The sequence below is a fragment of the Chloroflexota bacterium genome (assembly GCA_035652535.1).
GTDB lineage: Bacteria > Chloroflexota > UBA6077 > UBA6077 > SHYK01 > DASRDP01.
Map to the genome: position 1 here is coordinate 1 of DASRDP010000082.1, position 57,671 is coordinate 57,671.

The window sequence follows — 57,671 nt, forward strand, 5'->3', positions numbered from 1 at the left end:
CCTTTCAGTATCCCTTTAACGGATCGAATGTGTGCAACGTCTATCTGGTATCAGATCGATACCACATCCAAAGGCTTTCAGTATCCCTTTAACGGATCGAATGTGTGCAACGCATCAGCAGGTGGCGACCACCATTGAGCAGGTTGGGCTTTCAGTATCCCTTTAACGGATCGAATGTGTGCAACGCCGCGCGACGCCGAACGGCAGTGCGGCGCTGGGAGAGCTTTCAGTATCCCTTTAACGGATCGAATGTGTGCAACGTTGGGGGCAACGCCGGCGAATTGTTCTACCAAGATTACCTTTCAGTATCCCTTTAACGGATCGAATGTGTGCAACGCTCCCTGCCGAGTACGCTAGCTAACCATGAGCCGCCCTTTCAGTATCCCTTTAACGGATCGAATGTGTGCAACGCGCGACGATTTCTCGCCGCGGCAGCCGGGCACCCATTGGCTTTCAGTATCCCTTTAACGGATCGAATGTGTGCAACGCTCAAGAGCACAAGCATCCAGCTCTCTGCCTTCCAGCCTTTCAGTATCCCTTTAACGGATCGAATGTGTGCAACTCGACCGGGTGACGGTGACGGTGCGGCTGGACCATCTTTCAGTATCCCTTTAACGGATCGAATGTGTGCAACGCCCGACGTGGCGACGAAACTGTCGCGCGCAGCCAAGCTTTCAGTATCCCTTTAACGGATCGAATGTGTGCAACCTGGAGTGGGAAGTGGTGATGGGGGGATGGGCGAGTGGGCTTTCAGTATCCCTTTAACGGATCGAATGTGTGCAACTGAGCGGCGATAGTGCCGGAGGATATGTCGTTGAGCAACCTTTCAGTATCCCTTTAACGGATCGAATGTGTGCAACCCACGCTGCCTACCCGACCGCTCACGTCAGTTAATCGCCTTTCAGTATCCCTTTAACGGATCGAATGTGTGCAACCCCTGGAGACCAGCGCGGCCCCGTATGCGATGAGCAGACCTTTCAGTATCCCTTTAACGGATCGAATGTGTGCAACCGTCCATCTTGGCGGCCAGGTCTCGCCGCCGCTCAACATAGCTTTCAGTATCCCTTTAACGGATCGAATGTGTGCAACGCAAATGAGCCAGAAGCCAGCGGAGCTGATCCGATCGGCTTTCAGTATCCCTTTAACGGATCGAATGTGTGCAACTTCCAGAGTGGGCATCGGGCACCACCGGCCCATCCCGCCTTTCAGTATCCCTTTAACGGATCGAATGTGTGCAACGAGATGGAGCTGTTCACCGGGACGGAACGACCGGGGGAACCTTTCAGTATCCCTTTAACGGATCGAATGTGTGCAACTCTGTGGGTGCTGGAGCGACGCTGGAGGTCAGTTTGCCTTTCAGTATCCCTTTAACGGATCGAATGTGTGCAACCCGGTGGAGCAAGGGATGGTGTTGATCCAGCTCCTCGCTTTCAGTATCCCTTTAACGGATCGAATGTGTGCAACGGAGGTTGATCCGGATGGGACGATGGATCCGGCTGAGCCTTTCAGTATCCCTTTAACGGATCGAATGTGTGCAACACCCATCCCGTCCTGGCGCATCCAGCGCAAACGGCACCTCTTTCAGTATCCCTTTAACGGATCGAATGTGTGCAACCCACCGGGTCCAGCCGCCCGGCGACGCTTCCAGTAGCCTCCGCCTACCCAAATCGAGCGCTCCGGGCCCCACAGCACGAGGCGATGCCCCCGCCAATCATGCCGAAAGAGCGTCGTCGTCGCAAGTCCCCAGCCTGCAGGCTGACCGCGGGGCTTTGCGGGCTGATCGTACGCGCCATTACGCCTGAGCACGGCTGGTCCATTCGTCGGGGTGGCCTATTCGCTGCCGATGGCGCGGCGAGTTGCGGCGATAGGCCGCTCAAGGCGCGCCGGCACCGCTGTAAGGGCCGGGCGGCAGGTCAAAAGGTATGGACACACGGTCGGGCACTCTGACGGCATGCCGGGATCGGCGCCCAGCTCAAGCATTCGCATGCGGTCATCGCGTTCCTCAACGAAGGTTTGCCGCAGCTCGTCGCCAATAACGTGAAAGTCGCGGCGAAGCTCGACGTGGCGCTCGTTGACCACAAGGTACACGACGCAGCCCAGATCCATCGGTCGCTCGAACACGCTTTCCGCAACCAGCGCCACACCCGTTGTCACGAGCCGATGCCGCTCGTTCGGCGGGCCAACCCGGACCGAAAATACGGTGCCGTCGCGAAATGAGATGGCATCCGCGACCACGCGGTCCGAGAGGCCCAGAAAACCCCCATTCAACGGCAGATCGACGTGAATCGGCACGGCGAGGGCCGCGAGCGCATCCCCGCCGATTTGCCCAAGCGTCAGCACTGCATCCGCAACGCGCTCCAGGATTCGGCGCGCCTCGAATGCCCGAATCCGCCACAGGCACGCGCGGATTTGATCGTCCTCATGTGACCGTCCCCAGGTATGGTTGGTCTCGGCAAACGCGCGCTGCGCGAGCCGTTCGAGCTGGTCCAACGAATCGGGCCCGTAGCGCCCGATCAGCGCCTTCGCCTCGATCACGACCCTCGCCAGCGCCGCCTTCAGCATGTCCCCGTCTGCTTCCGCAGCCGGAACACGGCGTGGCTCGCCAAACTCCTCGCTTAGGTACAGATCGCGGCCGGTTGGGCATGTCCCGCTGGCCACGTCCTCAGCCTCCAGCGGTCTCGCATAGATCGCCCGCAGCGGCGGGCGTGCCCAGCTCCAGCCGCGCAGCTCATTGGCGACCGGATGCTCGCGCGCCTCAGCCAGCAGCCCTCGGTGGACATATCTCAACTCTTCACCGGACGGGAAATACACCATCACTCACCACCGGTCGTTGCAGTAGGGCAGAAACTCGCACACGCGGCACCTGCCCAGAACACGCGTGCCATCTGGCATCCGCTCCATCCCAACCGCTGCGCGGATCGCATGCAGGGCTCGCCGCGCATAGGCGCGCATGGCTGGCGTGATCTCTTGCGGCAGAGCCTGCTTGAGCGGGATGAAGTACACGAACGCGCGTCTGACCGGCTTGCCGAAGTGGCCCTCGGCGAGCATGGCGTACGCCGCAAGTTGGCAGCGGTGGTTGACCCCAATGCCCGCCTGCGAGTTCTTGAACTCCACCGGAATCGCCTCTCGCTGCCGCAGGATGACCATATCCACGCGTCCGGAGAGCGCAACCTGGGGCGCGTGCATCTGGACATCGAAGTAGCGCACCCCATCCTCTATGCCGTAGGCGCGCAGTGTGCGCCGCTGCTCCAGGTCCGACGTGCGCTGGTGCTCGATGATGCCCTCCTGCATCGCGCCAGTGATGAAACGGTGTGGCAGCCTGAGGCCCAGGCGGAAGTACGGGATGCGGGGACAATACACCTGCTGGCGGAGGTCGCTCACCGTCAGTGGCAACAGCTCGCCCGCGGAAGGGAGCGTCACGGGGTCTGAACCTCGCGACGCCCTTTGAAATCGGCATCGCAGATGGGGAAGATGGCTACGTGCCCAGCCGACCGGCCCAGCCGTCGCTTCGCCTTCTGTAACAGCTCAGCCTGGTGCGCAACGTTGAGGTTCCCCAAATAGGCGGAGTACTGAATTCGACTCAGGCCGTAGTCAAGGCAGAGATCGGCGATCTTCGTGCGGATCCGGTCCTCCACAATGTCATAGACAACCAGGCAACGTCCCACAGCGCGCTTTCCTCCCCAGATAGATCTTCCGCCTCGGTGGAGGAAAGTTCGACACGGCGGGAAGTGTGGCGCTATCGCCGGTCAGCCCAGGTCCGGTACGCCAGATGGCGCCAGGCGGTGCGAGCCACCATGCCACCCGGGTGATCCGCTACTCTCGGGCGTACTCGGTAAAGCCCGGGCCCGAGTTCACGATGCCGAGCGGGACGATTGTCTGGACGTAGCGCCGATGCCGATCCCTTCGAGCCTGTTTTGCCGAGTAGGTGCTCAGCACATCGAGCGATGCGTCAGGCCCAAAGTCATCGAGCATCGCCACGTGCCAGCGCTCGGGCAGCACAAAGCCACGCTCAGCGTCTGGTTGGGTGAACTCCCCACCGAGTTCCCGCCGACGTTCGACGCCGACGAACTGCACGAACGAGCCTCGCTGACCGATATACGATACGTGCGCCAGCAGCTCGGCCAACACCGACAGGAGCCGGTCGTCGCACGTGGCCAGGTCGAACGCCCAGACCCACTCACCTCCAAGGTACGCAACTTCTCGATAGGCAATGCTGGACCCGTATGGGTGAAGTGGGTTTCGTGTTTTGGGCTCCTGCCGGATTTTGACGAACGTGTGGGTCACGACGGCCCGCGAAGGCGGAGCCACCCGAACATCGACCGGGACCAGCCAGCGAAGCACGTCGGCGCATCGCTCGTCCGGCATGCCCATTCGGAAAGCCGCATCCACGAGCGCCATCTTGATCGCATACATGGTGGGCACGAGCAATGTCTTCCCCACGGAGCTGGTCGCCTGGCTCAACTTCAGCGCGAATGGGGTGGTGGGAGCGTAGCGACTCGCGAGCCATCGGCCAGGTCCCTGCACCCCGGCAACGGCCGCCGCGCTCTCGTTCAGGGCCGTCACGCGCATCACGCCCGACCCACCATCGGCCGGAGGATCCTGGGTCGTTCTCTGCTCGTCACGCATGGTTCGGAACGTCCGGCAACTCCATGCTTTCGGCTACGTCCGCCAGCACGCCCACCCCATCAGCGAGTGAGTCGAACGGTCGAATCTCAATCGTGCCGGGTCGCAACCGATTTGATGCGGCCGCGGCAGCTCGGATCTGGTCCCGATAGCTGCTGACCAGCGGGCTGACGGTGGGTGCCGGCAGCGAATTCGAAGAAAGGGAGACCACACCTTCACAGCCCATGATGTGGGGCGCCTGCGTGTTCCGCTGCGCTCCACTTGGCTTCATGAGTATGGCGGCCAGGGCCCGGATCAGCATCCGCGCGCGGGCGGTCCGGTCACTGTCAGCAAGTACGAGATCGCGTGTGATGTCGTTCAAGCCTATACGCCAGAGGTCAAGACTGCAGATCAGCGCATACTCGCCCGAAGAGGCCGGGCGGTGAAAGATCGCCTGCTGTCCCGCTACGGTGTCTCCGCCGGCAGCCTGACCTCGCCCCTCGGGCGCGTACTTCACATGAAAATACTGCTCGGTGACCGTGCTATCGGGCAGGCCAACGACCCATCCGATCTCTGCGACGGACTTCCGACCGACCGCGCGGCCCCGCGTGACGAGCGCGCCGGCCAGATCGGTCACGCTGCAGTCCTGGAGCATCTTGGTCATCACCGCGGAGTCCGAGTTCTTCTTGTCCTCACAAAATTTCACGAATTCAAGATTGTTCGCGTTTATGCGGTCGGGATCATGGATCGCCGCGCCCGGCGACAGCGGCTGCCCAGCCTCTCGGAGAAGCGGGGTCAGCTCATCCACCAGCATGTGCTTGAACATGTCGCCGCTTATCGCATTTACAACCTGTCGCTGGCCATTTTCATCCAAGATATGGACCATGCGTGTCTGCTGCTGGTTCCCTTCCGTGCCTTCGTTGTTCAGATTGTGGAGATTCAGCGTCACCCGGGCGCTGAGCGCAAGGGACGAGACGACCACCATTTCATTCCTCCCCGTCTTCAACATCATCCGGTGAGCTGGGCCCAGCGAGGTCGCCGGCATCGTCCTGAACATCGCCAGGCGCATCCTCCGCAGGTCCTTCGGAGTCCCTCGGCTCACGACAGGAGCCATACGCGGCCAACAGGGCCCCCACGAGCGGTGCCCCCCGCTGCTCGATGAGCCCAACCAGCTCCTGAAATTCGTCGGTCGTGACGTTTCCCGGAGCAAGCTTCTTCATTTCGCGTCGGCGAGCGTTCTCCGAGTTGTAGCTCACAACGAAATCCGCAAGCGCTTCGATCAGGGATTCAGGTTTCGGGAGCGCGCGCTTCCGTCGAATCTCGGGGAGCAGATCGTACCGGATCTCGCGGTAGTCCCTGGCCCCGATCGCCTTGAGGGCCTGAGCGCTCACCGTGGACCGCCGGATCGCCCGTGCGACTGCTTGAAAACCGGGGGCATCGAGGATGTCGACATATTCCGCCATTAGACCTCCAATTACTCGATGGGCATGTTGCGTCGAAAAGGATGGCAGGCGCCGGCGCCGATCACGATCCCGAGCGGGGACGAGGAAGGAGCCGTACGCCCCCATGAAATCGATGAAAGCGTCCGCTGCTCTGCCACCTCGTTGCTCGAGAAATCGACGGTAGCGAATCAGCAGTCCCACCTCGTCCGAGCGCTCGTCGCGCAGCGAGCCGATGATTCGCTGTTGCTCGTCCAGGATTCCCAGCCAGTCCGCCGCGTCTTGTTGACTGTGGATTTCAAACCAGTCGGGCACCGCAAGCAGCGAGAGGTCGGACACTGCCCGAGCCTGCCCAAGCGATTGATAGTTGGTAATCGCCAACCCCGAGATGATGCGCGCGGGGGTCTTGCCGAGCAGGTTGATGCCGAGCATCGATATGGCGGACGACGGCTGGTCGCCGAACTGGGAGCGCTCGATCAGAATTCGGGCCATGTGGAGGACTGCAAGGGCGTCCACCTTCGGCGCGTTGCCGTAGATCGGGGCGGCGCGCAGCTCCGCGGACACGTGGCGCAATCCCGCAAGGGAGATATCCGCAGGCACCGGGCAAAGCACGCGGATGTGCTCGCCCTTACTCCCCGTGAAGAACGGGCACGCGCAAGCAAAGTACCCGCGATACCTCAGCCACTCCACCAGCGAGTCAGTCCATTGCTCCTTGGTTCGATCGTTCCTGTCCGTTCCCCTGGGCTTGAGCGCCCCGTAGCCTTTGGCAGCATTCGGATTAAACAGCTGCACGGACGAGACGTCCCAACCCAGGCCGGACGGTTTGCCAGCTTGGAAATTGGCAAGCGCTTCAACGAGCTGGAGCCGCAGATCTTCAGGTTTGCTCGACACGATGAGGCCGTGAACGTGGTTCGTGTTGTTGAAACCCTGGAGGGCGTTCAGAACCTGAAGTAGACGCCAATCCGGCCGAGGCTGGTTGAGCTGAAGGAGCTGCGCCACGTCTGGATCGCTCTCGCTTGCCTTTTTCTCGCGGATCGCTTTCCGCGTCTGGTTGTACACGTCGACACGTTGTCGTTCCGCAGGATAGGACACCACATCGTGAACCTGAACAGGCGTCCCGTCGGTTTTCACTTGCAGGTACGGGTAGCCCGGGGCTGGGACAAGGTCTTCCACGAGATCGGCGGGCTGAGCTAATTCGACGCGAAATCGCGGCCCCTCCTCAACTAGGCGGACTGATGAAGCCCCGACAGCCGAAGCGAGCAAGTCAGCGAGACCGGCCGCCGTTAGCACGTCGGCATGAGTCCCGGTTGACTTCGCTGCCGTGAAGATCAGCTCAAGAGACACCTTCGCCCCCCTCTGCGGTCGCACGTTGGTCAGCTAGCCGCAGGGTTCGACTCAGGTACGCGACGAGCGGCCAGCTGTCTTCAAGCTCATCCGGATTGATCGCGATTTCAAGGAGACTACGGACCACTGCGCCCCGGTCCGGGCGCTGATAGAGCTGCTCAATGACTGCCGCATTGAGGCGGGCAATCCCTGCTCCGGCGAGATCGCGCTGCCACCGTTCCCAGAGTTGATCAACCCCCATGTCTACCCCGTCCGGCAGCCAACCGCCGTGGTGCGCAAGGATGCTGGCCAGCGAAGCGGAGACGAGCAGCCCCTGTCGCTCGTCCGCCACCGCCAAATGCTCACCGAGAAGACCGCACGCAACAAGTGCGCTCGCGGGCGCGTGCGGTGGACGCGGAGGTCGAAAGCGGCGGTTGGCCTCCCGGTCTGCGGGGTTCTCCGGGTCAAAGTCCGTGTGTGCGAGCCCGTCCACATGGACATAGTCGACCTCCTTGGTCCGTTGCCATGCCTCTGCCCAGCGCTGCCAGGACCGTTGGAGCTTCCCCAAATCGTGAAACAGGCCGACTGTCCGGGCGGCCGAGCGGACCTCCGGAACATTGAGCCCGTAGCGCGCGCCGAGCCCTGCCCCCAGGAAACCAGCAAGTCCGTCCACCTCCATCGCGCGACGCTCGGCTTCGCGCGCGACCGCCTGCGCATGAGCTGCCCACGTCTCGCGATGTAGCGGCTTGTACCCAGGTCTTTTCGGCAGGCTGCGCGGTGGGCTCGTTGTCTCACCGGCCGGTCCAACTTCCAGCCCGACGTCGCTCGTGTACCGTGCCACCTCTGGAGACAGACAGACCATCAACGCCCGTCTGAGCTGCGCCTCGTCACGCAAGGGCTCCCAACGGTCGGCACGGCCCTCGTCCGGCGCGCCAAAGGCCCACACCCATGCCCGGGGCAGGAACCCCGTTCCGCTTTCGGGCTGTGCCAGCGCGCGGAGCTGCCACCGGGATATCGTCACTGACTCTCGCGTGCCGGGCGGATCGGGGAGCTCTCGCTCCCGAGCGACGACGACGGGAACCTCGTCGACGCTCTCCTCGCGGATGAGGTCTGCTATACGGATCGGCTGGCGAAGCACGGACTTCGTGTAAATGCGGCGGAGGATCTCGTCGAGGCGCGGGCGCCAGCCGCCGCCAAGGGCGTGCGAGTCGGCTTCGCCGTGTACCCGCTCGATCCAGCCCGCCACCGTCGCGGGAGTAACCTGCGCCCCCGCGTGCGTGTGCTCGCGGAGCACGTCCGCTGTCGCGGCGAGGGCCGGGTCCGGTTTGTCCAGCTCACCATAGGGCAGCCACCACCGCTCGACTGTCGCGGGCTGGTACACGTGCACGGTCCCCACCTCGTTCGCATAGCGAGCGCAGCGGCCCGCCCGCTGGATCAGTGCGTTCATGGGGCACAATTCCGTGTGGAGGTCGTCACACGAGATGTCCACGCCGGCCTCGATGACCTGAGTGGCGACCAGCACCGCGCGACCCGTGCAGCCCTTCCCGAAGAGTCTTGGAAGTTGCGCCACCTTGTCCGCGCGGTCGGGTTTGAAGAATCGAGAGTGGACCAGAAGCATCGGTACATCGTCGGGCAGCAGCCGGCGCAGATCCCGATACATCGCCTGGGCACGCGGCACCGTATTGCAGATGACAATCGTCCGCCCCTCGCTGGCCTTCAGGACCGCGCCTGCCGAGAGTGGCTCGTTCAGCGACTGGAGGGAGCGGAAAACGCCGGCTACGGTGGGCAGGTCCACAATCTCCCCAGCTGAAGGGCTCGCGTCGACGGCGCCGGTAGCGCTTCGAAGGACCTCAACGAGGGGGCTGGTCGCTGTCGCAGTCATCCAGACGCATTGCGACAGGTCACGGAAGAGATGGAGCCCCGCCGCGCCCGTGAGGAACGCTCGGACCGGCTCCATGAGGTGGAACTCGTCGAAAACAACGAGCGCCCCGGCGATCGCGGCGGAGTTGATGTTGTGAAGGCTGCTCGACAACCCATAGGGCCCCGAGAGCAGACCACTCAACACTTGGTCATACGTAGTCACAATAATGCGCCCGAGGGCAAAGAACGGGTCGTCAGGCTGCTCGCCCGTCTGGAGCTTCACGAACCCGTCCGGATCGTGGCCGAGTCTCGCTGCGAGCGTGCGGGCCTCGCCATGAATCCCCTGCGCGAGGGTGCGAAGCGGTACAGCGTAGATGAGCCGCATCGGGCGGTCCACCCACCCATCGAAGAAGAATGGCGCGAGGACGGTGAGCGTCTTGCCGGCGCCGGTGGGAGCGGCGACGACGAGGTTCTTTCGCTGCGCCAGCATCTCCGCCGCCCGCACCTGATACGCGTACGGGCGGCACCCAGTATGACGTGCAAAGAACTCGCGGTACGCGCTGGTGTCGAGAGTCACCGATACCTCCAGTCGAGCCACTATCCGCCACCGCGTTGAGCGCTACGTTCCATTCAAGGCCGCCACGCGCCCATCCAAGTCGAAGCCGCGCGCCCTTGGCGTACGGTGCATGCGCAGGGGGCGATCTCAGAACCGCGACGGAGATCGGTCTGATCGAGGCCGCCCGCCCGATCGTCCAGGCAATGAACCAGACCGGTGGCTCCCTCGGCCGAAACGCAATGCAGGCGACCCTGCGAGCTGCGGGCGAGGATTAGCCGCGGCACGTCACCATCTCCCCAGCCACGGCTGATACGTCGCCTCGCCTCGAACATACGTCGCTACCCGGCGCGCCTGGGATTGAATGATGGTGCGAAGCCGGCGCCGCCGCCCCTCGTGGAACTCCTCGCCCTCCAGGCGCTCATTGATTCGCTCGGCCAACGTCCGGCGCGTCCCATCATCGAGCCGGCCGCTGGCATCTTGCGCCAGCCCTACCCGCTGGTTCAGCAGCGCGAACACGCACCGGTCGACCGCAAACGCGCGAAACTCTTCCACCAGATCGAGCACGAGGCTCGGCTTCCCCGGACGATCCTCGTGGAGGAACCCGGCGTACGGGTCCAACCCGGCCAACAGCACCGCCCGCTCCACCTGCGCGTACAGGATGCCGTAGCCGTAGTTGAGGCATTGATTCACAAGGTCGGTGGCGCCTCGGGTCTCTCGGCTCGTCCATTCGACGCCGTCATCGAGCCGCACCAGGCGGCGCGCGGCCTCCCAGTAGTGCCGGGCGCCTTGCGCCTCGATATTCATCACCGGGCCGCGCACCGCGTCGGCGGTTTCTCCGGCCACCGCGCCCGCCCGATTGGCCAGGTGCTCCAGGCGGAAGGCGGCGTCGCGCGCCATCTCATGGCTTTCCAGGTCCACCCGCGCTCGATACTTCGCCATGTATTTGAGCAAGGCGGCCTGGTTCAGCAGCTTTCCCCGGGCAAAGGCCCGCACCAGCCCGGCGCCCCGCCCGTCGTCGAATGCGAGGAGCTGCTGCCGGCGCGTCTGCACCGTCCCCGTCAGCTCCGGAGCCACGAGCTTTGCATAGGGCGCGCCGCTGCGGGAGATGAACGAGATCGGAATGCCACGTTCCGCGCATGCACGGATGGCGTCCGCGCTCACGCTCACGCCTCCGCCCAGGACCAGCACGTGCTCCAGGCCCAAGAGCGGCCGCTCGCCGATGGCCGTGCCCTTCACGCTCACGGTCAGCCGTTCGCTGTGCTTACCCAGAAAGGCGCCGGCCGTTTCGATGAGGAGACAATCGTCCGGCGCCTCGGCCGCCTCAGCAATCGAACGGACGCGCGCTCTAGCCCCTCGCCGGGTTACGGACTCGGTCACCCCTCCAGCTCCACGCGGTAGCGCCCGTTACCCATCGCCGCGTCCTTCCCGACGTGCGTCAACGTGCCCCACACGAGCCACGGCAGGAATGGTGTCAGCTCCCCGCGGATGGTCACGTCGCCGCCGAGGCCGCCCATCGGAAGCGCGCGCTGATGGCGAGCCGAACCGCGGAAGACCTCCACCCAGGCGAGCCGCCGCTCGACAATCTGCACAGCTGCGGCCATCGACAGCAGCTGTGGCACGTCAGCCGGCGGCGGGCACCCGCCGTAGCGCCCAGCCAGCGCCGTGACCCGCTCGAGCAGGCGCGCAAAGAACGTCCGGAATGTAAAGGTCTCCGGCTTTACCAGCTTGCCGGCCTCCACGAGGCGGGTGGGCGAATCCAGCGCCAAACGGAGTGAGCTGGCGCCCCCACTGGCTGCCAGCGTTGCCGCGGCCCCCAGCACGTCGGCCTCACTGATGGGGAGATTGGGCGGGCGCACCGTCGCATCACCGCTTCGCTGGTACACGGACTCTGAGCGTCCCTGCACCGGATTGATGGCCCAAACCTCGTCGAGGCGAAAGCTGCCCTGCCGCGTCTCGCCCATTCCTGCTCGGCCCATCTCCTCCACGCCCAGCAGCGCATACGGAAAGTGGCTGAGCGCACGGCCGAATGTGGCCATCTCGAACTCGAACGTCTGGCCTGATGCATAGCTCGTGGGCCCGCGCAGCGGCGGGCGCAGCACGTATGGTCGGGGCACGTCTCGACCGCGACGGTCGGCCTCATCCACGGGCGCGAGCAGGAAGCAGACCGGACAGTCGGCCACGACGTCGGGCCGCCCGCACCCGGCGCCACGCCCCGCCATGCAGAACTGGCGCCGAAGCGTTCCGAAGAGGGCGCCGCGAATCGCCGCGCCCGCTGCGAATGGCAACCGAAGCGGCGACACGACCTCCCCGCGATAGCGGAGCAGATGGATACGAAACGCGTCCATCAGTCCACCAGCCGCAGCCTGGCGGGCGCCGGATCGATGGCCACGAGCAGCGGGCGCGCCAGGTGCGGAAAGGCGACGATCGCCTGTCCCGGCGCGAGGCCCGGCAGACGGCGCCACAGCGATTCGTCGATGCCGCTCACCGTCCGCTGGAGCGTGCTGACCACGGCGGGGTCCGCGATCTTATGCAGCACGTAACTGTTGACGAGGCCAAAGAGCTGCCGCGGCAAGTGTTGCGGGAGCTGGGTGACGAAGACCAGGCCGAGCCAGCGCTTGCGTCCTCGGCGCGAGATCCGCGCCACCTGCTCGAACAGGACGGGCATCTTGTCCGCGCGCTCGCCGCTCAAGAATTCGTGCGCCTCCTCGATGACGATGAGTGCCCGCGCGGGCTGCTCCGCCGCCTCACCCGAGCGCTGCGCCCGCTCATATGCCTCGTAGGCTGCGTCTTGCGCTTCCTGGATGCCGCGCAGAAGGTCCGCAATCACGATGTTGTTCAGCACGGGCGATCCCGAGTCCGAGAGGTCTACGATCGTGACTCGGCCCGGCCGCAACAGCTCGGCGTAGCTCAGCGGTCGCGCATCTCGGTCTGGGCGGTCGAACACCCGCAGCCGATTGAGAGACGCGAGCCGCCCGAGAAGCGCCCGCCACGAGATGGGACTGGCCGAGAGCTGCGCCGCCCCGATGCGTCGCACCAGCGCGTCCTTGTGCTCAGAAAGGGCTGGGTGACGCGGTGACAACTTTGCAGGATCTTCCTTTTCGACTTTAGCCAGCGCTGCGGCGACCACGTCCATCAGGAAGTGCAGCTCCATCCGCGGGTATCCCCGCTCGAACTCGTCGATCTCAAGGGCGAGCTGCTCCTGCTCGGCGTTGCCCTGCTTCGGGAAGATGTTCAGCTCCCGCAGGAGCGCCTGGGCGACCTCGTAGGCCTGCATAAAGCGCTCGTGCTGCGCCTCGCTGAGCTGCATCATCTCCGCAAGCGCGTAGGGCGACGGGCGCGCGAACTGCAATGAGAAGGCTGCGCTGGCCGGGTGCGCGGGATTTGCCGTCTCGCGACCCACCAGATGCAGTAAGCGAATGTTCGGGACACCCTCGGGCGCGATGCCCCGGCGGTCGAGCGCCGCTCGCATCGCCGGGTCCTCGGTCGGCTCGTGGAGGAAGGTGTACTCGCCCTCAACGTCCAGCAGAATGACAGCGCAGCCCGCGGCTTGCGCCTGATGGATCAGGCCGGCCACGGTTGTGGACTTTCCACCGCCCGTCGTGCCCAGGATCGCCAGGTGACGCGGGAGCACGTCTTTGCGCCACGATGGCACGGCAACGGCGAGGTCTTCCTGACCGATGACCTGGCCGAGGCGAATGTCGCCCTCGATGCGCAAGGCCGCGGCCATTTCGTGCTGATCGAGGAGAAAGACCGGACTGTTGGGCAGCGGGCGGAATCTCGGCGGCACCAGTCCACCCTCCCGCTCCTCACCCATGATTTCCACCTGCACCCGTCCGTGATACGGTGGGACGAAGATGCCGCCCCGCGTGACGACCGTTACCAGCACACTGGAGTCGGCGCGAAGTCCGTCCGGCTCGGCAAAGGGCCCGGCGACGACCGTGCCGACATAGCTGCGCGCGTCGTCACTGCGAATGCGGACCAGAGCCTGGGAGGGCGCGCGGCTGATCCGATCGGCGTTCAGCAGCACCGTCACGAGGTTATCCTGGCTGTTGGGCGCGTCGAACATGGTGAATCCGAGCGCGCCGGCGCGAGATGGGTCTGACGGGCCACCGGCCGCAGCCTCAGCTGTCGCCCGAAGCCGTTGGAGCGCGTCCGCCGGCACCTCACGAATCGCGGCGACGTCGATCGGCAGAGCGTCCTGACCATTCCATGACGGATCGTGCATCACCATTCCCCCACACCCTCGGCTGGATCTGACTGACACGCCATCGCATCGCACTCAGTGCCGGCCGCCGCTCATGCGGCCGGCGAAATATCGCAAGGGGTCGCCTGCGCGCGTGTACCCGAGCTGGAGGGCGCCGGCGAGGCTGTCCGGGCCGAAGGTCGCTTCGCATACCTGGGCCGCGAGATCTAACAGCATCGGAACGCCGCGATGGGGCAGCAGCACGCTGTCGGCAAGAGCGACGAGCGCCGCCTCATGGGCGTGGGCGAGATGGGCGTAGAAGACTCGCGCGGTCGCCAGCTCGCTCGCCCGGTACACGCCGACGATGACCTGCGTGGCCACCTCGTCGCAGAAGCGCCGGATCCACTCGCGGGGCTGGAGCAGTCGGCCTCCAACCGACGTGTCACTGGACGTCGGCAGGCTGTAGTGGCTCGCTTCCACCACAGGCTCGATGGTGTCGGCCAGCGTGCCGACGATGGCGTATTCCAGCGGTTGAAGCGCAGCCCCAATCGTACTGAGCATCCGGTGGCCCAAGCCGTCCTGCACGTAGAGGAATGTCTGGTGGCCGCAGATCAGCTCCTCCAGCAGCCTGGTTGCCTCGACCATGATGTCGAGCGTGCCGGCGGATCCGGTCAGGAGCTCATACGGGGCGGGGCTGCCTCGGCCGATGCGCCACGTCGCCGCGGAGCGGCGCAGCAGGATTGCGCGCTCGGCGTACGCCCGGATGGCCCGTCGCGCCAGCTCGCTGAGGTCTGCCTTGCGTCGGCTCGCCTCCTCATCCGCCCAGCTGCGCCGTTCAAGGAGGGCCAAAGCCTCATCCGCAGGGTCCGCCTGCGTCGCACGCAGATCTCGGCGAAAGAGGCGGTGGACCCACGTGCCCTGGGCGCCGTTGTACGTGACCAGGCTCACGCCGATCTGCGTGACGCTGAGAGGAAGCGTTGCGTGGGTATACGCTGTTGCATCACAAGCTTCGACCCCGCCAGTGAAGAGCACTCTCTCGTGGACGGCGGTCAGATCCTCGATCGTCGCGCGGTAGACTCCCGCACCAACCGGCGCCGATGCGCGCGCCGCGATGCGCGGGAACAATCGAGTGCGGATTGGGTCCCGCACGCGGGCCTCGAGAGCGACGGCCGCCGCGACTTCGTTTGCTGTTCGCTCGTAGATCTCCGCGAGATTCTCGCCCGTCCGCCACGACTCGAGGGCAAGGATGTCCCGGAGCTCTTCGCCGAACGCCTCTCCGAAGGCGCTTTCCTCGTCACGCGGCCCGCGTAGTTCTGTCGCATCTGCCACGGCGGCACCTATTCGTCCTACCTCGTCCATACGCTGAATTCCGCCTGCGCGGTCGGAAGTTCGACGCGACGAGCATCATTCGACAGCCTCGTGCACCGGAAGCAGGTGCCGGAAGCGGGGATTCTTCGCGGGCGCCAACTCCCGTGCATGCGCAGTGGCGACGTCCGCTGGTAGTCCGAACGTTTCCGAAAGACGCAAAGCAGCCTGCTGTGCCGGGACGCCGGCCGGGCACACGTGTTGGACTACGTCGACTGGCGCGAGCAGCTCGATCGCCAGCACGTCGGCTTGCGCTTCAGCATGGCTCGCAGCAGGCGTGCGCGGTAATCCCGAAGCCGCCCGCTCAAATAGATGGAGATGAGGCCGAAGATCGAATCCGGCGAGGGCGGCGTTCATCCGCTCGGCGGCGGTGGGGGCACGGGTCCCGTCTATCGCGTCCAGGACCGAGCGTCCAACGCGAGCCGCCGCGCGCCGCCGGCGCTCAACGAATTCGATAAGGAAATGCGCCACCTCGTGCGCCAGGCTGTAGCGCTGCTCATCGGTGGGATCTTCGCTGTCAAGAAAAACAAAGCCGCCATGCGCGCTCGCGTAGAGGGCCGCTCGCAGAGGCCGTTGCTTGCTGGGACCGGAGAGGGGCAGGCCCATTGCCGATGTCCAGCGGGCAATGGCTGCCGTATCGAGCTTCGGCAGGTCCGCGACAGCCAGGGGCGTGGCAATGGCCACGGAATGGCGCAAGTCCCGGGGAAAGCCAGGCGGCCTACCGCCAGCGGCCTCCCAGAAGCGCGCCCCCGCCTCCACCGCCCAAAGAGGGGTCATGGCACGTCCTCGGCTGGGTCTTGGTGGCTGCCGTCGCGGGCGGGATCTGGAGCCTCATCGCGATCACGGGCCGCCAAGAGCAGCGAGCTGGCTGAATGCGGACGCATCGCATCCAGGGCATTCCCGAGGCGAATCGCTTCTGCCAATCGTGTCGCATCCATACCAAACCGGCCAGCGATCCCCGTCACATCGCGGAGAAATTCGGGCCCGGTGCCCGTCGGGCGGCGGCACAAGAGCACAGAGGAGAGATCCGCGATGGCGCAGCCAAGCCAGGCTGCAAGGTCAGCGTTATCGTAACCTGCGCGATCAGCCCACGGTAACAGGGAAGAGGCGACGAAGAACGGATGACGCCGCGCCCGCTCGACGGCTCTCCACAACAATTCGTCATCAGCCATTTTTCGGAATCTCAGCACCCATCCGCGCGAGTTTCGCCTTGACGCGATCTTTCGCTCGCTTCACGGCGCGCCGCTGCTGTTCCCTCGGTTCTGCGTCTAACCCCAGGACGTGCGCATAGACCTCCGTGCGTCGCTCGCCGGCGAACATCAGCCACACGACCTCACGGTCGCTTCCGACAAAACGGGAGTCGACCCATGCGCTCGCCATGTCCGCATCCTCCTGCCTCGCGAGCTGCTCCGCCGAATCCAACTCGTCGCTCGCTATCACATTCCGCGCCGGCGCGGAATGTTCGACGGCTTCGAGCGAGATCTCGCGCGAGCGGCTCCGGCGAAAACGCTGGAACAGGTTTCGGGCATCGCCCGCGGCGTCCATATGGAGGTAGGTGTCAAGGCTCGCGCGGTCCGGATCGTAGCGCTGCGGCTCCTGAGCCAAGCGCGCCAACGTATCGAAGGCGATCTCCTCCAGATCCCGGGGATCCATGCCAGCAAAGCGCCGGTTCAGCCACTGCGTGAGGGGCTCGAGAAATCGGCAGACGAGGTCCGACGGCGCGGTCGGATCGCGTTCGACGAGGCGCCGGTGCAGGACGCGATCCACATGCCGCGGAAACGCGGTCTGTGCATCCTCTCGCATCGTAACCGGGAGTGAAACGAAATGTAAATCATCATTTTGACACAAATCCCGCCGGAATGTGCCCTCCCGTATCGCCGTTGCTGTGCGCCGTGCAATTCCAAAGGACCCAGTTGACGCTGGGCGGCCCCAAAAACTTCAGTGCCCACCGCCATTCGCCGCTTCGCCGCAGGGTACGGCGTTGGCGGGTTCCAGCAATGGCGGTCCGGTCTCGCCCGACCGGTGCTTTTGCGTCGATCTCTGGCCGAGGTTTATCATGTCACTGACGCTCGCAAACCCCTAGTATCTCTGCGTGCGTCGCGAGGAGGCGTTCCCCGTGCACGACGGCGACCTTATCTGGATGATCGGCGGGCCCCAGGGCGGCGGCATCAACGTCTCCGCCGAGGTGTTCGCCCGCGCAGCCGCGCACGGCGGCCAACGCGTGTTCGCCAACATCGAGTACCACTCGAACATCATGGGCGAGCACTCCTACTACAAGGTTCGCCTCTCCCGGGAGGATCGCCATTCCCTCCTCGACGGCGTCCACGTCCTCGTCGCCCTCGACGAAGAGACGCTCCTCGGCGAGCCGCACCCGGAGTTCACCTCCCACCCCGGGCACCTGCGCGAGCTGGTGGCCGGCGGCGTGGCCGTCTATGACTCCGCCGGCCGCTTCTCGCCCCAGAAGTCCAGCCGCACCGACATCACCTTCGTCGGCGTCCCCTATATGGAGGTGCTTCGCCAGGCGCTCAAGGAGTTCGGCCGCGAGGCCGACGCCAACCGCCTGCGCGTGATGACGAACACGGTGGCTGTCGGCGCATCCGTCTTCGCCGTCGGCGGCGACATCGAGGGGCTCTGCCAGACGCTCAGGGAGGACTTCAAGGGCCCGCGCGCACAGATCGGGGAGATGAACGCCCGGGCGGCGACCCTCGGCTACGAACACGCGGCCCAGCAGCTTGGCGGGCGGTCGCCCTTCGACGCGCGCTCTTTGTCGGCGCCGAATGGGCACGCGAAGCTGCCGATGTTGATTCGTGGGATGCACGCGTGCGCCATGGGCAAGCTCAAAGCCGGGCTGCACCTGCAGACCTATTATCCCATCAGCCCCGCCACCGACGAGAGCGTGTACCTCGAGGCAATCCAGCGCGACCAGAATTTGCTCGTGGTGCAGTGCGAGGACGAGATCGCGTCGATCCAGATGGCGGTTGGAGCCGCCAACGCCGGCGCGCGCGCCTCCACCTCGACGTCTGGCCCCGGGTTCGCGCTGATGGTCGAGGGCATCGGCTACGCCTCAATGACGGAGGTGGGCGGCCCGGTCGTGTTTCTCTGGCAGCGCGGCGGGCCCAGCACGGGGCTTCCCACGCGCCAGGACCAGAGCGACCTCCAGTTCGCCCTCCATCCGGCCCACGGGGAGTTCCCGCACATGGTCGTCGCCCCGGCCGACTGCCAGCAGATCTTCGAGGACTCCTTCGAGGCGTTCAACTGGGCGGACCGCTACCAGCTCCCGGTGGTGGTCTTGGTGGACAAGTACCTCTCCACCCAGTACACGACCCTCCAGGACCTCAAGATGGAGAACCTCGTCATCGACCGTGGGCCCCGCTTCAATCCCAATGGCCACGCGAACGGACACGACGGCGCGGGCGGATACCTGCGCTTCGGCTTCACCGAGTCGGGCGTGTCGCCGCGCTCGTTCCCGGGCGATGAAGGGGGGATCTTCTGGGCCACCAGCGACGAGCACGACCCGCGGGGCCACATCACCGAAGACGCGGAGAACCGCATCCGCATGATGGAAAAGCGGATGGGGAAGCTGGATGTTGCCGCGCGCGAGATCCCGACCGAGCGAAAGCTGGTCGTCCACGGCCCGCGGGACGCGGACGTCACACTCGTCGGCTGGGGGTCTGTGCTGGGAAGCGTCCTCGACGCCATGGACACCCTGGCGCGCGAGGACAACCTTCGCGCCAACTTCGTCCAGGTCCGTTTGATGCGGCCCTTCCCGGCCGCGGAAGTGACGAGCGCGCTGTCCCGTGCCAAACGCCTGATCCTGGTGGAGAACAACTATTCCGGCCAGCTCGGCTCCCTCGTCCGCGAGATGACGGGCATCGATATTCCGCAGAAGGTGCTGAAATACGACGGCCGTCCGTTTTCGGAAGAGGAGCTGGTCGAGGCCCTCAGAGCCGCGCTCGCGGGATCCGAGGCACGGGTCCACGTCTCCCATCGCTCCGCTTGATTCGCCATGCTGGCCTTTGGCGCAGTCGGCGGCGATCATGACCGACGCCGAACCGCTGCGACCGCGCGCCACGCAACCCGGAGGACTCATTGATCGCTGAACAGACCCTGACCCCCAAAGATTTCAAAACCCCCGTTCACATCAACTGGTGTCCCGGATGTGGCGACTTCGGCATCGTCGTTGCCATCCAGGAGGCCCTCGCGCAGCTTCAGATTCCACCGCACAAAGTCGCCGTGTATTCGGGCATCGGCTGCTCCGGCAAGACGCCCCATTATGTCAATGCATATGGGTTCCACACCCTTCACGGACGCGTGCTGCCCAACGCCACCGGCGCCAAGCTGGCCAATCGCGAGCTGACGGTCATCGCCGTGGGAGGGGACGGCGATGGCTTCGGCATCGGCGCGGGCTATTTCGTGAACTCCGGCCGGCGCAACGTTGACTTCACGTACCTCGTCTTCGACAACGAGGTCTACGGCCTCACCAAGGGCCAGGGCGCACCCACGCTCTCTCGCGGCCAGCGGACGAAGTCCATGCCCGAGCCGGCGATTCAGGACAGCTTAAACCCCATCGCCCTGGCCATCGGCTCCGGCTACACCTTCGTCGCGCGGGGCTACGCCCTCGACCGAAAGGGGCTCCCCTCCCTCATCGCCGCGGCGATTCGACACCCGGGCAGCTCGTTCGTGGACATCTTGCAGACGTGCCCGACGTACAACGATCTGATGACCAAGGACTGGCTCGAAGCACAGATCGGCGGTCAGCCGCGCATGTATCGACTCGAAGACGAGGGCTATGACGGCGTCGTCGCGAATCCCTCCAGCGTGCACGAGCTGGTGGCGAAGAAGGCCCAGGCAGTGGAGAAGAGCTACGAGTGGGGCGATCGCATCCCGACCGGCGTCTTCTATCAGGCGCGCCTCCGGACCTATGAGGAGGAGCTGGAGGAGCGGCTGCCACAGTATCGAACGACGCCGCTCGTTCACTGGGACGTTGAGCACCGCGATGTGACCAAGCTGGCAGACGCATTGCGGTAGAGCGCTACGCTGGGTTCGCCTCCCCGTCCGGAGGTCGCTGTGAGCCAGTACGAGGTCGCGAGGTTCCTGTTTCACTTCAACCGCGAGCGGTCGGCGCGGGACGCCTACGCCGCGAACCCGCGCGCGGCGCTGGACGGCTACGATTTATCCGCTGAGGAGCGCGAGGCCCTCGTGCAGCACGACTTCACCGCGCTCTACCGCATGGGCACACACCCCTTGCTCCTCATCTACATGGCGAACAACCTCGACGTGGCCCCGCCGGACTACGTCGCAGCCGTGCGCCGGGCGGTCGACAGCAGTCCCGTCGCGCAGTGAAGATGAGCGCGCCCCGCTGCGGACGCTAAGGAGGAAGTGATGGGCGAGATCGTCGGCGCCTTCGGCGTCTCCCATGCGCCAGCGATGACCGCGCGACCGGAGGCTGCGCCCCCGGAGCAGATCGCCGCCCTGCGCGCTGGCTTCGCCGAAGCCCGCGACCGCCTCGCCGCGCTGCACCCGGACGTCGTCGTCCTCATCGCCGCCGAGCACTGGGCAAATTTCTTTCTCGATAACTTCCCCGCCTTCTGCGTCGGGACCGCCGAGCGATTCGAGGGTCCGCTGGAGGAGTGGCTGCGCGTCGATCGCGTGGAGATCGCCGGCGCGCCGGCGCTCGCCCGCGCCATCGTGGAGGACGCGATCGACGCCGGCATCGAGCCCGCTTGGTCCGAGCGGCTTGCGCTCGACCACGGCTGCATGGTGCCGCTCCACTTCCTCACGCCCCGGATGAACGTCCCCGTCGTGCCCGTCATTCAGAACTGCCTCCAGCCGCCCATGCCTCGCGCCCACCGGTGCTACGCCTTTGGCCGGGCCATCGGCCAGACGATCGAGCGCAGCCACGAGCGCGCCGTCATCGTCGCGAGCGGCGGGCTTTCTCACTGGCCCGGCCACGCCAAGCACGGCACCATCAACATCGAGTGGGACAGCGAGGTCCTCGAGCTGATAACGCACGGGCGCGGTGAGGCGCTGAGCTGCTACACGGACGCGCAGATCGACGAGGGCGGGACGGGCGCGGCGGAGATTCGCAACTGGATCGCGATGCTGGGCGCATTCGGCCCGTCCACGGCCGAGGTGCTGGCGTACCAACCCGTTACCCAGTTCGCGACCGGCTGCGCCGTGGTCCAGCTCCACCGCTGACTCGTCCCTCCGTCGCGGCAGCGCGCTACCCGCCAGTCGGTCACTTGCCATGTCGGTGCTATAGTGGCTCGTCAGCCCCGCGCGCATTCGCCGCGCCGGGCACCACGTCGAGGAGGAGGACGTCATGGCCCAGACCACACGAGCCCTCGGACCGGTCGACCGCGTGCGAGACGTATCATCGAGCGCCGCCGAAGCCTTCACTGCCTTGCGTCGGGCCATCGATGAGGCGGGGCCCCTCGAGGCCAAGTACCGCGAGCTGATCAACCTGGGCGCCTTCGCCACGGCGCGCATCGAGGGCGCCTTCAAAACGCACTGCGGCCGCGCGCTCGACGCCGGCGCCACACCTGAGGAGGTTCGCCAGGCCGCGCTGCTGCCCCTCGCCGCGACGTCGGGCATCGGGCCTGTGGCCGATGCGCTCCGCTGGGCCGAGGAGGTCATCGCCTCCCGTCGCTAACCAGACCACCGAATCGACCGCGAGCGCTCCCGGATTGAACCGGGGGCGCTCGCGCTGGACCTGGACCCGTCGAGGCCCGTAGCCCGCTCAGGAAGGCGGGAAGCCAAACAGGCGCGACGGATTGTCGACGAGGATGCGCTGGCGGGTCGCCGGGTCCGGTGCGATCTCGATCAGCAGGTCGAGGAGGTCACCCTCGTTCGGCGTGCGACCCGGCGTAAAGGTGTTGCCGTGCGGCCAATCCGAGCCCCAGAGCACCCGATCCGGGGCCGCGGCGATCACCGCCTGGGCGAACGGGATCATGTCCCGGAACGGCAGGCCGTCGTCGACGTGCGCCTTCGGGACGGCGCTCAGCTTGTCCAGACTGCAGATCTTCACCCAGAAGCGGTCGTCCTTCAGCAGATCGAGGAGCACGCGAAAAGCCGGCTGGTCCAGCCCCTGCATTGGGCGCACGCGCGCCATGTGGTCGACGACGATCGTGAGGGGGATGGCGCGGATGAACTGCTCGTGCTCCAGAAGGTCGTCGGGGTCGACGTGCAGGTCCAGGATCCAGTCGCGCGCCCGCATGCGTGGGAGCTGCGACGCGATGTCGTCCGGGCTCCCCTCCCGGTCGCCCATGAGGGAGAATCGAGCGCCCATCACGCCCCGCGCGGCAAGCTCGTCGAGCTGGGCGTCGCTGATCGAATCATCGATGTTCGCGATCCCACGCATCGTCCCGGCGGAGCGCGTCACGGCGTTCACGATCGCCCGATTGTCCACGCCGTGGGCGGTGGGTTGCACGACGACGGCTCGGGTGAGCCCGGTGATCTGCTGGACGTTTCGGTAGTGCTCGATGGGCGCTGCCGGCGGCGTGTAGCGGCGGCTCTCCGCATAGGGAAAGACGTCCGGCGGGCCGAACACGTGGATGTGGCTGTCGCAGGCGTTCGCGGGCAAGCGCCAGTGCGGCGGCCGCGTGTTCGGGTCCGGTGGCAGGGCCACCGGGTACGTGCGTTCGGTCGCTTCAGACACGTCGCGCCATCCGAGGCTCCCTCCCTGCAAGAAAAGGACCGCCGCGATTGTAACCCCGCCTCGAGATTCGAGCCTATAATCGCGCAACTGTCCGAGCGAGATGGCCGATGCTCAGCCAAGAGGAGAACGAGCTGCTCACGCGCGTCGGGCCCGGAACGCCGATGGGCAATGTGCTTCGGCGCTACTGGGTTCCGGCCCTCATCTCCGACGAGCTACCGGAGCCGGATTGCGCGCCAATCCGGGTCAAGCTCCTCGGGGAAGAGCTGGTCGCGTTTCGCGACTCCCAGGGCCGTGTGGGGATACTCGGCGCGTATTGTCCTCACCGAGGCGCCTCGCTCTCGTACGGCCGGAACGAGGCCGGTGGCCTTCGATGCATTTACCACGGTTGGAAGTTCGACGTTGCCGGCATGACCCTCGAGACCCCCAACGAGTCCGGGGTTCGCATCTGGGAGGGCAAGAAGCTCGTCGCCGCGTACCCAACGCGCGAGGCGTGCGGCGTGGTCTGGGCGTATCTGGGCCCGCCCGAGAAGACTCCGCCATTCCCCCATTATGAATGGAACGTTCGAACGAACACCTTCGCCAAGAAGGTGCTCATCGAGTGCAACTACCTCCAGAGCATTGAGGGTGGCATCGACTCCTCCCACCTCTCCTGGCTGCACCGACGGACGATCACACCCGAGGAGACCGATCTGGCCGCCCGCGACGCCGCTCCGCGCATCGAGCTGCAGGACATGCCGTACGGCTTCCGCTACGGCGCGCTCCGCCAAGCGGACGCCGGCAAACAGTACGTCCGGATCACGCCGTTCATCATGCCGTGGTACACCATCGTGCCCTTCGTCGCGGACCAGGTCCAGGCGGCGCACGCCTGGGTCCCCATCGACGACACCCACAACTGGGTGTTCACCTTTAACTTCACCCACGCCGACGATCGCCCGATCACCGAGGGCACGCACCCCTACGACATGGTCGACCGCTTCCACAAGCTCCGCACCCGGGAGAACGGTCACCTCCAGGACCGAGCGGCAATGCGCGTCGATAGCTGGTCCGGCATCCCGAAGATTCCCGATCAGGACGCCGGCGTTCAGGAGAGCATGACGCGCATCTTCGACCGCAGCACGGAGCACATCGGCCAGGCAGACCTCGCCATCGTCCACATGCGCGCCCTCCTGCTCGCGTCCATCAAGGCCGTCCAGAATGGCGGCGACCCCGTCGGTGTCGGGTCGGATTTTCCCGCCGACGAGATCCGCTGCGTGGTCGAAGTCGTCCCGGCCGACGTGCGCTGGACCGAGCTGGGGCTGCCGGCCGGAGCGCGCGCCAAGCGCTGAGCCGACCCGATCAAATGGAGGCGCGTGCTCGCGCGCTTCCTCGCTTGCCGACAGCCTCGGACACACCGTGGTGCCGCGTGAGTTGCTTGCCTGTCCTCGCCTGGCTAGACTGGGCGCAGGAAGCGGGAGGTGTCGCCATGCACGCGATCGACGCGGACGCGCACGTCGACGAAAACGACCAGACCTGGGAATACCTCGACGAAGCCGATCGCCGATACAAACCGTTGAGCTTCGAGCTGTCGGCCCATGAGACGAGCGGTCCGTCGGATGGTAGACGCCACAACGTCTGGCTCGTCGGCGGCAACGCGCGCCTGCATCGTTTCCGCAGCGACGAGGCGACCGGTACGACCCGCGCGACCCGCGAGCTGCTCGATGTTGGGGAGCGCCTCCGGCACATGGATCAGCTGGGGATCGAGGTGCAGGCGCTCTATCCGACCACGTTCCTCCACGCGGTGACCGACCGCCCCGAAGTCGATGTGGCGCTCTGCAAAGCGTACAACCGCTGGATCGCCGATCGAACGGCGAGCTCAGGCGGACGGCTGCGCTGGGTCGCACAGGCTCCGATGCTCTCGATCAAAGACGCGGTGGAGGAGCTGCGCTTCGCCCGGGACCACGGCGCGTGCGGCGTGATGAAGAAGGGCGTGGAGGCAGGAAACAGACCGGCTGGCGACCCCTACTTTTACCCCCTCTACGCGGAGGCGGAGCGCCTCGACCTCCCCATCTGCGTCCATCAGGGCACCGGAGACGCGGACATCTCGAACACCGCGAGCGTGACCGATACCGCCAATATGTCCGTCTTCAACGTGCTCTCCGCGTTCAAATCGCTCGCAACGACCGGCGTACCGGATCTGTTCCCGCGTCTGCGATTCGGCTTCATCGAGGCCGGCGCATCGTGGATTCCGTACCTCATCAAAGACATCGGCATGCGGGGAAAGGCGGCGAAAGCCCCGTACAACTTCAAGACCGAGTTCCTCGCCCACAACCGCTTCTACGTGACGTGTGACACCGAAGATGACATTCCCACGCTCCTCAGTTATGGCGCCGAGGATTACCTCATGATCGGCACCGACTACGCGCATTCGGACCCGTCGTCCGAGATGCTCGCGCACCGAGTGCTCGTGCAGATGGCGGAGCGGGGCGCGTTCAGCACGGCGGTCGCGACAAAGATCGTGAACGACAACGGGCGGCGGTTCTACGGTTTTTGAGGTGGCACGATGACCCGAACGGTCCGCGCGCTCTGGGAGATCGCACCCGTTTTCAGCCTGGTAAGCCGCGCCGGACCCGGTCGGGCTGGATCGCGATCGGGCGAAATCCCGGCGGGCACCGTTCAGGCGACCGGGCCCAAAGTCCTCGTGGCGGCCGCGCCGGCCAACCCGGTGGGCTTTTCCGAGCGAGTCTCGCGCGCCGTCGTCCAGGGCCCATACCGCGGCGGCGTGGACCTCGAGTGGCTCCTCAACGGTACACCTGAGGCGCCACGGCGGCCTCGGTCGCCATGAACAATCGCATCGAAAACGTCACGAGCGGCGCCGTCATGGGATCGAACCAGACCTGAAATGCGCACGAATGGAGCGTGAAGTGAGCGCTGCCCCCGCGCCCTCCGGATATAGAAGCGGCGTTGGTCGCGGCCCTGCGCCGGTTCCCGTTCAGCCGCGTAATTGACACCGCACCACGACGCGAACATAATCCGACCATCGCGTCGATGCGTGCAGAAGGGGGCAGCCATGGCGGAAACCGACGTTCAGCCGCTGGACACCAGCAACGTGCTGATGGACGACAACACCCACGGCGATCGCGACTACCAGAACAAGCAGAAGCTCCGCACCAAGGGCTGGCAGGTCGTCAGCATTCCGGACAACATTACGCCGAACCCGAAGGGTGGCGGCTATGTGCGCCTCACCGAGAACCGCTATGCCCAGGCGGTCATCAACATCTACCGCCCGGGCCAGCGCGACGAGATGCACTGCCACCCGGGATCGGAGCACATCTTCATGGTGTTCCAGGGCGAGCTGCACATCCGCGGGGTCAACGAGGACGAGGACGTCGTGCTGAAGCCAGGCGAGCTGGTCCACATCAACCAGAGCTACTACTACCAGCTCGCCAACGAAACCGATGACCTCACCGTGCTGTACCAGGTCGCGACGAAGCCGCCGAAACCGCCCAAGATCGGCCGCTACAGCTATCGCGGCGCGAATGGCGTCGACCCGCGCACCCTCGAGGGCGAATAGCCGACGGGACGGCGCAACGGCGGCGGCTGGACTCGTGCGGTGATGCGCCCCCAGCCTCACGTCATGGCGCTCGCCGCGCTCCTCGTCGTCGCATGCGCGGCCCCGCAGCCCGGCTCCCAGGCGCCGCGCTCGGCGCCCAGTGAGGAGCCACCGGCCCGCACGCTCGTCGTCGCGACTGACGCGAACGTCGACGGGTTCGGCGAGATGTTCGCGGGCGGCAAGAGCGGACCCGAAGAGCTGCAGGCGATGGTCCATCGCGTCCTCGCCGAGGCGGACGCCCAGGGCACGTACGTCCCCGGAATCGCGACCAAGCTGCCGTCCCTGGACGACGGGACGTGGAAGCTCCGTTCGGACGGCGGATCGGAAACGATCTGGAGCCTCCAGCCGAACGCGCGCTGGCACGACGGCACGCCGCTCACCGCCGACGACATCGTCTTCAGCTGGCAGGTGGCCATCGCGCCAGATGTTCCATACAAGTCCCGGCAGGCGGTGAACCGCATCGAGGACGTCGAGACCGTCGATGCCCACACGGTATCCATTCGGTGGAAGTCGGTGTTCGTGGGCGCCGGGCGGCTCACCGAGCGTGATCTCTTCGTCCTGCCGAAGCACATCCTCGATCCGCTATTCACCGGCGACCGGAATGCCTTCGTCAACGCGACGTACTGGTCGAGCGCCTTCGTCGGGCTGGGGCCCTTCCGGATCGTGGATTGGGTGCCCGGGAGCCAGGTGCAGCTTCAGGCCTTCGACGGCTTCTTCAGTGGGCGGCCCCCGATCTCGAGCATCCTGTTCAAGACGGTCCCCGACGTGAACACAGCCGTCGCCAACATCCGCGCGGGCGACATCGACGTTTGGCTCGGCAGCTCTTTTGGTCTCGAGCATGCACGGACGCTGAAGGACGATTGGGAAAGCACCGGCGCCGGCCGGGTGATGACCTACCCCCGGCTCATCTTCGAAATTCGCCTCAGGCCGGAGGACGCCAAGGTCAGCGACGTGCGTATGCGCAAAGCCCTGTACCAGACCATCGATCGGGAGTCGATCGTCCGCGACCTTTACTTCGGCTTGCTCCAGGTCGCAAACTCGTACATCGCGCCCGGCACAACGGGCTTTGAGCGAATCGAGGCCGGCCTCGTGAAGTATCCCTTCGATCCGACGGGAGCCCAGGCTCTGCTCGCCGACCTGGGATGGCGCAAGGGCGCGGATGGACTCCTGCGCAACGACCGGGGCGAGCGCTTTGCGCTCCCCTTCTCCACAACGTCCGGAAACCGTGAGCGCGAGGAGCTGCAGGCCGTCATCGCGGACATGTGGAAAGCGGCGGGGTTCGACGTGGCCTTCGAGAACGTGCCCCTCAGCGTCCAGTCCGACCCGACGTACGTCTTTTCGACGACGGATCTCTCGGGCATCAGCACCGATTTCGAGGCGAACATCCCCCGCATCGACGGGCGCAACCGCCGCACGCCGCAGAATCCCCGGGGCGCAAACGTCTGGGGCTACGCCAATGACGACGTCGACCAGCTTCTCGACGAGTGGGGGCGTACCCTGGAGCGCGAACGCCAGATCGAGATCGAAGCTGCTGTGATGCGCCACGTGAGCGAGGACCTTCCGATCCTCCCCATCAACTACCGCATCGAGGCGATCACCGTGGCGAACGGCGTGAGCGGCGTGCCGCCGCGCAGCTCCGTTCAGTCGGCCACGAACACCTGGAACGTCGAGACCTGGCAGCGCACGCGCTGACTGAGGAGCGAACTTCCAGGCCCGCTCCTCAGTCGCCGAACCTCAGCGGTTGGTGAGGGTCACTCCCGTGTCTTTCCCGTCCTCGAAGCGGCTGAGGTAGCTCACCGCCTCATCGACGGGGATGACCGACGCGTACTTCTGGTTCATCGTGAACAGCTCGACGGCGTGGCACGCCTCGTGCCGATCGAAGACGCAGTCCTCCACGACGAACATCTTGAAACGGTTGGTGCACCCGTCGACGACAGAGGCCCGCACGCAACCGCTCGTGCTCTCCCCGCCGACCAGGATCGTGTCCACGCCCTGGCTCACCAGGTGGCCGATGAGCGGCGTGCCCCAGAAGGCGCTGGGCGAGCTTTTGCGGATCACCAGCTCGCCGTCGATCGGCGCAACCTCGGGAAGGATGTCGTTCTTCCGTCGCGCGCGGTCGGACATTTCGGCGTCTTCCTCGCGCTCGGTTCGATTGGCCCAGTGGCGCATCTCCAGCTCGGCACCGGTCGTGTGGATCACCGGCACGCCGGCGGCGCGCGCCGCGCTGAGCAGCCGTTGGATGGCGGGGATGGCGTTCCAGCCGGCGAGCCCGCAGCTCCCCGGCCACTTCTCGACCGACCTGAGCAGGGGCTCAGGCTCGTCGCCGAAGACCCAGCGGTAGAGGTCGATGAGGAGCAGCGCCGGGCGCGATCCGAATTCGCGCTTGCGCTTTTCGCCGACGATTTCAAGGTGCGCCTTGTCCTGCTCAGTGAGGAACTTATCCCATACCCGCTCGCCGGTCTCTTGAGCCACCGCTGTGTCCTCCTTTCAGTACGATTAAGCTGCCGCGAGGGCCAGGCTATGAACCGACGGAAGATCGGAGAGGACCTCCGCGAACGACGCTCCGCCATCACGGCTCATCCACACCGTGCCGTCGGTCATCCCCGCGAACATCGTGTCCGGCTCCTTGGGATCCGCGATGAGGGCCCGGGGCACCGCCCGCGTGCTCTCCGCCACGCTGGGCAACAGCTCCCAGCTCACGCCAGCGTCGACGCTGCGCGCGTATGCGACGCCGATGGTACCACGCTGCCACCCGCCCGGCCCCTGCGTCGAGAGCGCCGTGACGAGCACGCCCGGATTGGCCGGATGCTGCACGATGTCCGCCGGTGTGTATCGATACGGTAGGAGGTTCTCGCTCACCTTGGCCCAGCTTTCGCCGGCGTCGGCGCTGCGGTAGATCCCCTTGCCGCCCGTCGCCACGACCGTGCGCGCGTTGCCCCGAATGGGCGCGATGGCGTGGCCATCGTGGTCCATGCCCTGGGCGATCTGCTGCCAGGTCGATCCGCCATCGCTGCTGCGAACGGCCCAGCCCTCCTCGATCGCTCCATAGATATACGGTGCGTCGTCCGCCAGGGCAAGGGTCTTCATTCGGCTGACGTGGGGCGGCAATGGGCCCGTCCAACCTTTCGTGGAGGGGAGCTGCTGAAGCGCGGCACACTCGGTCCAGGACTCGCCGCCGTCGTCGCTCCAGAAGACGTCCGCCGGGCTCGTCCCGACGTAAATCCTGCCCGTGGTCGGATGCTGGACGATCGACCACACGTCCTTGTACACGATCCCCGCGTTGGCCTCCTGCCACGTGGCTCCGGCGTCGGCGCTGCGGAAAACGCCCCCGCGCGTCGTGCCGGCGTACAGGCGCCGCGGGTCGGACACGTCGGCGACGACGCGAGCGCGCAGCACGCCCAGCCCCTCGAGGCCGAGCAGCCGCGCCCGATACCCCGCCGGTGATGGCTCGCCACGATACAGTCCGTTCTCGGTGCCAATATAAAGCGCAGGCCCGGCCGCCACCGTTCACCTCCCTGCTCGCACGGGGTCGCCCCCGCAGATCATGCACAGCATACACCCTTCGGAACCGATCAGCCGCGAACGGCGCGTCAGAACCATTCCCGTCGGTTGACCCAGCCGCGCCCGCAGCGCAAAATGGCCCCGCACCGTTGATTCGCCAAACGAACACGGCCCCGGACTGATGGAGGAGCGATAGATGACCGCGACAGGCCCCGCGGGCCCGAAGTCGGGCGGCTACAAGGACATCCGCACGTACATCGATGACCTCGAGGCCGCCGGGATGCTGCGGCGGGTGGCCGCCGAGGTCGACCTGAAGCACGAGATCGGCGCGATCTGCGCCCGCGCCCTGGAGCGCGGGGGCCCCGCAATCTTGTTCGAGAACGTCAAAGGGTACCCGGGGCTTCCCCTCGCAGCCAATCTCCTCACGACCGACGAGCGGGTCGCGTTCTCCCTGGGCGTACCGCCCGACCACGACCGCATTTACGAGAAGATCCTGGTCGGGCTGGAGAACCGGCTGGCGTCCGTGGAGCGGCCCACGGGCCCCTGCAAAGACGTGGTCCTCACCGGTGACAAGGTCGATGTCTACGCCTTTCCTACTCCCTGGTGGCACGAAGGCGACGCCGGCCAGTACATCGGCACGACCCACGCCTTCATCACCGCCGACCCCGATACCGGCGTTCACAATATGGGCTCGTATCGGGTGATGATCCACGATAAGGACACGCTGTCGGTCCAGATTCGCGGATCGCACCCGGTGGGCGAGCAGCCGAACCCGGGCGATCGGAGCGGCGCCCGCGCGGACGGCCTCGAGCACATCCTCAAGAACGAGATCAAGGGCCTGCCGACGCCCTGCGCCATCGCCCTCAGCATGGATCCGCTGCTCACGATGGCGGCCGGCAGCCCCGTTCCGGCCGATGCCGAGGGCATGAGCGAGTACGAAGCCGCCGCCGCGTGGCGCGGCAGCCCCACCGAGCTGGTCAAGTGCGAGACCAACGATCTGCGGGTACCCGCCAACGCGGAGATCATCATCGAAGGCGAGGTCGTCCCCAACGTTCGCGTTCCGGAGGGTCCGCACGGGGAGTCGAATGGCTTCTACGTCGCCCACCAGGAGACGTTCCTGATCAAGGTCACGTGCATCACCCATCGGGCGCAGCCGGTCAGCTACGGCCTGTATTGCTGGATGGTCGAGGACTACCCGCGCGACCTGTTCCGGGGCGCCTCGTTCCAGCGCCGCCTCATCGAGCACACCGGGATGACCAACATCAAGCGCGTCCAGGTGGCGAAAGTCGGGCGCAACGGGATGGTCATCATATCGGCCAAGATCAGCAGCGCCGACGAGCCACGCCGGATCATGGAGGGGGCCTGGGCCGTCGCCGGCGAGCGCTGGGTCATCGTCGTGGATGACGACTGCGACGTGCGGAGCTGGACCGACGTGCTCTGGCGCGTGACGTACTTCGCCCAGCCCGGTAAGCACATCGTCCAGGGCCCGGAAAAGCCCGTGCGCGGGCACGCCACCGAGAACCCGGATGATCCGTTCGAGCCCCCGTCCTGCGGCCTCGGCATCGACGCGACGATGCACTTCAAGGGTTACCGGTTCAACCAGGTGAACCGCGTCAGCAGCGAGCTGGCCGCGCGCGTGGCCGCCCGTTGGGGCGAATACGGCTTGCCGTGATGCCACCCCTCGGGCTGCGTCACCGCTCACTGATCGCGATCCTTCTGCTGGCATCCGTCGCGTGCACCACGCCGAACACCGGGGTGCGCGGGAGCGAATCGACCGACGCGCGCGCGGTTGGCTCCACCGGGCAAAAGCGGATCATCGCGGCCGTTCTCAGCGATCCGCCGACCATTAGCTCCGAGTTCATCGGCATAGGCTCCGGCACCATTCAGGGCGGCGGCGCTCTCGAGGAGCTGACCAATCGCGGCCTCAGCGTGCAAGACAACCGCGGCACCCTTGTCGCGCAGCTCGCCGAGGCGGTTCCATCAGTCGAGAACGGCCTCTGGCAGCTCCTTCCCGACGGAAGGATGGAGACGACCTGGAAGATCAAGGATCGCGTGAGCTGGCACGACGGGACCCCGTTCACCTCGTCGGACCTGGTCTTCACCATCCAGCTCGGCCAGGACCGGGACCTTCCCGTCTTCGGCCACAACGGATTCGATTCGATTGCATCGGTGGACGCGCCCGACGCGCGGACGATCGTCATCCGGTGGAAGCGCCCGTACGTGGACGCGGACTCGCTTTTCACCCGGCGCTTCGGATTCCCTCGGCCGCGCCACGTCCTGGAGCAGGTCTATCTCGACAACAAGGATGCGATCGGCCAGCAGCCCTATTGGACCGAGGCCTATGTGGGGACCGGCCCGTTTCGCGTCAAGCAGTGGGTGGCGGACAGCCACGTCGTCCTCCGGGCCAACGACGCGTACGTCCTGGGGCGGCCAAAGATCGACGAGATCGAGGTTCGGTTCATCCCCAACCCCAACACCCTCGTCGCCAACATCCTGGCCGGAGAGGTCGAGCTGACCCTTGGCCGCAGCCTCCAGATGTCCGAGACGAGCGCGCTGAGGGACTCGTGGACGAAGGGCGCCGTCGCGGTGGGCATCACCGACTGGATCGCCCTCTGGGTCCAGTTCGTCAACCCGGGGCAGCCGCTCCTGCTGGATGCGAGCTTCCGAAAGGCGCTCGTTCAAGCCATCGATCGACAGCAGATGGTGGAGGTCCTGGAGTCCGGCGCGGTCCCCGTCGCTCACTCGTTCATCAGCCCGCGGGAGGCCGTCTATCCCGAGATCGAGCCCAGCATCGTGAAGTACGACTTCGATCCGCGACGATCGGGCCAGCTCATCGAGCAGCTCGGCTTCACGCGGGGCGGAGACGGGATGTATCAGCGGCCGAGCGGCGAGCGGCTGACGCTGGACGTCTGGACGAATCCGGGGCACGAGGAGCGGATCCTCGCCATCACCGATTACTTCAAGCAGGCCGGCATCGCCGCCGAGTCGTTCGTGATCCCCGACGCGCGGCGTCGGGATCGCGAGTACAACACGTCGTATCCGGGCGTCCGTCTCTGGCGGCTCCCGAACTCCGAAGATGACATCGCCCACCTGCACAGCCGCGAGGCGCCGATGCCCGAGAATCGGTTCAGCGGGGGCAATCGCTCGCGCTACATGAACCCGACCTTCGATGCGCTGATCGACCAGTTCATGACGACCATCCCCCACACGGAGCGCGTGGCGATCCTGGGCCAGATCGTTCACCATATGACGGATCAACTCCCGGTGATCGGGATCTACTACAACGCCCAGCCGACGATGATCGGGGCGCGGCTGAAGAACGTGATGCCGGCGGACTCTGGGAACAGCACCGAAGCATGGAACGCCCAGGACTGGGACGTCGTGGGGTCGTGATCGCGCCATCGGACGCCCGGCCGCGCGGCCCGGCGCGTTCCGGCTCGCGGGCCGGCGCTCTGGCCCATCGCCGTGAGCCCCGGGAGGATTGTTCGCATCAGAATCGAACGGTAAGCTGAATCGACGGAGGCATGATGACGGAGCACCACGACGGCCACCACCTCCCGCACGGCGGCGCGCTTCGCACCGAGGACGTGGCCCGCGCGCTCGAGAAGCCGGAATACCGGTTGGACGGCCCATTCAAGGTCACCGGTCGCGCCCGGTACGTTGGGGACGTCCAGCTTCCCGGCACGCTCTTCGCCCGGTTCCTGCTCAGTCCACATCCACACGCCCGCATCGCATCCATCGACACGTCCGCCGCCCGGGCGGTCCCGGGCGTACACGCCGTGATCACCGGGAAGGACATCGGACTCCGATACTTCGGGCGGGTCCTCTACGACTGGCCGGTCCTCGCCTACGACCGCGTCCTCTTCGTGGGAGAGCGGGTCGCGGCGGTAGCGGCGGAGACGCGGGAGGCGGCCGAGGAAGCCGTGGGTCGGATCGAGGTCCAGTACGAGGAGCTGCCGGCGGTGTTCGACGCGGAAGAGGCGCTCGCCGATGGGGCTCCGATCTTCCATCCGGACGGCGCGAGCTACTTCTTCACCGGCAAGCGCCCCCCGATGCCCCACCCGAACCTTCAGGGGTACGCCTTCGCGCAGAAGGGCGAGGAGGAGATCGAGCGCGTCTTCGCCCAGGCGTACCGCGTCGTCGAAGACGTCTATACGGGCCCGCGCCAGCACCAGGGCTATATCGAGCCGCACGGCTGCGTCGTATGGATCGATGCCGAGGGGATCTTGCAGGTCGTGACGACGAACAAGGCGCCCTTTGGTCTGCGCGCGCAGCTCGCCAAGACGCTCGACCTGCCGACGGACCGCATCGTCGTGGACAGCATGTTCATCGGCGGCGACTTCGGTGGCAAGGGTCACTCCATCGAGGAGTTCGCCTGCTACTACCTGGCGAAGGCGACGGGGCGCCCCATTCGCTCGGTCATGTCCTACACGGACGAGCTGGGCGCTGCCGCGCCCCAGCACTCGGCGAAGTACTACCTGCGCACCGCCGTGAATCGAGAGGGCAAGATCATCGCCCACGAAGCGCGAGCGTACCTGAACGGGGGCGCTTACGGAGGGGGGCGCCCGAACCCGCAGCAGACGGCGAGCGGCGGTCTCGACTCGATGGAGGTCTACAACATCCCCAACGCCCGGCTGGAGTCGTTCTTCGTGTACACCAACCTCCAGCCCACCGGAAACATGCGCGCGCCCGGCTCGTTCCATCGAGGCCTGGCCGGCGAGGGACACGTGGACCACATCGCGCGCGCGATCGACATGGACCCGCTGGAGTTCCGCCTGCGCAATGCGCTGCGCGAGGGAGATACGGACCTGACCGGCGGGAAGGTGCGCAAGCCGCGCGCGGTCGAGGTGCTGGAGACGTTGAAGCGCGAGACCGGGTGGGGTGCTCCGCTCCCGCCGGGCCGCGGCCGGGGCCTCGCCATTCGAAATCGGCACGTCGGTCAGGGCAGGACGGAGATGCTCCTTCGCCTCATGCCGGACGGCACCATCGAGGCCCTCTACGGCGCGCCCGACCAGGGCGGCGGCTCGGCCACCGTGCTGGTGCGGGTCGCCGCGGCGACGCTCTCCGTCCCCGAGGAGCGGATCCACGTACGCTTCGGCTCAACGCGCGAAGCGCCCTTCGACGGCGGCGTGGGTGGGAGCCGTACGACGCACGTGGTCGGTCGGGCGGCCCTGGCCGGCGCGCAGACGCTCAAGGAGAAGCTGGAAGAGCTGGCCGCCGAAGTGATGGGGTGGCCCGCGGGCCAGGTGCGGCTCGAAAACGACCGCTTCGTGGCCGACGGGGGACGCGAGTCCGCGCCGTACCTGGAGGTGGCCCGGCGAATCGCGGCGGGACCGGCCGTCGAGGTGGTCGGCGCGTACGACGCCGCCGAGCACCATAGCGATGAAGGCGGTGACTACAACTTCTTCGCCTACATGGTCGAGGTGGAGGTTGATCGCGACACCGGCCAGGTCCGCACCCGCGACGCTGTGGCGGTGGTGGACGTGGGCACGGTGATCAATCCCGTCGCCCATCAGGGCCAGCTCGACGGCGGCTTCGTCTATGGCTATGGCCAGGCCATGACCGAGGAGCTGGTCATTCAGGACGGCCGCGTGACGACGCTGAGCCTCGGCGAGTACAAGCTACCCACCGAGATGGATGCGCCGCCCTTCCGCTCCATCATCCTCCCCAGCGACGAGGGGCCGGGACCGTACGGGGCCAAAGCGGCCGGGGAGACGACGAACACGGGGGTCGGCGGGGCGATCGTCAACGCCGTGTATGACGCGGTGGGCGTGCGCATTATGACGGCGCCGATCACGGCCGAGCGGGTCTATGAGGCGCTCCACGGTCAGCCGTAGCGGGCCGCCACGTCAGGGTTCGATGACGAGCGCATCCCCCATGTCGACGAGACACGCCCCCTCACCCACCCCCTCTCCCAGGAGGGGCGCGGGGCGTCCAGATCGGCCCCGGTTTGATCGGTGGCTGGGGCTCGTCCTTCTCGGCACGCTCCTCCTGGGCTGCTCCACGACCGGCGCGCCGACGAAGCCTCCCAGCCCTGACGCCGACGCCGGAAGCGCCGTTGTCGTGAAGCCCCTCAACATCGGGCTCTTCGACGAGCCTCCGGCTCTGGGAAGCAAGTTCAGTGGCGGCGGAACGGGACGGGCCGACTACAGCTTCCTCTTCGCGGCGAAGCTCATTCAGTACGACAGCCACGGGAGTCCGATGGCAGTCCTCGCCACCGAGCCACCCTCGCTGGAGAAGGGCACGTGGCGGTTACTCGACGACCAGCGCATGGAGACGACCTATACCCTTCGGAAGGCGACCTTCCAGGACGGCTCTCCGTTCACGGCCGACGACGTGGCCTTCACCTGGCGTCTCATCATGAACCCGGATCTCCCCGCGGAGGACCACGAGCCCGAGAAGTTCATCGATTCGATCGAGGTGCTCGATCCCCAGACCTTCGTCGTGCACTGGAGGGAGACGTACGTCTTTGCCAACGCCTGGGACCTGGAGCCGCTCCCAAAGGCGATCTTTGGTCCCCTCGTGGACCGCGACGTGCAGGCCTTCACCAACACGTCCGCCTGGACGCGCGACTGGGTCGGCCTCGGGCCGTACAGAGTCACCGATTGGGTCCAGGGCACGTATCTCAAGGGGCAGGCGTTCGACGGGTTCGTCCTGGGAAAACCGAAGATCCGGGACATCGTCGTCAATTTCGTCCAGGACGCCAATCAGGCCGTGTCCCGAATGCTCGCCGGCACCCTCGACATCACCCTCGGGAACCTGATCCGCGGCGACGAGGGGCTCGTGCTGAAAGAGCAGATGGAGGCGCGCGGTGACGGCAGCGTGCTCACGATCCCCACAAAGATCCGCTACGGCGAGCTGCAGTACCGCGAGCCGCGCCCGCCGCCCTCGCGCGACGTACGCGTTCGGCAGTCGCTCCTCCATGCGCTCGATCGCGCCCAGCTCGTCGAGGCGCTGCTCCACGGCCTCAGCACGATGGCGGACATGTACCTGGCCCCGAACGACGCGGCGTTTCCCGCGGCGGACAAGGTGATCGCGAAGTACCCCTACGACCCGAACCGCGCCGCCACGCTCCTCCAGGACGCCGGCTGGACACGAGGCGACGAGGGCGTCCTCCGGAACAGTACCGGGGAGCGCTTCGACCTCGAGCTCCGAACGACGGAAGAGACGCAAAACCAGAAGGAAGTGCAGATCATCGCGGACGCGTGGAAGGCCGTCGGCATCAATCCAAGCGTGGAGATCGTCCCCAAGGCGAAGCAGAACGACCAGGAGTATCGGGCGAAGTACCCCGGCATCGGCTTCTCGGCGACGTCCATCCAGGCCGATTGGCTCTCGAAATGGCAGACCGAGCTGATCGCATCCGAGGCGAACCGGTGGCGGGGCGGCAACCGCGGCGCGTACAGCCGCCCGGAGTTCGATGCCATGTACCGGCAGTACATCACGACGGTGGACCCAGTCGAGCGCCAAGCCGTGCTGGTCGCGCTCGTCAAGTTCGCGTCGGAGGACGTGACGTACTTACCGCTCTACTACCAGATCGACGTGCACGCGATCCGCGCCGGCTTGAAGGGCGTGGAGCCGCGCTGGCCGGGCCAACCGGGCATGGCCTTCAACGCCTATCAGTGGTACTGGGCTGGCTAGTACGCACATCCGGTGCATCGGACGCGACGCGCCGTCATGCTGAGCCCGCAGGCGAAGCACCTCGCGATGGGCCGTCATGCTGAGCCCGCAGGCGAAGCATCTCGCGATGGGCCGTCATGCTGAGCCCGCAGGCGAAGCACCTCGCGATTGACAGCGGTCCCTCGCGGGCGCGCGGGATGACCGCTCGAATTGCACGCGGCTCCGCTGGGGAACGAGCCTGCGAGCGACGCGGCGTTTGAAGCGATCCGACCGGCTACAATGACCCGTGCGATTCACGACGGTCCTTTTCGACGTGGGCGACACCCTGGTCAACGTTCCGCGGCCGGCCCCAACCTACCAGCGCTTGCTCGCCGAACACGGCTGCGTGCTCGCCATGCCAGAGGTCGAGCGCATCGTGCAGGAGTCGCGGCGCGTGGTGGACGAGCTGGTGCCGACGTGGCTCGGCGACGATCTCAGCCTCGACGCCGCCGCGACGGCCCGCAGGCGCGAGCTTCACGTCGAAACGATCCTCTCCCTCGCCGGGGTCGCGGACGCGAGCGCCGCGCGCTCGGCGTTCTTTGACCTCTACGTGGGGACCCGGTTCTTCACCCTCTTCCCGGACGTGCCCGACGCGCTTCGGGCACTCCAGGAGCGCGGCTACCGAATGGGGATCGTGTCGAACTGGGAGTCGCGCCTCATGTCGCTTTGCGCCGCGCACGGAATCGCGGACGCCTTCGACTTCGCCGTCGTGTCCGAGCTGGAAGGGTACGTCAAGCCGCACGCGCGGCTCTACCGACGCGCGCTCGAGCTTGCAGGCGTTCCTCCCGAGCGGGTCGTGCACGTCGGGGACAAAGTGCGCGAGGACGTCGGAGGCGCGGCGAGCGTCGGGATCGCGGCCGTGCTTCTGGATCGCCAGGGCCAGAGCACAGGGGACTACCAGCCTCGGATCAGCTCCCTCGCGGAGCTCCCATCGCTCCTGGATTCCTTCGCCGCCGCCTCCTCGTCCGATGGCTGAACGGGGCGCGCCGCGGCTATTCACGGTCGCCGAGGCGAACGCACTGCTGCCCCGCCTCCGCGACATCCTTGCCGAGCTTCGCGCCGCGCGGGAGCGCCTTCTCCACATCCAGGAGCAGCTCGCCGAGCGGATCCACGGCGGCGCTCGATCCAACGGCCACATCGAGCCAGGTGGTGAGACCGCTCAGCTCACCGCCGCCTCCGAGGCGGCGCAGCGTGACATGACTCGTGCAGTCCGCGCCATTGCGGAGCTGGGGTGCGAGCTGAAGGACCCTGATCGTGGGATGGTGGATTTTCGCACGATGCGTGATGGCCGCGTCGTCTACCTGTGCTGGCTCATGGACGAGCCGGAGGTTCAATTCTGGCACGAGCTGGACGCCGGCTATCGCGGCCGTCAGCGGCTGTAGCAGAAGGAGGTCTGGAATGGCGCGCGTCGAGCTGGGCGTTCATATCGGCCCGCAAGACATCGATCTGGACGAGCTTCGCCTCCTCTGGCGGCGTTGCGACGCCGCTGGCTTCGACCTGATCACCGTGTGGGACCACTTCTACGAGTCGCCTCCCGTCGACGGCAGCCATCCCGTTTTCGAATCCATTGCCAGCCTCGCCGCGCTCGCCCTGGAGACCCGGCGCTGTCGGATCGGATGCCTGTGTTTCGGGATGGGCTACCGAAACCCGGCGCTCCTCGCCAAGTCGCTCACCACCATCGACCATCTCAGTAAGGGACGACTGACCGTGGGCCTTGGCGCGGGCTGGCACGAGCCCGAGCACGACGGCTACGGCTTTCGGTTTCCGCCGGTCAAGGAGCGTATGGACCGACTCTCGGAGGGGGTGCGCATCGTGCGAGCCCTCTTCACCCAGGAGCGAAGCACGTTCGTCGGCGAGTATTACCAGGTCAAGGACGCGCCAAATGCGCCGCGCCCTGTCCAGGAACGGATCCCCATCATCGTCGGGGGTGGCGGCGAGCGCCGCACGCTGCGGATCGCGGCCCGGTGGGCCGACGGGTCGAATCAGGCATACATCTCCCCCGAGGAGTATCGGCACAAGAACGCTGTGCTCGACCAGTGGTGCGAACAGCTTGGCCGTGACCCGCGAACTCTCGAGCGCAGCGTCAACGTGCACTTCCGTATGTCCTCGCGGGGAACGCCCCCCGCCGGGGCACAGCCCGACGGAGCCATCTCAGGCTCTCCGCTGGAGGTCGTGGACCGACTCGGCCAGTACGTCGACGCCGGCGCGCAGCGCATCAGCCTCGCGATCCGCCCGCCGGTGGATCTTGACGCCCTGGAGACGTTCGTCGACCGTGTCATGCCCGCGTTTCGCTGACCGATCTCTCTCACCCTCTTGACCCCTCTCCCGGCCGCCCCGTCGGGTGGTCGGGGCTACCCTCGGGCGCAACGAAAACCACCCTGCCAACGGTGGGACGTCGGTTCGACCAATGCCTATAAGGAAATCAGGTCGGGATCGAGGGCGATGCGTGAGACGTCGCGGCCTGCCGGGAGGAGGACAGTATGCGTTCTATCAGCGTACTTTTCGCAATCATCGCGGGAGTTTTCGTGGTCAGTCTGCTGGCGATGTCCGCTGGAGCAACGATGATGGGACCGGGATTCATGGGCCCCGGCTGGATGGGACCGGGCATGATGTGGGGCTATGGAAACGCCGCGGCCAACGGCGTCGACGGTTGGCGTTGGGGGCTGGGAATGGCGCTCGGCTGGATCGGGATGGTTGCCTTCTGGGCCGTCATCGTGGTGGGCGCGATCGTGCTGGTGCGGTGGCTCGGGAGCGGCATGCGATCGACCGAGGGCCCGTCGGCGCGCGACGAGCCTCTGGAGATCCTGCGGCGGCGCTACGCGGCGGGCGAGATCGACGATGCGACCTATGAGCGAATGAAGCGCGAGCTGGCGGCATGACCATGCTGTATTTGCCCCAGGTCCAGAGACTGGTGTACGCGTGACCGCGCAGCCGATACGCGCTCCGAGCCCTGCAGAGCGACCGCGTCTCCACGAGCTGGCCAAAGATCCGATTTGCGGAATGGTTGTCGACAAAAACACCGCTCTCAAGACGGAGCGCGGCGCGCGAACGTACTACTTCTGCAGCGTCAACTGCCTGCGGACGTTCGAATCGCCCGAGGCAGAGCTCAAGACGATGCGGAGGCGGGTGAGCGTCGCGCTCACCGGCGTCCTGATACTGGCCGTCCTGCGCGCGGCAGCCTTCATTGCGCTCGCGGCCGGCGCGACGATCGTCACCTGGGCACCCATTCCCGCCCTGCCGTGGTTCACGTGGGGGAAGTGGCTCTTCATCATCGTCACCCCCGTTCAATTCATTGGGGGGTGGGGATTCTACAAAGGCGCCTGGAGCGCGCTACGGACCCGCTCCATCAACATGGACGTTCTCGTGGCGCTCGGGACCAGCACAGCGTACCTCTACAGCACGGCCGTCGTGTTCTTCCCATGGATCTTGCCGGTCGCCGCTGAAAAGCGAGACGTTTACTTCGAGGTGTCAGCGGTCATCATCGCCTTCGTCCTCGTCGGCAAGTATATGGAGGAGGCCATCAAGACCCGTTCGTCGGCGGCCGTGCGACGGCTGATGGACCTGCGGCCCGCCACCGCGTCGGTTGTTCGGGACGGCCGAGAGATGGAAGTGCCCGCCGAGTCTGTCATGGTCGGCGACGTGGTTCTCATTCGGCCTGGCGGGAAGATCCCGGCCGACGGCACCGTGATCGATGGCTTTTCCAGCGTGGACGAGTCGATGTTGACAGGCGAGTCGATGCCGGTCGAGAAAGGCCCCGGTGACGGCGTTCTCGGCGGAACGCTGAATCGAACGGGCTCGTTCCGGTTCTCTGCAACCCGCGTGGGCGCGGAGACGGCGCTTGCGCAAATCGTGCAGATCGTCGAGGAGGCCCAGGCCACGAGCGCGCCGATTCAACGCATTGCCGACCAGGCCACGCGCATCTTCGTCCCATCCGTGGTCGGCGCGGCCGTCCTCGCCTTCGTCGGGTGGTCGCTCGTCGGGAATTTCCCCCAGGGCCTTCTCTCATTTATCGCCGTGCTCATCATTGCATGCCCGTGCGCGCTGGGAATCGCCACGCCCGCCGCGCTCATGGTGGGGGTCGGAAAGGGAGCGGAGCGAGGCATCCTGATCCGAAGCGGTGAGGTGCTCGAGCGCGCGGAGCGCCTCAGCATGGTGGTCTTTGACAAGACGGGCACCCTGACTCGAGGCGAGCCGAACGTCACCGACGTCGCGACGTTTGGCGGACTCTCATCCGAGGAGATCATCGCGCTCGCGGCAGCGGCCGAGCGGTCTTCGGAGCACCCGATCGCCCAGGCGATCGTTCGTGATGCGCGCCATCGGTCCCTCGAGATTCCGGATGGCGAAGCCTTCCAGGCGATCCCCGGCGAAGGCGTCCGCGTGCGTGTTGGCGGCCGAAAGCTCCTCTTTGGAAATCGGCGATTGATGGTCGGCAACGGGGTTGAAATCGACGCCGCGGAACCCACCATGCTCCGTATGGAGGCGGAGGGGAAGACGGCGATGCTGCTGGCGGTAGACGGCGCCCTGGTTGGAATCGTCGCGGTGGCCGACACGCTGAAGACCGAGGCCCGGGAGGCGATCCAACTCCTGCGGCAGAAAGGCGTCGCCCTCGCCCTTCTGAGCGGGGACAACCGACGCACGGCGGAAGCGATCGGCCGCCAGCTCGGCATCGAGCGCATCATCGCGGAGGTCCTGCCCGCGGACAAGGCCGGCGTCATCAGGGAGCTGCAGGCCCAGGGGAACGTCGTGGCGATGGTGGGGGACGGCGTGAACGACGCGCCCGCGCTGGCCGCCGCGGACATCGGAATCGCCATCGGGTCCGGGTCCGACGTGGCAAAGGAGACAGGCGGGATCGTGCTCATTCGAGACGACGTGCGCGACGTCGCGACCGCCATATCGCTCTCGCAAGCGACCATGCGGAAGATCAAACAGAACCTGTTCTGGGCCTTCATCTATAACACGATCGGGATTCCCATCGCGGCGTTCGGGCTGCTGAATCCGATCATCGCGGCCGCTGCAATGGCGCTCAGCTCCCTATCGGTGATCACGAATAGCTCGCTTCTGAGTCGCATGCACTAGGGTTCCCGGTCACGTCAGCGCAAATCTACCACCGCGCCGAATCGAGTCGAACCATGATCGCGACGAAACGGAAAGAGTCCCACCGCGCTCGGTATGCTCAATTTGCTGATGCGCTGGCGCGGCATGGGCTGGGTTACCTCGTCGGTGTTTTCGGCCTCGATCGGTTCTTGCCGTTTCATCGTGGCTTCCTGGGACATCCGCGCCGGCCGGTGCCGTATACGCAAGCCGAGCACGTTCGTATGGCGCTCGAGGAATTGGGCGCGACGTTCATCAAACTCGGGCAGATCGCCTCAACTCGCGCCGACCTCCTCCCACCGGACTATCAAGCTGAGCTGGCGAAGCTCCAGGACCAAGCTCCGCCCGTGCCGACGGACCAGATCGAAGAGGTGATCGCTGCAGAGCTTGGGCAGGCCCCGGACGCGCTGTTCGCCGCGTTTGACCGGGCTCCCCTCGCGGCGGCATCCATCGGCCAAGCCCACGCGGCCACGCTCCACGATGGCACCGAGGTTGTTGTCAAGGTCCGCCGCCCCGGAGTCGTCGAGCAGATCGACGAGGACCTCGAAATCTTGCGTAACGTGGCAGCCGCCGCCGCGCGGCGATGGGAGGTCGCCGACCGATACGACGTGGTCGGCCTGGTGGAGGAGTTCGCCCAGACCCTACGCGCCGAGCTCGACTACATCCGCGAGGGCCGCAGCGCCGAGCGCATCGCGGCCAATTTCGCCGGCGACGGCGCCGTTCACACGCCCCGCGTGTTCTGGGACATGACAACGTCCCGAGTACTCGTGATCGAGCGCATCCGCGGCATCAAGATCGATGACGTCGCGGCGCTTGACGCGGCGCACATCGAGCGCCGTGCATTGGCCGAGCGGGCGGCGCACATCCTGCTCAAAATGGTGTTCGAGGATGGCTTCTTCCACGCCGATCCGCACCCGGGCAACTTCTTCGTCGAGCGAGATGGTCGCATCGGTCTCATCGACTTTGGCATGGTGGGCACGGTTGATGACCACACGCAGGAGCTGCTGGTGAACGTGCTCTTCGCCGTGACCAGCGAGGACTCGAACAGGCTGGTCGACGCCCTGCTGGAGCTCGGGGTCGCTGGCAGGCGGATCGACCGCGACCTTCTGCGCCGAGATCTGGAGCACCATATCTCCCGATACTACGGGCAACCGCTGAGCGAACTGGCTGTCGGGCCAGTCCTCGGTGAGGCGCTCGGTATCGTCCGGCGCCACTCCCTGCGTCTGCCTCCCAATCTGGCGCTCCTGTTCAAGACGATCATCATGGCCGAAGCCCTCGCGGCGAGACTCGACCCATCGTTCCACCTCATCGATGTGCTCGTTCCATACGCACGACGGCTCATGCTCCGCCAGTACTCGCCCACCCTTTGGATGCGCCGACTTGGGCGGACGAGCCTCGATGCGGCCCGCCTTGGAGTCGATCTGCCACAACACGTGCGGCGCGTGATCGGGGAGCTGGAACGGGGCGGAATCGAAGTTGGGATGCGGCCGGCGGGATTCGAACCCGTGCTTCGCCGCCTCGAAAAGCTGCTGAACCGCCTCATCCTCTGCATCCTCATCGCCTCCTTCGTCAATGGTCTGGCGGTCCTCATGTCCATCTACCACCCCCTCGGATGGGAGCGCTGGATCGGACTCACGTTCACCATCGGCTTCGCCGCGGCCGGTGTGCTCGGCCTGTATCTCGTCTTGACAATCTTCCGATCGGGCCGTTCATAAGCCGCCAAGTCAAGTCGATAAAGGGCCAGGCGACCAGGTCGTGGGCGGCTCGATCAATCGCCAGGGATCGATCATGATGGAGGCGACGAACGTCGGCGGCGAGACGGTCCTCGCACAGATCGTCGCCCTCGTGGAGCAGGCGCAAAGCTCGAAAGCGCCCGGGCAGCGGCTGGCCGACAGGGCAGCGGGTTACCTCGTCGTCGTGGCGGTCGGAGCTGGCCTGCTGACGTTCGCGGCCGGGGTGCCGCCGGGCGGCGCGAATCTCAATGTCGCCCGAACGTTTGCGATTTCGGCGGTGGTGATCGCCTGTCCTGACGCCCGCGGCCTCGCGACGCCAGCGGCGGTGGCGGTGGGGACGGGTTTGGGCGCCCAGCACAACATCCTCATCAAGGACGCCGCGACGCTCGAAGCCATATCGAGCGTGCAGGCCGTCGTTCTCGATAAAACGGGACGGTCAGCAAGATGAAGCAGAACCTGTTCTGAGCGAGCATCTACAGTCTGCTCGCCATTCCGGTCGCCGCCGGCGTGCTTTACCCGCGCTTCGGCGTCATGCTTCAGCCGGAGTGGGCGGCGCTGCTCATGAGCCTCAGCTCGATCATCGTCGCCAGTAACGCAGTGCTCCTCAAGCGAATCGAGGGTGAGCTGACCCGGATCGCGTGACCGACGCGCTGACCTACAACTCCTCGCGCACGCGACGCGTCCCCTCCACGAGCGCACGCAACTTCGCCTCGGCCACATCGCGCGGGAGGTACTTCATGCCACAATCCGTAGAGGGAATGACTCGGTCTGGCGAAACGTACGCCAGTGCGGCGCGAATACGCGAGGCGACGATCTCCGGCGTCTCAATCTCGTGGCTCACGATGTCGATCACACCGAGGATGATCGTCTTGCTCGGCACGAGGAGCAGATCCTGGGGCCGAAGCTGGAGCTGCGCCGCTTCGAGCGAGAGCTGCCGGACCTGGCAATCGTTCAGCTCCGCGAGGAACGGGTAGCCATCGGGCCGGTCCGCGATGATGTGGCCGTAGCCAAAGCACGTGTGGAGCGCGGTCGGCACCTGAATCCCGTCGAGCGCGCGGTCGATGGCCGCGTTGGCGTAGGCGCGCGCGTCGTCGGGCCAGGCCTGGAGGAGCGGCTCGTCGATCTGGACCACGTCGGCGCCGGCAGCCTCCAGGGCGTGCAGCTCCGCGTTCACGGCGGCCGCCAGCGCGAGCGCGAGCCCCGCCCCGTCGCGGTAGTACTCGTCCTGAACCTGATGAGCCATGGTGAATGGCCCGGGCAGCGTGATCTTGATGGGATGGCTCGTGAGCGACCGAAGCACCTGCACGTCCCGCGCGAGCGCGGGCTCACCGTGCTCGATGGGTCCGACGACCCGAGGCACTGGATTCGGCCGGCCGGTCCGGCTCGGCGCGATCCCCGGGTGGTCGACGTCGAGCCCGCCGAGGGTCGTGGTGAATCGGTTGGCGTAGCTCTCCCGACGCTCCTCGCCGTCGGTGAGGATGTCGATTCCCGCCAGCTCCTGCATGCGGACGGCCAGCGCCGTCGCGTCGTCCTGCGCCTGCTCCAGGTAAGCCTCGGGCACGCGCCACAGCTCGCGCATCCGCGATCGGGGCGGGGAGATGGCGCTGAGGGCATTCCGGTCGATGAGCCAATCGGGCTGGGGAAGACTGCCAACGATCGTCGTCGGCAGGAGCGTATTCATGCTCTCTGCACCCCAGGCGCCGCGGGCCGGCGATACGTCACCGGCTGTCAGGACGGACCGAGGGTGCGCTCGCGGACGCGCTCGATCACGCCGCGCTCGATGGGCCGGCCCTGGGCGTCCAGGATCCGCTGCGGCGAATATCCCTCGGGCCAGACGTTCTGCCACCAATCACGGATCCCGTAGCGGATCTGGAGCTGCCAGTAGCTCTCCGTGCTGTTGTTGAAGTGCTCGTGCTCCCACATGCACGGCGGGACGTGAAGGACATCGCCCGCTTCCCACTGCTCTTCCGAACCCTCCATCTCGCTCATCCCGCGCCCAGACCATGCGTAGATCATCGCCTCGAGGTGCTTGTGCCGCCCGCTGTGCGTGCCGGCCGGCTCTTCCCACATGGCGGTCACCGCGACGGTCTTAGCCCGGAACCCGTTCTGGGGCTGCACGAGGTATTTGATGCGGTGGTGCTGGTTCCGCGAGGCGTCGACGGCGTTGTGGCCGGGGAACTCGTCGTCCTCCGGGGCCTCCTCCATGTGGATCAGGGCGCGCGCGCCATCGGCGTAGTACTGGCCGTCCATGGCCGGAAAGCGGGCGAGCGCCGCTGGGTCGTTTGGGCCGCAGGTCTCGTACTGGTACAGCTTGGCCAGATTGAAGAAGCGCTCGAGGCTGAAGCACATACCGGAGAGGTAGAGGGCCGGCGTGCCGCCCGTATTGAAGTGCTGATGCACCGCGCGATAGGGGATGTGGAGCGTGCTGCCCTGGTGCCAGTCGAACCGTTGGCCATTTACGATGCTGAAGCCTTCCCCCTCGAGGAAGTGGATCGACTCCTCGCCGTGGGCGTGCTTCCCGGTGTGCCACCCGACGGGAATCTGGGCCTTGAGGACATCGCTTCCCATCGTTGCAAAGCCATTCGAGTTGCACACCATGAGCTTGACCATGGCGTCCTGCGGCGTCTCAACCCATGGGATGTCCCGGTCTCGCGCCACGTGTTTTGCCTGGCGGAACTCATGCTCACTGCGGGCGTCGGCCGCGAGCCAATCGTCGTAAAACGTCGCCATCGCCGCCCTCACCGACTCGGCGGGGTGTCGCCGCGGAGGATCCACCCCCACTTCTCGCGCGTCTCCCGCTTGTAGGCGGGGTCTGGCCCGATGGCGTGGGGGAACTTGTCCATCCACTCGTACGGCTTGCAGGCGTCGATCAAGAGCCGCGAGTTCAGTCCCTTCTGGTCGGGGTGGATCGCCGGGTCCAGCGGACCGCTCCAGGCCCGCTTGATGATATCCAGCGAGCGCTCCGGGTCGGACCGCGTGCAGACCGCCCACATCACCTCGTCCAGGTCCGTCACGTCGATGTCGTCGTCCACCACGATGACCAGACGCCCCAGGTACGCTCCGGCCCGGCACATCGCCGCCACATGAAGCGCCTGCCGAGCGTGGCCGGGATAGCGCTGCTTGATGGAGACGACGTTCAGCAGGCGCGTGCCACCCACGCCGTGGCACCAGACGGACACGACGTCCGGCACGCCGGCCTGGCGGATCTCGCGACGCAGCAGCGCCGAGCTGAGATAGACCCGGTACTTGTGCGCCTCGTAGGGCGGCTTCTCGGGGGGAACACCCAGGATGACCGGATCGTCGCGGTAGTAGACGGCCTTGACGTCGACCACCGGCTCCTCGCGCGAGCCGCTGGCGTAGTAGCCCGTCCACTCGCCGAAAGGCCCTTCCATGAGCTTGGTGTTCGGATATGCGAAGCCCTCGAGGACGATCTCCGCGTGCGCGGGGATCGGGAGCCCCGTGTGGCGGCCGCGCACGACTTCCACGGGCTCGCCCCGAAGTCCGCCGACCCAGTCCATCTCGTTCACGCCCGGCGCGATCTCAATACCGGCGGCGAGGTAGAAGACCGGATCGCCGCCCACAACGATGGCGATGGGCATGGGCTCGCCGCGCGCGAAATACGTGTCGCGGTGGATCCGACCGTGCTTGCCCGGTGAGATGTAGAGCCCGACCTGCTTGGCATTGTGCACCATGACGCGGTACGTGCCCGTGTTCACCCAGTCGCTGTCCGGGTCCTTGGTAATGTCGACGCAGCCGGTCCCGATGTAGCGGCCCCCGTCCTCCGGGTGCCAGAAGGGCGCCGGGAACTTCAGCACGTCGACGGCGTCGCCCTCGTCCACGTTTTCGAAAATCGGGCCGCGCTCGACGTCGCGGATGGGGATGGGCGCCATCGAATCCATGCGGTTCTCGAACCAGTCCATCAGCCCCTCGGTGCTGATCCTGGGGTCGAGTCCCAGCGTAATGGCGAGCCGCTCGCGCTCGCCGTTGGAGTTGAGGAGCACACGAAACCCCTTGGGATAGCCGGGGATCTCGTCGCAGATCACCGCGGGCGCGCCATCGGTGTGGGTCAGCATCTCACCGATTCGGCCGATGTCCTCCTGCCACGTGGCCCCGGCCACGCGCCGCAGCTCGCCGATGGCGTCGACACGTTCGAGCCATTCCCGCAGGCCGCGGTAGTTGCTGACGCTTGTCGGCCGCGATGCGAGATCTACCATCAGGCCTCCCCACCAAACCTGCCACCCGGAGCGGCAATCTGCGCGACGACCGGGTCTGCGCGCCCGCGCGCGTCAGCGGCCGTCCGGCACCCGAATAGCGCCTTTGAACCCACCGAACAATGCGGTGCGGAGCTCGCGCCAGAAGCAGTCGGCCGGCGCGAAACCCGCCTCTGCAAGCCAGCCAAGATGCTCCCCGACCGTTCCCAGGTAGTCGCGATAACCGCGCACCGCCGCGAAACCCGACGCCTGATCGCTGCTCGCGAACCGGTACAGCTCGCCGAGAGCCGGGTGGGGCGCGCGCACGTAGTCGAAATTCATGAAGAACCCGCCCGGGGCAACGACGGAAGCGATCTCCCGATACAGCTCGCGCACGCGCGCTGGATCCTCGAGATTATGGATAGCGATTGTGGAGAGCGCCACGTCGACCGGTTCGCCAATCCCCTCGGTCCAGCGGCGATCGACCAGATCGGCCTCGACGAAGGCCGTGCGCGACGCGAATCGTCGGAGCCGAGCCCGGGCCTGGTCCAGCATGGCCGGCGAGCCATCCAGCAGGACGGCTTCGGCGCGCGGGAACCGGTCGAGCAGTTCCTCGTCCAGCCAACCATCCCCGGCGCCGACGTTCAGATACCGAAACGTCTCGCTCGACTTCCGCGGTATGAGCGCCCGCACCATCGCGAATTGGCGCTCCCGCTCTGGCGCGCGCGCCTTCTGACGCTCGAGCCAGTCCGCCACGAAGGCTTCGTCGAACCAGTTCTCTCGCTCCCGCGCTTCGCTCGCCTGCATCTAGCGGCGTCCAGCGCCCGCGAGCTGCCCCGCTTCCGTGCGCATGATCTCGCGAATCCGATGCGTGAGGGCGAGCGCCTCGGCGAAGGGCCGCTGCCACACGTTTCGCCCGAAGATCAAGCCGGTGCACCCATTGCGCATCGAGAGACGCGCTTTGGCAAGGACGTCTTCTTCGTCCTGCCGAGCGCCGCCGGAGACCAGCACGGGCGTCCGGCCCGCCGCGGCCACCACCCGCCGCACCGCCTCCTCCTCGGAGAACGTGGCGCTCTTGTACGGCGCGGGCGTCTGCGCGTTCTTCTCTGGGTCGTACTCCGGCAGATTGACCTTCACCACGTCCGCGCCCAGCTCCTGGGCCACGCGAGCCGCGTACTCGATAGCCCAGGATGTGAGCTGGCCGCCCTTCGCATTGATCGCCTTCCCCCGGGGATAGGACCATACGATCACCGGCATCCCGAACCGCATGGCGTCTTTCCGAACTTCCGCGAACTGCTGGAAGTCCTTGTCTTGCGCCGGGGAGCCAACGTACAGCGTGTAGCCGACGGCGTCCGCGCCGAGCCGCACCGCGTCCTCCACCGACGCGTTGCAGGGGCTAAATGCCTCCTCGTCGGATGGAACCTCCGTCTTCCCGTTCAGCTTGAGCACGAGGGGAACGCGCCCGGCGTATCGGCCCATGTACTTCTCCGCGATGCCGATCTGGAACACGATGGCGGAGAAATTGCCTTCTTCTGCGAGGCGCAGCTGAAATTCTGGATCCTGCGAATCCGGATTGTCCCAGAAGTCCCGGGGACCGTGCTCCAGGCCCTGATCGATGGGCAAGAACATCCCCAGCCCGTTGCCCGGGCCGTGCTGATACAACATCCGATAGAGCCGAGCGCGCTTCCCGGGCGATAGCTCGAGATCATCGAGGGTGAACCGCGGCATATTTCACCTCCTGGCGGCAATTATAGGTGGAGAAATGTGAAACGGCGGCCCTCCGTCGACAGCACGCGAAGCAGCCCGGGCGGTTTGGCCCGGGCTGCTCGATTATGCCGCTCGCCAGGACTCAGCGGGTACGCTCAACCTCCACAGTCGGGTTGGCCCCCAAGTAGCCGCCGATGGCGGACGCGACCAGCGCAACGATCATCACGATAAGGCTCGCCCACGCCGCGTTCCGCACGCCCTCGGCAGCGCGCGCCACTTCGGTCGGCGATACGGTACCGCCGACGCTCGATGGGGGCGCGACGTTACCGGGGGCCATCGTCGCCGCGCCCGCCGCCAGTCCGCCGAGCCCACTCAGCAAACCGCTCATCCCCTGCGTCGCCACCAGCATCGTCACCGGAACCGAGAGCAGGAACACCATGGCGCCGTTGGCCATCCCGCGCGAGCGCGTAGCGCAATTCACGATGCGCGCAGCCGCGAAGCCGCCAATGAGGTAGGAGATTATGCCGCTGATGCCCGCCCACAGCGCCGAATTAATGCCCGCCTCCGTCGCCGGGGCGGTACCGGTCGCTGCTGCTGATCCAGCGTTGAACGCGCTGAGACCCGTGGCGATTCCCAACAAGCCCAGCAGCGCAAAGATCGTGAGACCGATAAGATAGCCACCGACGATCGATCCCCAGTGAAGGGGCGATGTCTCATACAGTCGCGCAGGGCTGACGCCCACCTCTCCAACAGGGGGAAACCGACTGGTTGTCGTGCGCACGGGTTCCGCTGCCATACCAACCTCCCTCCTCACACCTCTACCCAGATGGTCAACGGCGTGCGAGTATCGGCACGTCAAGCAGGGTAATCGTTACGTCAACATTTTGAGGGAACCGCGGGAAGACGGATCCAACGGTGGCAGCGCGCCCGGCCAGACGCGCGGCCGAAACATGACCGGTCATCCTGAGCAAAGCAAAGGTTCGACTAAAAAACGATCAACCATCGACAGATTCTTCGCCAGCGGGCTCAGAATGACACGTTCGGGCTCAGAATGACACGTTCGGGCTCAGAATGACCGTTTCCGTCCGGCCCTCCAGGGGCGCAACGGCGCTCAATAGGTGACGACGAGCACCGCGCCGGCGAGATGATCTGCCAGAAAGGCGATCAGCCCGCGCCCGCCCGAGATCGCCGGACCGAGATCCGCGTCCGTGATTCCCCACACGTACATCGATGACGTGCACGCATACAGCTCGACGTCCCCGGATTGCCGCAACTCCTCGAGTCCAGCCTGCAGATCCCGGTTGGCGTCGATCTCAGCGGCGACGCTGGGCGCCAGGATCCGGCGTCTTGCGTCGGGGACGCAGACCATTGGGATGCTTTCATCGCGGAAGAGCACCCGAACTTGCATCCCCTGTCGCGCACGGACGGAGCAGTCCCGGATCACAGCGGCCATCGTTTCGACACCACCCGAGGCCACGATGGCAGCCAGGCGCCCCATCGTCGGCTTTTCGCCGGACATCAGTACCAAACGGTCCGGACGTCGTGGTCGAGGATTAGCCGCGCGAGATCATCCTCCGACGCGGTGAAGGCCGCCACGCTGGGCCAGAGACGGCGAAGCCGATGTGCGACGCGTGCCGTCGCCATGATCGGGACGCCGAGGCTCGCGAGCTGCCGGAGAATGATCGGTGTCGCCCGTTGACCGGTCTCGACCGCGCCGTCGATGAGAAAAACGCTCGCGGAGCCTCCACGCCGATGTGCCCAGAGAGCCACCTTCAGCAGATGGGCGGCCGACGGATCGCCGTCAATGCATTTGCTGACGACGAAGAGGCATTGGGGAGCTGCCATCGCGCGTCAGCGGTCCCTCAGTCCCCTGTGTCCCCTGGCCCTTTGCGCTCCGCCGTAGACGCGGCGACGCCCACGCCATCGACGGTTGCGCCTTCCGGCTGCGCAGCGCCATCTAGCGGATCGACCTCGAGGGCGCTCGCCAAAGCCGGGATCTCGAATCCGCCATTCTGGGATCCGTCCGTGTCTGCGTCCGCCTCGTCAACGAGAAAAGCAGCGTCGACCGCGCCGTTCTCCGTGCGCGCTTCCACGGACGCTTCTTGTGCCCCAACAGGCGGCGCGTCCACGAGAACGGCTGGCTCTTCGCCGCCAGAACCGTCGAGCCCTTCCTCTGGGAGCCCGTCCTCGGGGCCAACCGCAACGAGCCCCACGGCGGTGGCCTCGCCGGGCTCCGGGTTCGCCTCCTCCGCCGTCACGACCGGCGCCGCGACACCCACGAGCCAGCTGCACAGGCGAAACAGCGAGTCCGTCTCTGGAGTATCTCCGTCATCAGCACCCACGTAGATGAACCGGATGACGCCGGACTTATCGACGATAAAAGCGGCGGGGCGGGTGACGCCGATGCCGTGCCACGAGAGCGCCTGATATACCCCATAGTCCCGCGCGGCCTCACGCGCCTCATCGGCGAGGATGGGGAACGGAATCGCATAGGATCCGAGGCGCCCCTGGAGGCTCTTCCCGCTTTGCGTGATGAGGACGACGACTTCGACGTCGATCGCCAGGAACTGTTCGTAGATCGCGTTGATCTCGCCTACTTGCCGCCGCGTCGCCGGCGACCACGCCCCGGGGGCGAAGAGAAGCAGGACGCTCCGTTCCGCCAGGATGTCCGCCAGGCGAACGGTCTCTCCATCGAGCCCCGCGAGCGAAACGAGCGGGGCGAGGTCCCCGATACGCAAGGTTGTTGACGCGAGCTTCGATGTCACGCAGCGGGTACCGTTTTACGCGTAGCGTCGCTCCAGAGACTCGATTTCGGCTTCCAGGGCAGGAATGCCCTCCTCGTCCGCGCCCGAGATTTTATATCCGCGCTCGACGTAGAGCTGCGCCAGCCGCGCTCCCGTCGCACCTGGTCGCCGCGCCGCCTCGATCAGCTCTTTCGCGCGGTACTTTGGGGGAAGATAGGCGGCAATGGCGCGCATCTCCGCGCACGTCGCGTCGACCTGCGCCGCGTCACCGCCGTCGACCGCGTAGCGAACGGTGCCCAGCCGGCGGGCGATCTCTTCGATCCGTTCGCGCTCCGACAACACGCTGTAGAGCAGCGCCATCCCCTCGTACTGGTCGGACGGCGTCCGCCTCTCCGCGCGCACCGGTTCCGGCGCACGAGAGAGCCCGGCCTCGTACGCCTTTGCGTAGGCCTCGCCGATCTCGGCCACGCGGGAGATGAGCGTCGCGGGCTCCGCGCTAACGGCGCCTTGATCGACGAGAACGTCGTCGCCGCGCAGCTCCGCGAGCCTGCGCAATTCCGCGAGGTCGTAGCGCTCCGGGACGGGCGGAATGGGGAAAAATGACGCTTGCCCGACGAGGCCCGCTGATCCAAGACTCGACGCGAGCAGCGGCGGGACGTACCGCGCGAAGTCAAATGGGACTGGGGACACTACGAGATAGGTCGCGATGATCTCAGCGCCGCTCTCGAAGTAAAGAAACGTATGCCCAACGGGCCGCTCGGGGTCGCCGCGCTCGAAGGTGAGCGTGACCATACACGTGTCCTTACGTAAGCCAAGTCACTCCGCGATTATTCTACGACCTCGGCCGCTGGGACCGCTCCGAGCTTCGCGGCGGCGTTCAGCTGTTCGAGCGCCCGTCGTCCACGCCGAGCTGCCAGAACATGCGACAGAGCAGCGCCGACGGCACATGGCGTTCCACCGCTTCAAACGCGGCCTGGAACGGGACCGGTGCCAGTCGGTACAGGTAGGGCGAGAACAGAAAGCACGGCTCGGTGTGCAGCACGCGAAGCCCAAGCCGTCCCGCCAGGGAACGCACCTCGCCTGGCGGATGCCGATAGACGAGGCCTCCCCATTGGCGTGCGCCAAGAGGGATGACCGAGCGCGGGGTCCACGTGTAGGTATCGAAGACGAGCGTTCCACCGCGGTGGACCAGGCGGCGCATCTCCGTGAGGAGCGGCGCGAGGTCCGCCCAGTGGAAAGCGAACCGCGTGGACACGACGGCCGCGAACGTGCCATCGGCAAACGGCGTCGCGAACGCGTCGCCGATCACGACCGGAACGCCGGTTCCCGCCGTCTTGGCGGCCATTGGCTTTGAGTAATCGAGCCCGACGACAGGCTGCCCTCGCTCCGCAATCGACCGCGTCAACCGGCCCGTGCCACATGCGAGGTCCAGCACCCGTCCCGCCATTGGAAGCATGTGGAGCGCGATGGCGATCTCTCGCGCGCTCACCCGGGCGCCGCTCGCCCCTCCAAACCGCTGGTCGTCGTAGGAGTCCGCGACCTCGCGCCGGCTGTAGAACGCGCGCTTGCCGCCGTCGGCAGCGCGCTGCGTGGGCGCGCTCATGATGTGATGGTGTCGGTGCGGGCGGCATCTGCCCCGCGCGTGAGGTCGTGATCGCGACTCGATCTCGGGTGTTGGAGCTTCGGCATGGCCGTCCTCGGACGTCAGAGCGCGCCGAGGGCGTGATACGGCTGCCCCGCCAGCGCCGCCTCGTACACGGCCGTGTAGCGATGAATGAGCGCGGCCCCATTGAAGCGAACGTCCATCGCTGCGCGCGCGGCCGTTTGCAGGCTCGCCCGGCGATCGGCGTCGACCAGGAGATCGGTGATCCGGTCGGCCAGGCTGGATGGGTCGCCGGGCTCAGCCAAGGTGGCAGTCGCGCCGCCGTCGGCTAATTCCCGCAGCAACGGAAGATCGGACGTGACGATCGCGGCTCCCGTCCACATGGCTTCCAGTACGGTGCCCGGATACGCCGCCTGCCCAATGGAAAACCGATAGGGCAGGGCAACGACGTCCGCGGCCGCGTAGACCTGCGACACGTCCGACCGCCCGAGGTGAATCACGCTGTTCCCAATTCCGGCAGCGGCAATGGCCGCCTCGACTCTTGCTCGATTGCCGATTCCGCTCCAGGCCAGCACCAATCGAGCATCGGGAATCCGCGTGCGCACGCGCTTGAACGCTTCCAGGAGGACGTCGTGGCCCTTCACGTCATGATAGTGGCCGACAAACGCGACGATGGGGACTGACGCGTCCACGTCGAGCCCAAGAGCGCGCCGCGCCTCGCTTCGGTTCCAGCGGGCCAGCTTGGATTCGTCGATGAGATTGGGGATCACCTCCACGCGCGGGGGTGCGTATCCAAGTCGGTGGAGCTCCTCGCGCTGAAACTCGCTGCTCACCACGTATCGGCTCGCTCGGTGCAGGGTCATGCGGGCCAAGAGCCCGTTGTTCACGATGAGCCGCGGTCCGTAGAACTCCGGCGCTCGCAGCAGCCGACGCGCAACGGCCGGGAACGCGACGAGGTGGGCCTCGTACCCCACGATCATCGGGCGCCGCGTGAGAAGCTGGACCGCATCGGCGAGCGCGCTAAACGCCGGCGTTGGCACGTTGAAGTGCAGGACGTCGCACTCTCGCGCCGCCGCGGCGACCGCGCTCACGATCCGCCCGATTCGAACGGCCTTGGGCGCCAGGGACAGGCCGTCGCCCACGTCTGCGACCCATCGCCGGCCCGCGCGGAGTTCCTCGGATCGAAATGCCGAGATCAGGACGACCTGATGGCCGAGGCTCTCGAGACGCGACTGGAGCGCGACCAACGCTTCGATTTGGCCGCTCAGCATCCGCGGGTGGACGGACGCGAGGCAGATCTTCATCCTGTTCGACGTCCCGGTGATGGCGGCGTCGGGTCAGTCGATCCCGGCCACGGATCCGCGCCCCGCAAGTCGATGCTGGCGATAAGGAGGATGAGCCCGGCCGCGACCCACATCCAGAAGGTCAGGAACCGCGCGATGAGCGTTCCCGCCAGGGCGGCCGCCGCGGTCACGCCAAAGCGTGTGAGGAGGAGGGTGATGCTCGTCTCGACGATACCGATGCCGCCCGGCAGCATCGAGAGACCGCCGATGGCGCCCGAGGAGTTCAGCGCAAAAACGCCCGCCAGCGCCGGCAACTGGATGCCCAACGCCCAGACGGCCCACGCGAGGCACATGCCGTCGCAGGTTCGCGCCGCAAGGCTCAGCGCCATGCTCCTGGTCAGGAGGGCCGGGCGAAGAAGGTCAAGGCTTCCCGCGAGGGCCATCACGGCCCACGACGCCATACGGCGCCCGAGGCGAAAGCGCCCCACCGCCCGAAGGACGACGGTCGCAACGTCGTCCGGCCGGGCTCGGTGAAGGAGGAACACGGCGAAGGCTCCGGCAATCCCGACCCCGATCAATGTGCGCGCGCTGGCGGATATGGAGTCTGCGAGCCCGGGGAGCATGGCGGCGGCGGTGAGTGCGAGGAGCGCAAAGGCGATGGCGTCCATTCCCTTCTCGAAGAGGACGATGGGCGCGGTGCGCGCCATCGGGACGCCCGTCCGTTGCTCGATGAGGTGGCACTTGTAGATTTCGCCGACCTTGCCCGGGGTCATCGTCATGCTGAAGCCGACCAGCCACGCATGCATGCTCGTTTTGATGGGCGGCCGCGCTCCGACGGCGCCGAGAAAGGCGTGCCATCGCAGGGTCCGCAGGCCGGCGCTCACCAGGGCGAAGCCCACGGAGGGAGCGAGCAAGGGCAGGCTCAGCGCCCAGACACCTCCAACCTGGCGCGCCTGCCACCAGAGGGTGCCGACGGCCAGGGCGAGGCTCGCCGCCACCCAGAGGGAAGCGGCCAAGACCGCGCGCTGACCCAACGACCCGTTGGCTCGCACCCGGGCGACGGCGCCATCGTGCGCGCGCCGATTCATCTCACAGACCTCCCGCGTCGTCGCTGGAGCGGATGGCGACGGCCACGTGGTTGGCCTGGGCCCACGAATCCAGGCGTCGTTCGAGAGCGGACGCCATCAATGGCGCATCGGTAATGAGATTGCGTGCCTCCTTAGGGTCCGTGTCGATGTTGTACAGCTCGCGCTCGCCCGTCTCGCGGTTGACGATGAGCTTCCATCCGTCCGCCGCGTTGATGGCGACTTGCGAATCGTCGCCAAGCACCGTAATGGCCACACGGTCGGAACCGTCCTCCGCTCCCCGCATCAGGGGGACGATGCTCCGCCCTTGTGCCTGGGCCGGCCTGGGAAGGTCCAACAGGTCCAGAATCGTTGGCATGATGTCGATGTGCTGGATCGGCGCGGTGAGCACCTGATGCCCGCGTGTGGAGCGGGGATCGTAGATTACGAGCGGCACCTGAATCCCCGGGGTGTAGACGTCGTCGCCGTGGAGCCAGTACATCCCGTCGGTCCACGACGTCCCGC

52 protein-coding genes and 1 CRISPR repeat array (1 of these 53 running past the window's edge) are annotated in these 57,671 nt (G+C 66.3%); of the genes, 22 read left to right on the top strand and 30 right to left on the bottom strand.

Annotated elements, in window-relative coordinates; translation table 11 throughout:
* The first annotated feature begins 1 nt into the window (after nucleotide 1).
* A CRISPR array of direct repeats spans nucleotides 2-1,615; the repeat unit is 37 nt; unit sequence CTTTCAGTATCCCTTTAACGGATCGAATGTGTGCAAC.
* A gap of 215 nt (nucleotides 1,616-1,830) precedes the next feature.
* The 13 genes from cas4a to VFC51_08805 form a co-directional block, all read right to left on the bottom strand.
* Nucleotides 1,831-2,787 (bottom strand): type I-A CRISPR-associated protein Cas4/Csa1, encoded by a 957-nt coding sequence (gene cas4a / locus VFC51_08745; protein HZT07103.1) that lies wholly within the window; start codon nucleotides 2,785-2,787, stop codon nucleotides 1,831-1,833.
* A gap of 30 nt (nucleotides 2,788-2,817) precedes the next feature.
* Entirely contained in the window at nucleotides 2,818-3,420 is a 603-nt protein-coding gene (gene cas4, locus VFC51_08750) for a CRISPR-associated protein Cas4 (GenBank protein HZT07104.1), read from the bottom strand.
* The gene (gene cas2, locus VFC51_08755; protein ID HZT07105.1) at nucleotides 3,417-3,665 is read right to left on the bottom strand and encodes a CRISPR-associated endonuclease Cas2; all 249 of its coding nucleotides are present in this window, start codon (nucleotides 3,663-3,665) and stop codon (nucleotides 3,417-3,419) included. Before cas2 ends, cas4 begins: the two co-directional genes overlap by 4 nt.
* A 148-nt stretch (nucleotides 3,666-3,813) precedes the next feature.
* Entirely contained in the window at nucleotides 3,814-4,626 is an 813-nt protein-coding gene (locus tag VFC51_08760) for a hypothetical protein (protein HZT07106.1), read from the bottom strand.
* On the bottom strand, nucleotides 4,619-5,587 hold the full coding sequence (locus VFC51_08765; protein HZT07107.1) for a DevR family CRISPR-associated autoregulator: 969 nt from the start codon (nucleotides 5,585-5,587) through the stop codon (nucleotides 4,619-4,621). The genes VFC51_08760 and VFC51_08765 overlap by 8 nt, the downstream gene beginning before the upstream one ends.
* Nucleotide 5,588: 1 nt before the next feature.
* Nucleotides 5,589-7,214, bottom strand: a complete 1,626-nt coding sequence (locus VFC51_08770; GenBank protein ID HZT07108.1) for a hypothetical protein — start codon at nucleotides 7,212-7,214, stop codon at nucleotides 5,589-5,591.
* Nucleotides 7,215-7,374: 160 nt separating this feature from the next.
* Nucleotides 7,375-9,801 carry a CRISPR-associated helicase Cas3' gene (cas3, locus tag VFC51_08775; GenBank protein HZT07109.1) on the bottom strand — a complete coding sequence of 809 codons (2,427 nt, stop codon included), beginning with the start codon at nucleotides 9,799-9,801 and terminating at the stop codon, nucleotides 7,375-7,377.
* Between the two features lie 264 nt (nucleotides 9,802-10,065).
* Entirely contained in the window at nucleotides 10,066-11,157 is a 1,092-nt protein-coding gene (gene cas1 / locus VFC51_08780) for a CRISPR-associated endonuclease Cas1 (protein HZT07110.1), read from the bottom strand.
* Nucleotides 11,154-12,125, bottom strand: coding sequence for a CRISPR system precrRNA processing endoribonuclease RAMP protein Cas6 (gene cas6, locus VFC51_08785; protein ID HZT07111.1), 972 nt, complete (start codon nucleotides 12,123-12,125; stop codon nucleotides 11,154-11,156). Before cas6 ends, cas1 begins: the two co-directional genes overlap by 4 nt.
* Nucleotides 12,125-14,005: an ATP-binding protein gene (locus tag VFC51_08790; GenBank protein ID HZT07112.1), complete on the bottom strand. Its 1,881-nt coding sequence runs from the start codon at nucleotides 14,003-14,005 to the stop codon at nucleotides 12,125-12,127. The genes cas6 and VFC51_08790 overlap by 1 nt, the downstream gene beginning before the upstream one ends.
* A gap of 54 nt (nucleotides 14,006-14,059) precedes the next feature.
* Nucleotides 14,060-15,292: a hypothetical protein gene (locus tag VFC51_08795; protein ID HZT07113.1), complete on the bottom strand. Its 1,233-nt coding sequence runs from the start codon at nucleotides 15,290-15,292 to the stop codon at nucleotides 14,060-14,062.
* Nucleotides 15,293-15,367: 75 nt separating this feature from the next.
* Nucleotides 15,368-16,105 carry a hypothetical protein gene (locus VFC51_08800; protein ID HZT07114.1) on the bottom strand — a complete coding sequence of 246 codons (738 nt, stop codon included), beginning with the start codon at nucleotides 16,103-16,105 and terminating at the stop codon, nucleotides 15,368-15,370.
* 387 nt (nucleotides 16,106-16,492) lie between these two features.
* Nucleotides 16,493-17,131, bottom strand: a complete 639-nt coding sequence (locus VFC51_08805; GenBank protein HZT07115.1) for a hypothetical protein — start codon at nucleotides 17,129-17,131, stop codon at nucleotides 16,493-16,495.
* A gap of 313 nt (nucleotides 17,132-17,444) precedes the next feature.
* Here VFC51_08805 and VFC51_08810 point away from each other — a divergent pair, with 313 nt between their 5' ends.
* The 5 genes from VFC51_08810 to VFC51_08830 all read left to right on the top strand — a co-directional run bounded on the left by VFC51_08810 (nucleotide 17,445) and on the right by VFC51_08830 (nucleotide 21,980).
* Complete coding sequence (locus tag VFC51_08810) at nucleotides 17,445-19,328, top strand: 2-oxoacid:acceptor oxidoreductase subunit alpha (protein HZT07116.1); 1,884 nt, start codon at nucleotides 17,445-17,447, stop codon at nucleotides 19,326-19,328.
* Between the two features lie 89 nt (nucleotides 19,329-19,417).
* Nucleotides 19,418-20,356 (top strand): thiamine pyrophosphate-dependent enzyme, encoded by a 939-nt coding sequence (locus tag VFC51_08815; protein HZT07117.1) that lies wholly within the window; start codon nucleotides 19,418-19,420, stop codon nucleotides 20,354-20,356.
* Between the two features lie 39 nt (nucleotides 20,357-20,395).
* Nucleotides 20,396-20,671, top strand: a complete 276-nt coding sequence (locus tag VFC51_08820; protein HZT07118.1) for an aromatic ring-opening dioxygenase subunit LigA — start codon at nucleotides 20,396-20,398, stop codon at nucleotides 20,669-20,671.
* Between the two features lie 39 nt (nucleotides 20,672-20,710).
* Complete coding sequence (locus VFC51_08825; GenBank protein HZT07119.1) at nucleotides 20,711-21,526, top strand: extradiol ring-cleavage dioxygenase; 816 nt, start codon at nucleotides 20,711-20,713, stop codon at nucleotides 21,524-21,526.
* Between the two features lie 124 nt (nucleotides 21,527-21,650).
* Nucleotides 21,651-21,980 carry a carboxymuconolactone decarboxylase family protein gene (locus VFC51_08830; GenBank protein HZT07120.1) on the top strand — a complete coding sequence of 110 codons (330 nt, stop codon included), beginning with the start codon at nucleotides 21,651-21,653 and terminating at the stop codon, nucleotides 21,978-21,980.
* 87 nt (nucleotides 21,981-22,067) lie between these two features.
* Here VFC51_08830 and VFC51_08835 read toward each other — a convergent pair whose 3' ends face one another.
* Complete coding sequence (locus VFC51_08835) at nucleotides 22,068-22,985, bottom strand: amidohydrolase family protein (protein ID HZT07121.1); 918 nt, start codon at nucleotides 22,983-22,985, stop codon at nucleotides 22,068-22,070.
* Between the two features lie 107 nt (nucleotides 22,986-23,092).
* On the opposite strand from VFC51_08835, the gene VFC51_08840 reads away from it, so the two are divergent.
* The 5 genes from VFC51_08840 to VFC51_08860 all read left to right on the top strand — a co-directional run bounded on the left by VFC51_08840 (nucleotide 23,093) and on the right by VFC51_08860 (nucleotide 28,266).
* Entirely contained in the window at nucleotides 23,093-24,310 is a 1,218-nt protein-coding gene (locus VFC51_08840; GenBank protein HZT07122.1) for a Rieske 2Fe-2S domain-containing protein, read from the top strand.
* 137 nt (nucleotides 24,311-24,447) lie between these two features.
* The gene (locus VFC51_08845) at nucleotides 24,448-25,515 is read left to right on the top strand and encodes an amidohydrolase family protein (protein HZT07123.1); all 1,068 of its coding nucleotides are present in this window, start codon (nucleotides 24,448-24,450) and stop codon (nucleotides 25,513-25,515) included.
* 9 nt (nucleotides 25,516-25,524) lie between these two features.
* Complete coding sequence (locus VFC51_08850; protein HZT07124.1) at nucleotides 25,525-25,806, top strand: hypothetical protein; 282 nt, start codon at nucleotides 25,525-25,527, stop codon at nucleotides 25,804-25,806.
* 225 nt (nucleotides 25,807-26,031) lie between these two features.
* Nucleotides 26,032-26,535: a cupin domain-containing protein gene (locus VFC51_08855; protein HZT07125.1), complete on the top strand. Its 504-nt coding sequence runs from the start codon at nucleotides 26,032-26,034 to the stop codon at nucleotides 26,533-26,535.
* Nucleotides 26,536-26,577: 42 nt separating this feature from the next.
* A complete protein-coding gene (locus tag VFC51_08860) occupies nucleotides 26,578-28,266 on the top strand; it encodes a peptide ABC transporter substrate-binding protein (protein ID HZT07126.1) in 1,689 nt (562 codons plus the stop codon).
* Between the two features lie 42 nt (nucleotides 28,267-28,308).
* On the opposite strand, the gene VFC51_08865 is transcribed toward VFC51_08860, so the two are convergent.
* On the bottom strand, nucleotides 28,309-29,046 hold the full coding sequence (locus VFC51_08865; GenBank protein ID HZT07127.1) for an isochorismatase family protein: 738 nt from the start codon (nucleotides 29,044-29,046) through the stop codon (nucleotides 28,309-28,311).
* A 24-nt stretch (nucleotides 29,047-29,070) separates the two neighbouring features.
* A complete protein-coding gene (locus VFC51_08870; protein ID HZT07128.1) occupies nucleotides 29,071-30,078 on the bottom strand; it encodes a sialidase family protein in 1,008 nt (335 codons plus the stop codon).
* A 193-nt stretch (nucleotides 30,079-30,271) separates the two neighbouring features.
* Here VFC51_08870 and VFC51_08875 point away from each other — a divergent pair, with 193 nt between their 5' ends.
* The 12 genes from VFC51_08875 to VFC51_08930 all read left to right on the top strand — a co-directional run bounded on the left by VFC51_08875 (nucleotide 30,272) and on the right by VFC51_08930 (nucleotide 45,197).
* On the top strand, nucleotides 30,272-31,747 hold the full coding sequence (locus tag VFC51_08875; protein ID HZT07129.1) for a UbiD family decarboxylase: 1,476 nt from the start codon (nucleotides 30,272-30,274) through the stop codon (nucleotides 31,745-31,747).
* Entirely contained in the window at nucleotides 31,747-33,468 is a 1,722-nt protein-coding gene (locus VFC51_08880; GenBank protein HZT07130.1) for a peptide ABC transporter substrate-binding protein, read from the top strand. Before VFC51_08875 ends, VFC51_08880 begins: the two co-directional genes overlap by 1 nt.
* A 134-nt stretch (nucleotides 33,469-33,602) precedes the next feature.
* Nucleotides 33,603-35,912 (top strand): xanthine dehydrogenase family protein molybdopterin-binding subunit, encoded by a 2,310-nt coding sequence (locus VFC51_08885; protein HZT07131.1) that lies wholly within the window; start codon nucleotides 33,603-33,605, stop codon nucleotides 35,910-35,912.
* 226 nt (nucleotides 35,913-36,138) lie between these two features.
* Nucleotides 36,139-37,713, top strand: coding sequence for a peptide ABC transporter substrate-binding protein (locus VFC51_08890; GenBank protein ID HZT07132.1), 1,575 nt, complete (start codon nucleotides 36,139-36,141; stop codon nucleotides 37,711-37,713).
* Between the two features lie 265 nt (nucleotides 37,714-37,978).
* On the top strand, nucleotides 37,979-38,707 hold the full coding sequence (locus VFC51_08895) for an HAD-IA family hydrolase (GenBank protein ID HZT07133.1): 729 nt from the start codon (nucleotides 37,979-37,981) through the stop codon (nucleotides 38,705-38,707).
* Nucleotides 38,700-39,113, top strand: a complete 414-nt coding sequence (locus tag VFC51_08900; GenBank protein ID HZT07134.1) for a DUF2203 domain-containing protein — start codon at nucleotides 38,700-38,702, stop codon at nucleotides 39,111-39,113. The genes VFC51_08895 and VFC51_08900 overlap by 8 nt, the downstream gene beginning before the upstream one ends.
* Before the next feature lie 16 nt (nucleotides 39,114-39,129).
* The gene (locus VFC51_08905; protein HZT07135.1) at nucleotides 39,130-40,026 is read left to right on the top strand and encodes a TIGR03560 family F420-dependent LLM class oxidoreductase; all 897 of its coding nucleotides are present in this window, start codon (nucleotides 39,130-39,132) and stop codon (nucleotides 40,024-40,026) included.
* 185 nt (nucleotides 40,027-40,211) lie between these two features.
* Nucleotides 40,212-40,610, top strand: a complete 399-nt coding sequence (locus tag VFC51_08910) for an SHOCT domain-containing protein (protein ID HZT07136.1) — start codon at nucleotides 40,212-40,214, stop codon at nucleotides 40,608-40,610.
* Between the two features lie 40 nt (nucleotides 40,611-40,650).
* Nucleotides 40,651-42,807, top strand: a complete 2,157-nt coding sequence (locus VFC51_08915) for a heavy metal translocating P-type ATPase (GenBank protein HZT07137.1) — start codon at nucleotides 40,651-40,653, stop codon at nucleotides 42,805-42,807.
* Between the two features lie 53 nt (nucleotides 42,808-42,860).
* The gene (locus VFC51_08920) at nucleotides 42,861-44,537 is read left to right on the top strand and encodes an AarF/ABC1/UbiB kinase family protein (protein ID HZT07138.1); all 1,677 of its coding nucleotides are present in this window, start codon (nucleotides 42,861-42,863) and stop codon (nucleotides 44,535-44,537) included.
* A gap of 40 nt (nucleotides 44,538-44,577) precedes the next feature.
* The gene (locus VFC51_08925) at nucleotides 44,578-45,003 is read left to right on the top strand and encodes a hypothetical protein (GenBank protein HZT07139.1); all 426 of its coding nucleotides are present in this window, start codon (nucleotides 44,578-44,580) and stop codon (nucleotides 45,001-45,003) included.
* Between the two features lie 59 nt (nucleotides 45,004-45,062).
* Nucleotides 45,063-45,197, top strand: coding sequence for a hypothetical protein (locus VFC51_08930; protein ID HZT07140.1), 135 nt, complete (start codon nucleotides 45,063-45,065; stop codon nucleotides 45,195-45,197).
* Nucleotides 45,198-45,210: 13 nt separating this feature from the next.
* Here the strand turns inward: VFC51_08930 and VFC51_08935 are convergent, their stop codons facing one another.
* From VFC51_08935 to VFC51_09000, 14 genes are all read right to left on the bottom strand, one after another.
* Entirely contained in the window at nucleotides 45,211-46,236 is a 1,026-nt protein-coding gene (locus VFC51_08935) for a 5-methyltetrahydropteroyltriglutamate--homocysteine methyltransferase (protein HZT07141.1), read from the bottom strand.
* A gap of 47 nt (nucleotides 46,237-46,283) precedes the next feature.
* On the bottom strand, nucleotides 46,284-47,285 hold the full coding sequence (locus VFC51_08940) for a cupin domain-containing protein (protein HZT07142.1): 1,002 nt from the start codon (nucleotides 47,283-47,285) through the stop codon (nucleotides 46,284-46,286).
* Between the two features lie 8 nt (nucleotides 47,286-47,293).
* Entirely contained in the window at nucleotides 47,294-48,769 is a 1,476-nt protein-coding gene (locus tag VFC51_08945; GenBank protein ID HZT07143.1) for a UbiD family decarboxylase, read from the bottom strand.
* Between the two features lie 72 nt (nucleotides 48,770-48,841).
* The gene (locus VFC51_08950; GenBank protein ID HZT07144.1) at nucleotides 48,842-49,552 is read right to left on the bottom strand and encodes a class I SAM-dependent methyltransferase; all 711 of its coding nucleotides are present in this window, start codon (nucleotides 49,550-49,552) and stop codon (nucleotides 48,842-48,844) included.
* Nucleotides 49,553-50,473, bottom strand: coding sequence for a fructose-bisphosphate aldolase (locus VFC51_08955; GenBank protein ID HZT07145.1), 921 nt, complete (start codon nucleotides 50,471-50,473; stop codon nucleotides 49,553-49,555).
* A 121-nt stretch (nucleotides 50,474-50,594) separates the two neighbouring features.
* Nucleotides 50,595-51,248 (bottom strand): hypothetical protein, encoded by a 654-nt coding sequence (locus VFC51_08960; protein HZT07146.1) that lies wholly within the window; start codon nucleotides 51,246-51,248, stop codon nucleotides 50,595-50,597.
* Between the two features lie 315 nt (nucleotides 51,249-51,563).
* Nucleotides 51,564-51,971: a DsrE family protein gene (locus VFC51_08965; protein ID HZT07147.1), complete on the bottom strand. Its 408-nt coding sequence runs from the start codon at nucleotides 51,969-51,971 to the stop codon at nucleotides 51,564-51,566.
* On the bottom strand, nucleotides 51,971-52,297 hold the full coding sequence (locus VFC51_08970; GenBank protein HZT07148.1) for a hypothetical protein: 327 nt from the start codon (nucleotides 52,295-52,297) through the stop codon (nucleotides 51,971-51,973). Before VFC51_08970 ends, VFC51_08965 begins: the two co-directional genes overlap by 1 nt.
* A 17-nt stretch (nucleotides 52,298-52,314) precedes the next feature.
* Entirely contained in the window at nucleotides 52,315-53,190 is an 876-nt protein-coding gene (locus tag VFC51_08975; protein ID HZT07149.1) for a peroxiredoxin family protein, read from the bottom strand.
* Nucleotides 53,191-53,232: 42 nt separating this feature from the next.
* On the bottom strand, nucleotides 53,233-53,988 hold the full coding sequence (locus tag VFC51_08980) for a hypothetical protein (GenBank protein ID HZT07150.1): 756 nt from the start codon (nucleotides 53,986-53,988) through the stop codon (nucleotides 53,233-53,235).
* Between the two features lie 85 nt (nucleotides 53,989-54,073).
* Nucleotides 54,074-54,799 (bottom strand): class I SAM-dependent methyltransferase, encoded by a 726-nt coding sequence (locus VFC51_08985; protein HZT07151.1) that lies wholly within the window; start codon nucleotides 54,797-54,799, stop codon nucleotides 54,074-54,076.
* Nucleotides 54,800-54,900: 101 nt separating this feature from the next.
* Nucleotides 54,901-56,103, bottom strand: coding sequence for a glycosyltransferase family 4 protein (locus tag VFC51_08990; GenBank protein HZT07152.1), 1,203 nt, complete (start codon nucleotides 56,101-56,103; stop codon nucleotides 54,901-54,903).
* Nucleotides 56,100-57,170, bottom strand: a complete 1,071-nt coding sequence (locus VFC51_08995; GenBank protein ID HZT07153.1) for a lysylphosphatidylglycerol synthase transmembrane domain-containing protein — start codon at nucleotides 57,168-57,170, stop codon at nucleotides 56,100-56,102. The genes VFC51_08990 and VFC51_08995 overlap by 4 nt, the downstream gene beginning before the upstream one ends.
* 1 nt (nucleotide 57,171) lies before the next feature.
* Nucleotides 57,172-57,671: the 3' portion of a sulfatase gene (locus VFC51_09000; GenBank protein ID HZT07154.1), read on the bottom strand. Its footprint extends 1,552 nt past the window's final position; the window shows 500 of its 2,052 coding nt (coding positions 1,553-2,052); the start codon falls outside the window, past its right edge; its stop codon occupies nucleotides 57,172-57,174.

Bases quoted from the DNA above. Each gene is read 5' to 3' on its own strand.
- VFC51_08760 (HZT07106.1), bottom strand. From the start codon at position 4,626: ATGCGTGACGAGCAGAGAACGACCCAGGATCCTCCGGCCGATGGTGGG.
- VFC51_08765 (HZT07107.1), bottom strand. From the start codon at position 5,587: ATGGTGGTCGTCTCGTCCCTTGCGCTCAGCGCCCGGGTGACGCTGAAT.
- cas6 (HZT07111.1), bottom strand. From the start codon at position 12,125: ATGGACGCGTTTCGTATCCATCTGCTCCGCTATCGCGGGGAGGTCGTG.
- VFC51_08790 (HZT07112.1), bottom strand. From the start codon at position 14,005: ATGCACGATCCGTCATGGAATGGTCAGGACGCTCTGCCGATCGACGTC.
- VFC51_08800 (HZT07114.1), bottom strand. From the start codon at position 16,105: ATGACCCCTCTTTGGGCGGTGGAGGCGGGGGCGCGCTTCTGGGAGGCC.
- VFC51_08805 (HZT07115.1), bottom strand. From the start codon at position 17,131: ATGCGAGAGGATGCACAGACCGCGTTTCCGCGGCATGTGGATCGCGTC.
- VFC51_08825 (HZT07119.1), top strand. From the start codon at position 20,711: ATGGGCGAGATCGTCGGCGCCTTCGGCGTCTCCCATGCGCCAGCGATG.
- VFC51_08830 (HZT07120.1), top strand. From the start codon at position 21,651: ATGGCCCAGACCACACGAGCCCTCGGACCGGTCGACCGCGTGCGAGAC.
- VFC51_08840 (HZT07122.1), top strand. From the start codon at position 23,093: ATGCTCAGCCAAGAGGAGAACGAGCTGCTCACGCGCGTCGGGCCCGGA.
- VFC51_08845 (HZT07123.1), top strand. From the start codon at position 24,448: ATGCACGCGATCGACGCGGACGCGCACGTCGACGAAAACGACCAGACC.
- VFC51_08850 (HZT07124.1), top strand. From the start codon at position 25,525: ATGACCCGAACGGTCCGCGCGCTCTGGGAGATCGCACCCGTTTTCAGC.
- VFC51_08855 (HZT07125.1), top strand. From the start codon at position 26,032: ATGGCGGAAACCGACGTTCAGCCGCTGGACACCAGCAACGTGCTGATG.
- VFC51_08860 (HZT07126.1), top strand. From the start codon at position 26,578: ATGCGCCCCCAGCCTCACGTCATGGCGCTCGCCGCGCTCCTCGTCGTC.
- VFC51_08875 (HZT07129.1), top strand. From the start codon at position 30,272: ATGACCGCGACAGGCCCCGCGGGCCCGAAGTCGGGCGGCTACAAGGAC.
- VFC51_08880 (HZT07130.1), top strand. From the start codon at position 31,747: ATGCCACCCCTCGGGCTGCGTCACCGCTCACTGATCGCGATCCTTCTG.
- VFC51_08885 (HZT07131.1), top strand. From the start codon at position 33,603: ATGACGGAGCACCACGACGGCCACCACCTCCCGCACGGCGGCGCGCTT.
- VFC51_08900 (HZT07134.1), top strand. From the start codon at position 38,700: ATGGCTGAACGGGGCGCGCCGCGGCTATTCACGGTCGCCGAGGCGAAC.
- VFC51_08905 (HZT07135.1), top strand. From the start codon at position 39,130: ATGGCGCGCGTCGAGCTGGGCGTTCATATCGGCCCGCAAGACATCGAT.
- VFC51_08910 (HZT07136.1), top strand. From the start codon at position 40,212: ATGCGTTCTATCAGCGTACTTTTCGCAATCATCGCGGGAGTTTTCGTG.
- VFC51_08920 (HZT07138.1), top strand. From the start codon at position 42,861: ATGATCGCGACGAAACGGAAAGAGTCCCACCGCGCTCGGTATGCTCAA.
- VFC51_08935 (HZT07141.1), bottom strand. From the start codon at position 46,236: ATGAATACGCTCCTGCCGACGACGATCGTTGGCAGTCTTCCCCAGCCC.
- VFC51_08940 (HZT07142.1), bottom strand. From the start codon at position 47,285: ATGGCGACGTTTTACGACGATTGGCTCGCGGCCGACGCCCGCAGTGAG.
- VFC51_08945 (HZT07143.1), bottom strand. From the start codon at position 48,769: ATGGTAGATCTCGCATCGCGGCCGACAAGCGTCAGCAACTACCGCGGC.
- VFC51_08950 (HZT07144.1), bottom strand. From the start codon at position 49,552: ATGCAGGCGAGCGAAGCGCGGGAGCGAGAGAACTGGTTCGACGAAGCC.
- VFC51_08955 (HZT07145.1), bottom strand. From the start codon at position 50,473: ATGCCGCGGTTCACCCTCGATGATCTCGAGCTATCGCCCGGGAAGCGC.
- VFC51_08960 (HZT07146.1), bottom strand. From the start codon at position 51,248: ATGGCAGCGGAACCCGTGCGCACGACAACCAGTCGGTTTCCCCCTGTT.
- VFC51_08965 (HZT07147.1), bottom strand. From the start codon at position 51,971: ATGTCCGGCGAAAAGCCGACGATGGGGCGCCTGGCTGCCATCGTGGCC.
- VFC51_08970 (HZT07148.1), bottom strand. From the start codon at position 52,297: ATGGCAGCTCCCCAATGCCTCTTCGTCGTCAGCAAATGCATTGACGGC.
- VFC51_08980 (HZT07150.1), bottom strand. From the start codon at position 53,988: ATGGTCACGCTCACCTTCGAGCGCGGCGACCCCGAGCGGCCCGTTGGG.
- VFC51_08985 (HZT07151.1), bottom strand. From the start codon at position 54,799: ATGAGCGCGCCCACGCAGCGCGCTGCCGACGGCGGCAAGCGCGCGTTC.
- VFC51_08990 (HZT07152.1), bottom strand. From the start codon at position 56,103: ATGAAGATCTGCCTCGCGTCCGTCCACCCGCGGATGCTGAGCGGCCAA.
- VFC51_08995 (HZT07153.1), bottom strand. From the start codon at position 57,170: ATGAATCGGCGCGCGCACGATGGCGCCGTCGCCCGGGTGCGAGCCAAC.